The organism is Phenylobacterium sp. (assembly GCF_020402505.1).
Lineage (GTDB): Bacteria > Pseudomonadota > Alphaproteobacteria > Caulobacterales > Caulobacteraceae > Phenylobacterium.
This window is the reverse complement of the sequence record NZ_JADBZL010000015.1, coordinates 1-44,600: the sequence shown is the minus strand read 5'-3', so window position 1 is coordinate 44,600 and position 44,600 is coordinate 1. Positions and strand designations below refer to the sequence as shown.

Here is a 44,600-nt window from a genome sequence, read left to right as displayed (position 1 = left end):
GTCCTGCGGGTTGCGGGTCGTGCCCGACAGCATGCGGATCACACGCTCAGGCGTCGGCGGGACCAGGGGAAGGCCGTCGCTGAAGCCCTGGTCGAACATGAACTCGTCGATATCGTCGGACCCGGCGATCTCGATCCGGCGGGCGCGGATGGGGCTGCCCTCGGCCTCGGCGATGAGGCGGTCGTGGATGTCGGGGTCCAGGTGCTTGGAGCCGCAGCCGGGCCTCCAGTCCGGCAGGCTGGCCCAGTCCACCTGCGGCGCCGGAGTCCCGAGGGCGGCGGACACCCTGGCGGCGAGGACCTCCCACTCGGCCTTCACGAAGCCCTCCATCACCGGCGCGGTCACCCCGCCTGCGTCCGTCCAGAAGACCGCAGGCACGCTCTCGAAGTCCCAGGCGAGGGAGGTGCGCAGGCCGCTGTCGTCCAGGATCGGCAGGGTCAGGCCGTGGCGGTCGCGGAGGATCTCGGCCCCGTCCCGCGCCTGCGCCACCATCCAGACGTCGGCCTGCGCACCCCAGGTGCGGTGGAAGGCCTCCAGGATCGGCGCGACGAGGTTGCAGGTGGCGCAATCTTCCTTGGCGAAGCAGACAAGGCCTGGACGGCCGGTGGGGAAACTTCGCGCCTCGCCCTCGAGGTCTCGAAGGCTGAAGGCCCCCGGGGTCTTGCTCATGTCGTCCTCCTCCAACCTGCCCCCGGTGCGGAGCCCATTCTGGCGGAGGTGGATGGGAATCGAACCCACCACACGCCGGTGAGGCGTGTCACCGGTTTTGAAGACCGGGGAAGCCACCAGACTCCAGTCACCTCCAGTGGTCTCGACACTAGTGCGGGACGGGCTCCGGACCGAAGCGGTTTCTTGGGTGCAGGACCTGCCGTAGGTCGCCCCGGCGGACCGTGTCACCCCGGGCGTCGAGGAACTCCAGGACCGGGACGATGAACTTGCGCGAGGTGGAAAGGGCCGCCCGGGCCTCGCCGGTGGTAAACTCCGCAGGCGGCGGGAAGGCCGCCTCCAGGTCCCGGAGGGCCGCGTCCAGGGCGTCACGGTGGAAGACCAGGGTCTGGCGCAGGGCGTGGTTGCGCAGGGAGACCAGTCGCCCGGACTCCAACAGGAGGCCCAGGAGGGCGGCGGAGTCTGCTTCGCCGGCGAGGACCGAGGCGTCCGGCGGGGTCATGCCGCCCTCCCGGCAGGTCGACTCGATCTCTTCCAGGCGGGCGCGCTGATCCGGCGACAGGGTGGCGAAAGGGTCGTGGCCCTTCAGGGCCGCCTGGCCCCGTTCGATCCGGATCTCGCCAGAGTCAGCGAGCCTGCCCTCCACGTGCACGATCAGCTCCGGGGACAGGGTCCGGGAGAGGCCGCCCCGGAGGGCGCCAAGAGCGACAAAGGCGCGCATGGGGTGAGCGTGGTGCGCCTCGCCAAGCCGGTCCAGATAGGCCTGCATCGCCGACTGCACGGCGGACTCCGGCGCGAAGAGATCCTCGTCGAGGCGCACGAAGGTCCGGGCGAGGCGCGAGCGGACCTCTTCCGTAAGCCGGCGCGACAGCCGGGCCGCCTCTGTTGCGGACACAGCGCCGCCATCCCGCCGGGCAAGGGCCTCTGCAATGGGCACCGGCCGTCCCTTCGCGGCGGCGGCCAGCAGCTCGCGCCGCGCCTCGACGGTCCGGGACCGGAGCACGGGCGCGACGGGATCCAGCACCCGGCCGCCGCCGAGGGTGGCGGCGGGCGAAGGACGGCGGAGGAGAAGGCGCTGGCCGGCGTGGACCGGAACCGGGCTGGCGAAGCGGAACTGGGCGAGGCCCGAGCCGCCGGGCTCGAGCGCCGAGGCGCCGATCAGCCGCACCCGGGCGAGATCCTGCCGGGCGCCCCAGAGCACCCGCACCTCGTCCCCGGACCGGAGGGGCCGGGCGGCGTCGGGCGTCAGTTCGACCTCGGCGTCGATCCTTTGGGAGGAAGGAAAGATTCCCGGTGCGCAGAGGACGTCGCCCACCCGCACCTCCTCCGGGGAGACTCCGCGCAGGGCCGCCGCCACCCGGCCGCCGGCCCGGGCCGCGGCGACCGCCTGGCCGTGGACCTGTAGCTGGCGCAGGTGAACCCTTCGGCCAGAGGGCTCCAGCACGGCCTCGGTCCCCGCCTGAAGGTCCGCGCCCTGCAGGGAGCCGGTGACCACCGTGCCCGTCCCCGCCAGGCTGAAGACCCGGTCCAGGGGCAGGAAGACGCCCGGCAGGGGGTCCGGCGGCGGTGTCCGCAGGGCCAGGGCGGCGATCTCGCGCCCCAGGGCCTGAAGTCCCTCGCCGGTGACGGCCGAGCAGAAGACGATGGGCGCCGGGGCGAGGAAGCTTCCAGACAGTTCCGCCGCCAGCTGCGCCCTGAGGTCGTCGCGCGCCTCCGGCGAAACGAGGTCGGCCTTGGTCACCGCCACCAGGCCGTCCCGCAGGCCGAAGAGGCCGGCGATCCGAAGGTGCTCGCGGGTCTGCCGGCCAAAACCCTCGACGCCTGAGACCACCAGGAGAACCGCCCGGGCCCCGGCGGCGCCCATGACCATCGCACGGATGAAGTCCTCGTGCCCCGGGGCATCAAGGAAGTCGATGTCGCCGGCCGGATCCTCGCGGAAGGCGAAGCCGAGGGCGATGGAAAGCCCCCTGGTCTTCTCCTCCGGCAGCCGGTCCGTCTCCATACCGGTCAGCGCGCGGACAAGCGCCGTCTTGCCGTGGTTGACGTGGCCGATCACCGCCAGGCCGAGGGGCGGAGGCGCAGCGGCGGTCACTGAACAGGTCCCGTGCGGGTTTGGCGCATAGTGATTCCCTACGTCGAACCTGCGCCGAGGTCATCCGCCTCGCTTGCCCGCCGTCGGGCCGGCTCCCTATAGTCGGTCAGAGAGAGAGGCGCGCCTTGACGGTAAAGACCCCCAACGCCGCGAAGCCGGACCCCAGACGCCGCCTGCCGGCCGTGGGCGCGCTTTGTGAGGACCCGATCGCCCGCCCCCTGAAGGCCCGCTACGGCGCCGCCGCCCTGACGCGCGCTGTGCGCGCCGTCCTGTCCGAGGCCCGGACCCGCGTCGCAGCAGACCCTTGGGTCCTCCCCACGCCCGGGGTCCTTCTTGAGGCGGCGGAGACCCGCCTGGCAGCAGGGGTCCGCGAGACTCTCTACCCTGTGGTCAACGCGACGGGCGTCGTGATCCACACCAACCTGGGGCGGGCGCCCCTGGCGCCGGAGGCCGTCGCGGCGGTAGCGGCGGCGGCGGGCTACGCCAACCTCGAGCTCGACCTGGTCACCGGCCGCAGGTCCTCCCGGCAGGAGCACCTTGATCCCCTGATCGCCGAGATGACCGGCGCCGAGGGGGGGCTGGCCGTGAACAACTGCGCCGGCGCGGTGCTGCTCGCCCTTGCGGCGGTGGCGGAGGGCGCGCCGGTCATCGTCTCCCGGGGCGAGCTGGTGGAGATCGGCGGCGGCTTCCGGATCCCCGACGTCGTGGCCCAGAGCGGCTCGCGCCTGATCGAGGTGGGGACCACCAACCGCACCCACCTGCGCGACTACGAAAAGGCCCTGGCCGATCATCCGGACGCCCGGGTCATCCTGCGGACCCACCCCAGCAATTTCCGGATTTCCGGCTTCACCAGCGCCCCATCCCTCGAGAGCCTCGCCCACTTCGCTCATGCCCACGGCCTTCTCCTGGTGGAGGATCTGGGCGGCGGGGCCCTCGTTGACCTCGCGCCCTTCGGCATGGCCGAGGAACCCACCGTGCAGGCCAGCCTGAGGGCCGGCGTGGACCTCGTCCTCTTCAGCGGGGACAAGCTGCTGGGTGGACCCCAGGCGGGGCTCGCGGCCGGACGCAGGGCTCTGGTCGAACGGCTGGAGGCCCATCCGCTGGCCCGGGCCCTTCGCCTCGACAAGCTTTCCACGGCCGCCCTCGCCGCCACCCTTCGGCTCTATCGCCCGCCCTGCGACCCCTTCGAGCGGATTCCGATCCTGCGGTTGCTGGCGCAGGACACGACGACCCTGGACGCCAGGGCCATCGCCCTGAAGTCGCAGGTCGGGGGCGTCGAAAATCTTGAGATCGAGATCAGGGAGACAGAGGGCTATGCGGGCGGGGGCGCCCTGCCCATGCGGCCCCTTCCCGGTCGGGCCCTGGCCCTCCGCAGCCTGCGGCTCAGCGCTGAGGCCCTCGCTCATCAGCTGAGGACCAGCCCCACACCGATCCTCGGCCGCATTGAACAGGATCGGGTGCTGCTGGAGATGCGCACCCTCGCGGATGAGGACATACCTGTCCTTGTCTCGGCGATCGCGGCGATATCGCAGATCCCCCTCGGGCCTGAGGCCTGATCTCAGGCGAAGCCAGCGGCCTATCCCCGCTCAAGCGATGCAGGGGCCTGGCAAGTGCAGGAACACCCGAGAGGCGAGCGCCAACCTGCGCCCCCCAGATAGACAAAGCCGACTGCCGCGACGATGGTTCGACAGGTGTTCCGTTCCGATTCGCGGGGGCAGTCGCCATTGGACGCGCCATCCGAGGCTCTCGCCTTCGGGATGTCGTGAGTTAAGCCTGATCGAGCTAATCAAATGGAAAAACCGCCGATAGCCATCATCACAACCGTTTGGGGTCGCGATTATGTTGATTTCTACAAGAATCATGTTTTGCCCTACACACGGCGCGTTTTGCCTGAAGGATTCCTGATTGTCTGCCCAACGACGACTGAATACGTTGAAGAGCTAAATGGCCTAGTCGATATTGTATTCGATTGTGGATATTATGGCGGCCAAAATAAATACGATTTCGTATGGTCATTAGATAAAGCGGCGATGCGCACTCTTCATGAAAAAGGTGTTCGTCGATTCGTCTACCAGAATCCTGATGTTATTATATCGAAAGAAGCTTTTGTTCGAATCAAAGAAAGCTCTGCCAGGGTCATGACATTGCCTGGGATTCGAGCTTGGAAAGAGTTATTTCTTTTGATTTATAAGGAACTTGATGACGAATTGCTTGAGAATGCGCTGACTGTCCTTCATCCGATGACTCTGTCATTGGCCCGGAGGGGAGGGTTCCGCCGGTTCAGCCGTGGATGGCCGCAGATCGTTTATGACATCACTCCCGAGAGAATCCGGTGCCAGGCGCTTCATCGACATCCGCTCATGTTCGATATCCCGGACGATTACGACTGGGATTCCTGCCCGGGAGGAACAGTCGATTTTATCTTTCTCGAAACTCTGGGTCATCCGAGGTCCGCTTTCGACAACTTGACGTCGAGTGATCAGGGCTATGCACTGGAGTTTTCCGGAACAGAACCAACAATCGTCTACTCTCACCCTCCTGAGAAAGACGTTGATATCGACGCCGCCATCGCCGAGTTTGCGGCATCCGCCAGCTGCAGCGACTTACACCGCTGGTTTCTCGAGACGGAGTACGAGTGGCGACCAAAGGTGAGGACTAATTAGGCGCTTGACCTTGCATGGCTTCATTCGGAAGCGAATGTTCTACTGCGGAGGCTTCGCAATCGTGCGCGTCTTGAATTCGAGCGCAACTGAAAGCGCATATGAGAGTGGGATCTGAAATTGATTTTACATATTCGAGAATTCTGCTTGAATCATCTTTTAACTCCACCATTTTCCCAATTTCCGGATGTTATTTGAATTTTAGGGTGTGGGCATTGGTTCGACTCGATAAGGCGATATCACAATGAGCAAACTCGGATAAAACTTATGCGTCAAATAGCTATCATCACGACTGTTTGGGGGCGAGATTATGTTGATTTCTATAAGAATTACGTTTTGCCATACACGAGAAGGATCTTGCCCGAAGGATTTTTCATCGCCTGCGCGACGACCACAGAATACATCGAGGAAATAAAAAGTGTGGTCGATATCGCTTTTGATTGCGGATATTACAATGGAGAGAGCAAGTATGCGTTTGCATCAACTCTCGACTATTATGTCCTAAAGGTATTACATAGTTATGGAGTTACAAGATTCGTATACCAGAACCCCGATGCAGTTATATCGAGGGAGGCTTTCCTTCGAATCAAGGACTCCGCAGCACGCGTCATGACGTTACCTGGCATTCGGATATGGAAAGATTTGTTTCTCCTGATTTACAAGGATTTTGACGATGAATTACTTGAAAATGCTTTGACGGTTTTGCATCCGATTACTCTTAACTTGGCCCGAAAAGGAGGCTATCGGAGATTCAGTCGTGGATGGCCGAGCGCCGTTTATGACATCAGTCAAACAAGAGTTCGTTGCCAAGCCTTGCACAGACACCCACTCATGTTTGATATCCCAGATGATTACAACTGGGATTCCTGGGCGTCAGGCACGATCGATTTTCACTTCCTAGCGAGTCTTGGTCACGCAAGATCTCAATATGATAACCTGATTTCGAGCGAACAGGGATATGCTCTGGAGTTCTCTGGTACGTTCCCACTCATTATGGAGTCCTTCCCACCGGAACGCGTCGGCGATGTGGACGCCGCCTTTGCCGAGTTTGCGGCATCCGACAACTGCAGTGACTTACACCGCTGGTTTCTCGAAACGGAGTACGAGTGGCGACCTCGGTTGAAGACCGGCAAGGCGCGCGGAGAGAGTCCTTAAGGCGGCGACCATTCCGCCGCCTTGGCGTAACATCACCCTGAGCCCAGCCCTTCCCCTGGCGGATCCGGTGGAACATATGAGCAGCGATGCGGGCGCGCAGGCGGTTCTGCGTTTCCGGAAGCCTGGAGCAGGGTCGTGCCAGATCCCGGGAAGTTTGCGCCGACGCGGGAGGCCGCTCTGGAGAGTCTCGCCCGCTTTGTTCCAGTGGCTGGACGCGCCTATGCCGAGGGCCGGAACTTCGATCCCGGGCCCGAAGCGGGAAGCGCGGTATCGCGGCTTTCGCCCTACCTGCGGCACAGGGTGATCACCGAGGCTGAGGTGATCGACAGAGTTCTTGCGCGCCACGACCCCGCCGCCTCCGAAAAATTCGTCCAGGAGGTGCTCTGGCGCACCTACTGGAAGGGCTGGCTGGAAATGCGGCCTTGGGTCTGGCTGCGTTTCCTTGAGACAAGGGACCGCCAGCGGGACGGTCTGGCCGACCCGCGCGCCCTGGCGGACGCTGAGGCGGGCCGGACGGGGGTGGAGGGCTTCGACGACTGGGCCCGCGAACTCACCCAGAAAGGCTACCTGCACAACCACGCACGCATGTGGTTCGCTTCGATCTGGATCTTCACCCTCCGCCTGCCCTGGGCCCTCGGCGCAGATTTCTTCCTGCGCCGCCTGGTCGACGCGGACCCCGCCAGCAACACCCTGTCCTGGCGCTGGGTGGCGGGCCTCCAGACCCCGGGCAAGACCTACCTGGCGACCCGGGAGAATATCGCCCGCTTCACGGCCGGGCGCTTCGCCCCCTCCGGCCTCGCGACGGAGGCGCACGCCCTCACGGAGCCTCCCTCTGGACCTGCGGCGGACCTGCCAGAGGCGGCGGGATCGCCGCCCACCGGGCCGTTCCTGCTTCTGGCGACGCCCGAGGACCTGAGCCCGGACCAGGGATGGATCGACCCAGCGGCGATGGCTGCGGCGGCCGTCACGGCGGACCCGCGCCTGTCCTTCGGTGAGGCCGCTCGGCGGTTCACGGCCGGCGCCGCCACCGACGCTGCTGACCGGCTCGCCGGGCGGGTGGAAGGCCCCGTGACCAATCTGCCGGCTCTGGACGCCGGCCACCTGACCTCGGCGGCCCGGGCGGCGGGAGTCCGGACGATCGTCACCCCCTACGCGCCTGTAGGACCGACCGCGGAGGCGCTGGCCCAGCTGGTCCCGGGCCTTGAGGCCGAAGGCCTGCGCCTCGTTCAGATTCGCCGGGACTGGGACTCCCGCTTCTGGCCGCATGCCAAGGCCGGCTTCTTCGCCTTTCGCAAGCACATCCCCGGGCTGCTGGGCGTGGAGGCGCGCCGGTGACCCCGCCCCTGCAGGTGGTCTGGTTCAAGCGCGACCTGCGCGTCGAGGACCACCGCCCTCTGGCCCTTGCGGCCCGGGCCGGGCCGGTGCTGCCCCTTTACATCATCGAGCCTGGGCTCTGGGCGCAGCCGGACGCTTCCGGCAGGCAGTGGGCGTTTGCGTCGGAGTGTCTGGGCGAATTGGCCGGCTCCCTTGCCCGGCTGGGCCAGCCCCTCTGCGTCGAGGTCGGCGAGGCGGTGGAGGTGCTGGGCCGGATCCACCAGCGTTTCGGCATCGGCGCCCTTTGGAGTCACGAGGAGACTGGCAACGGCTGGACCTACGCACGGGACCTCGCCGTGGGCGCCTGGGCAAAGGCGGCGGAGATCCCCTGGCGTGAGGAACGCCAGTTCGGCGTGATCCGCCGCCTGAAGTCCCGGAATGGCTGGGCGCAGGCCTGGGACCGCGACATGTCCCAGCCGCTGACGCCGCCGCCCAGGGAACTTGTGCCCCTCGGCGGGGACTGGCCCTATCGGCTGCCGTCCGGACAGGACCTCGGGCTCGACCCGGACCCCTGCCCGCATCGCCAGCCAGGAGGGCGGACAGAGGGCCTGCGGGTCCTGGAGAGCTTTCTTTCCCGCAGGGGCGGCGACTACCGCAAGGAGATGTCCAGCCCCCTCACGGCCTTCGCGTCCAGCTCCCGACTCTCCCCGCACCTGGCCTGGGGCACGGTCTCCATGCGGGAGGTCGCCCAGGCCACCTGGGCGCGCCAGCGCGAGCTGAGGACCTCTTCGGCGCCCGACGCGGGCCGCTGGCGAGGGTCCCTGTCATCCTTCTCGGGCCGTCAGCACTGGCACTGCCACTTCATGCAGAAGCTGGAGGACGAACCCCGGATCGAGTTCGAGAACCTGCACCGGGCCTACGACGGCGTCCGCCCGGACGTCTCCGACCCGGACCGGCTCGAGGCCTGGCGACAGGGCCGCACGGGCTATCCCTTCCTCGACGCCTGCATGCGCGCGCTGGATGCCCATGGCTGGATCAACTTCCGCATGCGCGCCATGCTGATGTCCTTCGCCAGCTACCACCTCTGGCTTCCCTGGCGGGACAGCGGCCTTCACCTGGCGCGGAAGTTCGTGGACTACGAGCCGGGGATCCACTGGCCGCAGGTGCAGATGCAATCGGGCACGACGGGCATCAACACGCTCAGGATCTACAACCCCGTGAAGCAGGGCCACGACCAGGATCCGGAAGGGGCGTTTGTGCGGGCCTGGATCCCGGAGCTGGCGACCGTCCCCGACGCGTTCATCCACGAGCCCTGGCGCTGGGAAGGTGCGGCGGGCCTCGCCTATCCTCCGCCGATTGTCGACAACGCCGGAGCGATGCGGGCGGCCCGGGAAACCCTTCACGCCCTTCGCCGGGATCGCAGCCACAAGGGCGCAGCCAGGGCCATCGTCAACAAGCATGGCAGCCGCAAGACCGGCATGCCCAGGGCAGAAGGTGGCCGGCGGACCCGAGTCAGGTCCGCCGACAACGTCCAGCTGTCGCTGGATTTCGGGTAGGCGGAGTCTGCGGCTTGTCGAAGCGAGGACCTCCACCCCTTGGACCCCGCCCCGCACTTGACGCCCTCGGTTCCATCGTGCTTCTGAACTGCGAATGCTTCTCAGTATAGCCTGCCTGCTGCGGGCCGCTGTCAGCCGAGAGTCCCGATCCATGAAAATCACCCTGCCGCTTCTGACCGTCGCCTTCCTGGGCCTTGCGGCCTGCTCCGCCCCTTCCCCCGCGGAGAAGGTGGTGAACGTCTACACGGCCCGGCATTACGACAGCGACCTGGCGCTCTATGAACAGTTCACCCGGGAAACCGGCGTCAAGGTCAACAGGATCGAGGGAAAGGCCGATGAGCTTATCGCGCGCATGAGGGCGGAGGGCGCCAACAGCCCCGCTGATGTCCTCATCGCCGCCGATGCCGGCGCGCTCTGGCGCGCACAGCAGGCGGGCCTCTTCCAGCCGGTGAAGTCGGCCGCGCTGGAGTCCCGGGTTCCGGCCAGTTTCCGGGATCCGGATGGCGCCTGGTATGGTTTCTCGCGGCGAGCCCGGGTGGTCGCCTATGACGCCGCAAAGGTGAAGCCCGAAGACGTCGACGACTACGCAGAGCTGGCCAGCCCGAGATTCCGGGGCAAGCTCTGCGTCCGCTCGTCCGACAGCATCTACAATCTCTCGCTGGTCGGCGCCCTGATTGAGGCCTGGGGCCCGCAGAGGGCCGAGGCCTGGGCTCGCGGCGTGGTCGCCAACATGGCCCGCCCACCCGAGGGCGGAGACCGAGACCAGATCCGCGCCGTCGCCGCAGGGGTCTGCGAGGTCGCGATCACCAACAGCTATTACTACCTTCGCATGGCGACCGGAGAGGACGCAGCGGACCGGCCCGTCACCGAGAAGGTCAAGCTGGCCTTCCCCAGCCTGGACGGCAAGGGAACCCATATGAACATCGCCGGGCTGGGGATGGCGCAGCACGCGCCGAACCGCGAAAACGCCCTTCGCCTCATGGAGTTTCTGACCTCGGCGGCGGCCCAGACCCACATCGCCGCCAACAACTCGGAGTTCCCGGTCTCGCCGGACCTTGAGGCGCCTGAGTCCGTCAAGGCCTATGCGGGTTTTGCAGCCCACCCCATGGGCGCCGCCGCCTTTGCCCGCCGCCAGCCCGAGGCCCAGGCGGTGATGAGTGCGGCGGGCTGGCGCTGACGCCCCTCCCACCTATCCGGGGCCCGGGGCCTCCCGTCCTAGGCATACTGGCCGCCGGCGCTGCGGCGGTGGTGTTCGCGCCGCTCCTGGGGGTGGTGTCGGCGGCCATGGGGGACGGAGCGGCCAGCTTTCCTCTGCGCGATGTCCTGCGCTATGCGACAACATCGGCCTTCCTCGCCCTGTCTGTCGGCGTGATCACGGGTATCACCGGGACACTCGCCGCCTGGCTGGTGGTGATGCACCGGTTTCCGGGGCGGGCCTTGTTCACCTGGGCCCTGGCGCTTCCTCTGGCCATGCCCGCCTTCGCCGTCGCCTATGGATACGCCGACCTCCTGGACGTCGCCGGCCCGCTCCGCGGCGCCCTGCGGGACATGACCGGACACGACCTTCCGTTCGAGATCCGCAGCCTGGGCGGCGCCATCTTCGTGCTGTCAGCAGCCTTCTACCCGTACGTCTTCCTCGCCATGCGCGCCGCCTTTCTGAACCTTCCTGGAGCAACCCTGGACGCAGCGAGGATGCTCGGATCCCGGGGAGCCGCGGCCTTTTTCAGGGTCGCCCTGCCCCTGACGCGTCCAGCCCTGGGCGCAGGCATGGCTCTGGCCGTCATGGAGACCCTCGCGGACTATGGCGCCGTGCATTTCCTCAGCGTCCAGACCCTCACCACCGGCGTCGTCCGCGCCTGGTCCGTCTTTGGGTCGACGGCCAGCGCCGCGCGCTTCGCCCTGCCGCTTCTGGCGGCGGCGGCCGTGCTGCTCTGGATTGAGCGGGCGGGACGCCGGGGACGGACCCACGAGACCGGCAAGACCCGCTGGCGTGGCCCGGAGGCGACGCCCCTCGGTCGGACGGCGGGCGTGGCTGCGGCCGCCTTTTGTCTTCTCCTGCTGTGCTCCGGTCTTCTGGTCCCGGCGGGTTGGCTCCTCGCCAACCTCCCGGGCCAGATCCCGGACTGGGGTCGGCTTGCGACCGCCGCTCGAAACAGCTTCGGCCTGGCCGCAGCCGGTGCGCTGTTCACGGTGATGCTGGCCACCCTGCTGGCGCTGGGCGCCGAGCGCCGTCCCCTCGCAGTCCGGCTGGCCAGCCTCGGCTACGCCACCCCAGGCGCGGTAATGGCGATCGGCCTCCTGGCGCCAGCGGGTGTGATCTGGAGTCTGTTCCCCGGTTCAGGCGCAGCGCTAGCCCTGACCCTGCTGATCCTGGCCTATGCGGCGCGCCTCATGGCGGCGGCCCTGGAGCCCATCGACGCCGGGCTCGCCCGGGTCAGCCCGTCATTGAGCCAGGCGGCGCGGACTCTGGGACGGAGTGAAATCGCCAGCGCGCTTGCGGTCCGGCTTCCCCTCGCCGCCGGTTCACTGCTGACGGCGGGGCTGATCGTGATGGTGGACATCCTCAAGGAACTCCCGGCGACCCTGATCCTGCGTCCCTTCAACTTCGACACCCTGGCCGTGATCGCCAGTAACTACGCCCTGGACGAAAGGCTCGGCCAGGCTGGCCTTCCGTCCCTGATGATCCTTGTCCTGTCCCTTCCCGCAGTGATCTGGCTGACCGGCAGGATCTCGTCGCCAGTCGGTCGGGAGACAGGTCCATGACTCCGCTGCTCGAGCTGCGCCAGGTCTCCCGGCGGTTCGGCGCCCGTACGGTGGTCGACGCCGCCAGCCTGAAGCTGTTTCCAGGCCGGATCGCCTGCCTGCTGGGCCCCTCCGGCTGCGGCAAGAGCACGCTCCTGCGCATGATCGCCGGGCTGGAGTCCCCGGACCTCGGGGAAATCCACATCGGGGACCGGGTCGTCGCCTCGCCGGCCGGCGCCCTGCCGCCCGAGGACCGGGGGATCGGCCTGGTCTTTCAGGACAATGCTCTCTTTCCGCACCTCGACGTCCAGGCGAACGTCGGCTTCGGCCTGACCGGCCTGTCGCGCGCCGAACGGACACAGAAAGTACTCCGCCTACTGGACCAGTTCCAGATCCGGCGGCTGGCGTCGGAGTGGCCGCACAGTCTCTCCGGCGGCGAACAGCAGAGGGTGGCCATCGCCAGGGCCCTGGCGCGAACGCCGTCCCTGCTCCTGCTGGACGAGCCCTTCTCGGGCCTGGATGGCGTTCTCAGGGAGTCCGTTCGGGGTGCGCTCCTGGAGGACCTCAGGCGCCTGGGGACAACCGTTCTGGTGGTCACCCACGATCCGGAGGAAGCCATGGCCATCGCCGATGACCTGATCCTCATGTCGGAGGGACGAATCCTGCAGGCTGGCCCTCCTGAAGATGTCTACCGGCGGCCAGTCAGCCTCATCGCCGCCCGGCTCCTGGGAGAATTGGTCGTAGTCCCGGGGGAGGTGGCGTCAGGGCGGATCGAGACCCCGCTGGGAAACCTAAGCGCCCCAGGTTTGGCGGACGGACCCGCCCAGCTCGGCCTGCGCCCAGAGGCCCTGGTCCCCGCAGAAGGCGGCGTCCCCGCCACGGTCCTGGGCCGGCGATTCCAGGGGGATGGCCACCGGCTGACCTTGGACCTGGGCGGAGTCCGGGTCCCATTGACATGGCGAATGGACCCGCCTGAGCCGGGTGCGACCGTTTGCGTAGGCTTCCGGCCCGGCGACGCCGTCCTGTTCAATCAGGACGGCGAGCGCACCGTCAGCGGGCGTCTTCCCTCAGGTTGATGAAGGGCGCTCCGGCCGCTCCGGTCACCTGAGGCAGCTTGCCGTCCCACTTCTCGACCGCCTTGAGGTCGACATAGCGCGGGTTCGCGGCCAGGGCCTGGTTGATGATCCGGATGGACTCCGCCTCACCGCGCGCAGCGGCGATCCGCGCCTCAGCCTGGGCCTGGGCCTTGGCGACCTGGGAACGGGCCGTCAGGGTTTCCTGGTCGGTCCGGGTCTTCGCCTGGATGGCCTGCAGGATGACGTCGGGATACCGGATCGTGCCGATCCAGTCGAGCTGGCTGACCACCACGCCGAACCGGGACCACTTGTTGGAGACCCGGGCGAGGGCGCGCTGGATAACCACCTGCCGTCCGCCGGAGTAGAGAGCCTCGACATTGACCTTTTCCGCCTCGGCGGCGATGGCCGAACGCACGTCATTGCGGATCGGCCCATCAAGCAGCTGGTCGAAGGTCAGGCGATAGGTCTCATAAAGCTTCGGCGCCGAGCTGCGGGTGACCTGCAGGGTGATGGCCACGTCAGCGGTCATGGGCAGGCCGGTGTTGTCGGCGAAGGCGATCTCCTCATTCTGGGGACCGCGCTCGTCGGGCTCACGGGTATAGCTGTACGTCCGCTGGATCACCGGAAACTCGACGATCCGTTCGCCAAGGCCACGGAAATGCCACCCGGATGGCAGGGGTTGGGGATCGACGCCCGCACTCGGCCCAAGGGTCCGGATTTTCACCCCGACATTCCCGGGCTCCACGGTCTTGCCCGCGGCGATGACGACGACCAGCACAAGGGCCAGGGCTGCAAGGACGCCGGAGAGCCGGCGGATCAAAAGAACGTTAGGAATTTTCGTACCCCATCAGCTTCCCCCGGGGACGTACATGTGGGTCGCAGGCGGCCACGTCAAGTTACGCCGCCCCGAGGATCGCCATCGAAGCGGCCATTAGGTAGGTTCAGGGGCCGCTGGCCGTGCTTTTCGGCAGGCGCCGGCCCTGCTACCAAGACCTTGACCCCACACTCTTGGGGTCCGTCACCTGAACCCTCCGCCATGAGCCGACTTCGCCTGATCGCCGTCGCCGGGGGGCTCGTCATCGCCTGCGAGGAGCCGGCGCTGGCCCAGTCGCCGACGCGCGGTGGGGACCCCAAGGACTCTTTCAGGGTCAACGGCTCGATCCGGGTCCGTTACGAAGCCCTCGACGGCCAGTTTCGACCGGGACTGGCGCCGCGGGACGATCTGTGGAGCCTGAGGTCCACCCTCTTCGCCGAGTGGAACCCGGGCCCCTTCAGGATCGCCGGGGAAGTCTACGACAGCCGCGTCTACGGCGCCGGTCCGGGCGGCGTGCTCACGACAGGCGAGGTCAACACCCTGGAGCCGGTGCAACTCTACCTGGCCGCCGACATCGAAAAGCCCTTTGGCGATCGCAGCAAGCTGACGCTCCAGGCCGGCCGGTTCACCCTCAACCTCGGATCCCGCCGGCTGGTCGCCGCAGACGACTACCGGAACACGACAAATGGCTATTCCGGCGTGCGCGTGGATCTGCGCCTCGCTGACCGCACCGCCGCCACCGTCTTCTACACCCTGCCCCAGCAGCGGCGGCCCGAGGCCCGGGGCGACCTGGAGGACAACCGGTTCCAGCTGGATCGGCAGGACGGGTCTCAGCAGCTCTTCGGCGGGTATCTGAGCCGCCCCCTTCCCGGCGGCGGGGGCTTGGCGGAGGTGGGCTATGTCGCGTTCCGTGAAAGCGACCGCAGCGACCGCCCCACCCGCGACCGGGACCTTCAATCACTGTCGGCCCGCCTGATGACAGATCCCAGACCCGGTCGCCTCGACTACGAGGCTGAGCTGATCCGCCAGACGGGCGCCGTCAGTGCGGGACTGCAGGCCAACGCGCCGAGGCTGGACGTAGAGGCCTGGTTCCTGCACGCCGACGCCGGCTACACGTTCTCCCACCCCTGGCGGCCCAGACTGTCCGCGGAGTACGACCGGGCGACCGGCGACAGCCCCGGCGGCCGGTATTCCCGTTTCGACACCCTCTACGGGATGCGGCGCGCGGACCTCGCGCCCGCCGGCATTTACGCCGCCCTGGGCAGGACCAACCTGGAGACCCTGGGCCTCCGGCTTGAGGCGACCCCCTCGAGGCGGCTCGACGTCTTTGCGAGCGCCCGGGCGCTCTGGGCCGCCAGCGCCACCGACAGCTTCTCGACGACGGGAGTCCGTGACCCTTCCGGCGCCTCGGGACGGTTCGCGGGTTACCAGGTGGAGGGTCGGATCCGTTACTGGATCGCGCCCGACTCCCTCCGGGCGGAGCTGAACGCAGCCGTCCTGCACAAGGGTGGCCTTCTGGATGGAGCGCCGAACGCCAATCCTTCGGGCGACACCCACTATGTCTCCCTGGCCCTCACGGCCAGTTTCTGACGCAGGGGATCAGGCGCCGGTCTCCATCGGCAGGTCCGGGTCGCGGGTCCATTCCGACATGGAGCCGTCGTAGACTGCGACGGAGGGGCGCCCGAGCCTGACCAGCGCCAGGGCATCCATGGTCGCCGAGATGCCGCCGCCGCAATAGACGATGACGCGGGGGCTCTCCAGCGCCCCGACGGCGCCAAAAAGGACGCGCAGGTCCTCATCGCTGCGATACAGGCCGTCCGCATCCAGCAGGGCGGCGTAGGGCACGTTCCGGCTGCCCTTGATGTGTCCCTTGCGGCCATAGCTGACATCCGCCTCGCCGGTATGGACCCCGGCGGGCAGGGCGTTGAGAGTGCAGATTCCGCCGTCGCCGATGGCGGCCAGGACGTCGTCGCGGTCGGCCCACGCATCCGGCCTTTCCGTGACCCGGACGCGAGCGGGAGGATAGGTCCTCCACCCGGACTCGACCGGGCGGCCCTCCGCCGACCAGCGGGCGAACCCGCCGTCAAGGACCGCGACGTCGGGAAAGCAGGCAGCCCGCAGGATCCACCAGAGCCGGGTAGCCCACATCGGGGTCGAGGTGCTGTAGCAGACGATCCTCAGGGCCGGGTCCAGCCCGGCTGCGCCGAGGGCCGCCGCCAGGGCCCCGCCCTTCAGCCGCGTGAAGCCGAGGGCGGCGGAGGCGTCGGACAGGTCCCGCGCCAGGTCGACGAAGGCTGCGCCCGGGATGTGTCCCGCCTCGTAGTCCGCCCGCCCGCTCTCCACCCGGTAGGGGCCCGGCTGGGCGGGCCGCAGGTGCACCGTGGCGTCGAAGATCCGTACTCCGGGATCGTCCAGGTGGTCAGCCAGCCACGCCGTCGATACCAGACCCCGTCCGTCCCAATCCGCCATGGTCATCCTCCCTGTCCATTCGCATCGAACCCTCCCGCCCCAGTGCGGGAAGATCAAGCCCGCCGAGGATTCCGGTTCCCGAAGGGCGCAGGTCGGGCGTATGCAGTCAGGACGGGGCGCGGGAGGGTCGGCATGTCGGTGGTCACGGAAGTCCTCCAGCAGCTGCAGGGCCTTATCGGCCTCGTCCTCATCACCCTGGGAGCCTGGGCCCTGTCGGAGAACCGCGGAGCCCGCCCCCGCACGCGGTGGATTCTCGGCGCCCTGGTGCTTCAGGTCCTGATCGCCGCGGTGGTGGTCAGGGTGCCTGTGGTCTGGTCGGTGATCGGTCTGGCGAACCACGCCGTGGCCGCCATCGAGAAGGCCACCCTGGTCGGCTCCAGCTACATGTTCGGATACACGGGCGGGGCCCCGGCCCCCTTCCAGCTTCAGGAAGGCGCCTCCACGCCCGTCATCATCGCGTTCCAGATCCTGCCGCTCATCATCGTCTACTCGGCGCTGGCCGCCCTTCTCTGGCACTGGGGCGTCCTCTCCTGGATCGTTCGCGGCCTGTCGTGGGCGCTGCGAAGGACGCTGGGCGTCAGCGGGGTGGTGGGCCTGAGCGGAGGGGCCAACCTGTTCCTCGGGGTCGTGGAGTCGCCGCTGGTGGTTCGCGCCTACTTCGAGAGGATGAGCCGTTCCGAACTCTTCGCCGTCATGACCCTGGCGATGTCGACCATCTCCGGCGCCATCCTGATCCTGTACGCCCAGACCCTGTCTCGGACCGTTCCGGACGCAGTCGGCCACATGATCTCGGCCTCCCTGATCTCCCTGCCCGCCGCCGTGCTGGTCGCCCGCCTCATGGTTCCGGGAGAGGGGCGGACCGAGACTTCGGAGGAAGAGCCGGGGCTGCGCTATGAAGGCGGAATCGACGCCATCGTGCGGGGCACCCTGGACGGGATACAGCTGTTCCTGGCGGTGATCGGCATGATCATCGTGATCTTCGCGCTGGTTTCGCTGGTGGACCAGGCCCTGGCCCTGGCGCCCGCCGTCCAGGGTGAGGCCCTGACCCTGCGCCGGATCTTCGGCTGGCTGTTCGCACCCCTGATGTGGACGCTCGGCGTACCCTGGGACCAGGCGCCCCAGGCTGGCGCCCTGATGGGGACAAAGACCATCCTGAACGAATATGTCGCCTATCTGGACCTCGCGGCCCTGCCGGCCGGAACCCTCGACCCGCGAAGCCAGCTGATCGTCACCTACGCCCTGTGCGGAGTTGCGAACCTCGCCAGCGTCGGCCTGCTGGTGTCCACGATCGGCGCCCTGGCGCCTTCCCGGCGCGCGGAGGCGGCGGCCCTCGGGATCAAGTCCTGGATCGCCGGCAACATGGCCTCGGCGATGACGGGAGCGGTGATCGGTCTCGTCTCCGGGGTTTTCTGAGCCGCATGTTCGACGCCCGCCTCCGCCCGCTCATCGATCCCGCGCTGAACCGGATGGGCGCGGCCCTTGCGCGCCGCGGGGTCAGCGCCAACCAGGTCTCGGCGGCCGGCGCCGCCTGCGGGGCGCTGGCGGGCCTTGCGATCGGGCTCGGACATCCGCTTGCGGGGCTCGCCCTGATCCTCGCCAGCCGCCTCCTTGACGGGCTTGACGGCGCCGTCGCACGCCATCGCGGGACGACGGACCTCGGAGGTTACCTCGACATCGTCTGCGACTACGTCTTCTATCTCGCCATTCCTCTGGGCTTCGGCTTCGCCGCGCCGGCCAACCTGCCTTTCGCCCTCTTGCTGACGGCCTCCTTCACCCTGACGGCGGTGAGCTTCCTGGCCTATGCGACGCTGGCGGCCAAGCGGGGCCTGGAAACACAGGCCCACGGGCTGAAGAGCTTCTTCTACAGCACCGGTCTGGCCGAAGGTGCTGAGACCCTCCTCGCCTTCGTCCTGATGTGTCTGTGGCCCGCAGGATTCCCGATCATCGCCTCGGTGTTCGCCGCCCTGTGTATTCTCACCGTGATCCAGCGTAGCGTGATCGCCGCGCGTGTGTTTCGATAAGCGGGCGAGACCCAGCCGGCGGCCCTGGCCGGTGCGAGAAGGAGGCTCCGATGAGACTTAAGCTGGCCCAGGCGTCGATGGCCCTGTCGCTGTTGCTGCCCTTCTACTTCATGGTCGCCGCCCTCGGGGTGAAGTTCGACCTCTGGTCCTGGCGCGTCGGCCTTCTGACCCTGATCCTGCAGGTCGGACTGCCCCTGTTCGGCCTGAGCCTTATCCTCGGCCTGGTCGCCCTGGTGGCCAGCCTCGTCCGCACGCCGCGCACCGGCTGGAAGATGGCCCTGGTGGGCCTTCTCATCCCTCTGCTCGGACTGGGTTATGCGGGAGCCCTGCGGCAAGGCTCGGGGGATGTGCCCCCGATCCATGACGTGACCACCGATATCGCTGACCCTCCGGCCTTTTCAGCAGCCGTGATGGCGGCCCGCGCGGCGGTGGACGCCAACCCGGTCAACTCGATGAGCGCGCCGATGGGAAGCCTGGAGGCCTACAAAGGGCCCCAGTTCTCGTCGATCTCCGCCAAGACGCTGGGCGAGGTGGGGCGCGGGGCCTATCCGGACCTTCGTCCGCTGAGCCTTCCGGCGGAGCCCTCCAAAGTCGCCGCCGCGGCTGTCGAGGAGGCGAAGGCTCAGGGCTGGACCCTTGTCACCACCGATCCGGCCGCCGGCGTGATTGAAGCGACGGCCGAGACCTTCTGGTTCGGCTTCGAGGATGACGTGGCGATCCGGGTGCGTCCCTCGCCGACGGGCGGATCCATCGTGGACGTCCGCTCCACCTCCCGAGTGGGACTGAGCGATCTTGGCGCCAACGCCAAGCGCATCGAGGCCTTCCTCGCGGGTCTCAAGGCGCGGATGGCCGCCGACTGAAGCGCTCCAGGCGTGCGCCGAAGGCCCGTGCGTCTGGTCCTGGCGGGAGCGGGCCACGCCCATCTGTCTGTCCTGCAGAAGGCCAGCCTCCTGCGGGCGGCCGGGGTGGAGCCGGTGCTCGCGGCGCCCGGCCTGTTTTCGTATTCCGGGATGGCGACAGGCGTTCTCTCCGGCGCCCTGGAGCCGCAGAGAATGAGGGTCGATGTCGCCGCCCTGGCCGCCCGGGCCGGGGTGACCCATTTCGCTGCCGAGGTGACCGGCGCAGACCGATCGAACCGGCGGCTGCATCTCTCCGACGGCCGCATGCTGGCCTACGACGCCCTGTCCCTCAATATCGGAAGCCGGACCCTCGACCCCCACGGTCTCGCGGATCTCGACGCGGTCTGGCCGGTCAAGCCTCTGGCGCGCCTGCTTGACCTTCGCGACAGGGTACAGGCGCATCTTCGGATGCAGGGTCAGAGTCCAGGAGTGGTCGTGGCGGGCGGCGGACCTACCGGTTTCGAGGTCGCCGCCGCCCTTGCCGGGCTGATTGAACGGAGCGGTGCGCGCCCGTTCGTTCATCTGATCTGCCGGTCGACCCCGACCTGGGCGCCCCCGCGCGCGCTCGAGAGGACCCTCGAAAAGCTGCGCCGGCGCGGCGCGGAGATCCTCATGGGCGAAGTCGTCGCCCGGGGGCCCGGGCATTGCCGCCTGGCGGACGGCCGGACCCTGTCCTGCGACGCCCTTGTCCTCGCCACAGGGCTGGAGGGGCCCCAGGAGATCCGCGACCTCGGCCTTCCGGTGTCGCAAGAGGGTCGGCTTGAGATCGCGCCGACCCTTCAGTCGATCGCGGATCCGACCATCTTCGGGGCTGGCGACTGCGCCGTGATCCGCGAGGCGCCAAGGCCGCCGGCCGGGGTGTTCGGGGTCCGCGCCGCACCGGTGCTGTTAGACAACCTGCTATCCCTGGGCGATGGCCGCGCCCCACGGCGCTATGCGCCTCAGAAGACCTGGCTCTCCATCCTGGACCTCGGAGACGGGACGGGTCTGGCCTTCCGCGGCGGGGCCTGGAGCCTGGGTCGAGGCGCCCTGGCTCTCAAGCGCAGGATAGACCACGGCTTTGTCGACCGCCTGAGGCGGGCCTCAGGCGAAGTGCTTCAGGATTGAGACCAGCCGCCGGGTGCGGTCGGAGAACAGGGCGGGCGTGTAGAACTGGCCCGCCAGGCGCTTGTTGATTTCGCCGCGGGTCGGATAGGGGGCGATCATTCCCGTGAGCTGGCTCAGCTTGAGACCCGTCGTGAGGGCCAGGGACCAGAGGTGGATGTGATCGCCTGCGTGGCGGCCCACAAGGGTCACCCCAAGGACCTTGCCGCGGCTCGTGGTGACCAGCTTGCCGAAGCCGCGGACATCGCCTTCCGCCTGGGCCCGATCGTTCTCAGCGAACTCGAAGACCTGGATACGGACGTCGGCCCCGTGGCGCCGGCGCGCATCTTCCTCGCCAAGGCCGATCGCCGCGACCTCGGGGTCGCAATAGGTCACGCGCGGCACCTGCAGGGCGTCGGCGTTGACCGGCAGGGCGAAGAGGGCCCGCCGGACGACGAGCGAAGCATGGGCGCCGGCGAGGTGGGTGAACTGGCCCCGACCAGCAGCGTCGCCGATAGCGAAGACCCGGCGGTTGGTGGTGAGGAGGGAGCGGTCGGTGCGCACACCCTGCCGGTCATGGGCGATCCCGGCCACGTCGAGGTTCAGCCCCTCCAGGGAGGGGGTCCGGCCCACGGCGACGAGGAGGTGCGAACCGGAGACCCGGACCTCTTGGTCCCCTGACCTTGTGACCAGGACGGGGCCCGGCTCGACCCGGAGCACGGTGTGCCCCTCTAGGAGCTCGACCCCGTCGGCGAGCAGCTGGCGACGCACGACCGCCGCAGCTTCGGGGTCCTCGCGGCCAAGGATGTCCCCGGCCTCGACCACCACGACCTCCGAGCCCAGCCGGCGGAAGGCCTGGCCCAGCTCAACGCCGATGGGACCGCCGCCCAGGACGATCAGGCGCTCCGGCAGGGCCTTGAGCTCGAAGACGGTCTCGTTGGTCAGGTAGGGCGTGGCGTCCAGGCCCGGGATGGGGGGAACGGAGGCGCGGGAGCCGGTGGCGATGACGAACTTCCGGGCGGCGACCCGGATACTGTCGCTGGCGACGGTCCGGCGGTCCACGAAGCGCGCGGCCTCGCGCACCACCTGCACGCCCAGGCCCTCGAACCGCTCCTGGCTGTCCACCGGGGCGATGGTGCGGATGGTCTCGTGGACGTGGGCTATGACCCGGGCGAAGTCGACCTCGACCGGACCGGCGGTGACGCCGAGGGCGGCGCCGGTGCGCGCTGCGTGGGCGGCGGAGGCGGCGGCGATCAGGGCCTTGGACGGGACGCAGCCATAGTTGAGGCAGTCGCCCCCCATCTCGCCCTTCTCGAAGAGGACGACCTTCAGGCCCAGCTGGGCGGCGCCTGCGGCCACGGAGAGCCCGCCGGAACCGGCGCCGATGATGGCGATGTCCGCCTGGATCGTCTGGGTCACAGGGGCTTTCCCGAGCGGGCCCGGAGGCGCTGGAAGACGGTGGCGCCGAGGGTCAGGAGACCGAGGGCCAGGAGGGGCAGGAAGACCTTGGGCGAGAAGATCACCCCAAGGTCAGGGGTCCCGCCACGCGAGAGGATCTCGCCGATCCCGGCGCCGATCCCGCTGTAGATGAAGGTCGCCGGCATGATGCCCAGGAAGGTCGCCAGGGCGTAGGCGCGCAGGGGAGCGTGGGCCAGGGCGGCGGCCACGTTGACCAGCCAGAAGGGCGCGAGGGGGATGAGGCGCAGAGTCAGGATGTAGCCGAAGGCGCCCTCCTGGACGCCGTCGATCACCGCCTTCAGCCGCCCGCCCGAGGCCTCGGCGCGCTCCCTGAGGGCCGCCCCGAAGGAGGTCTTCACCGCATAGAAGACGAGGATGGAGCCGAGGGTGGCGCCCACCACGGTGGCCGCGCCGCCCATCCAGGTCCCGAACAGGAATCCGCCGGCCAGGGTCAGGATCGTCCCGCCGGGCAGGCTGACGGCGGTGGCCAGGGCGTAGACCGCGATGAAGGCGAGGAGCGCCAGCGGCAACTGCCGGGCGACGAAGGCCCGAAGTCCGGCCTCATGCGCCTGGAGGGCGTCCAGGTTGAGGTACTGGCCGGCGCCACTGGCGAAGATGGCGACCGCTCCCGCCAGCAGCAGGAGCAGGGGCAGGAAGCGTTTGGGGCGAGCCATCCGGTCTCCGATGCGGCTTGGACGCTCCGTCTTACCGGCGACGACGGAAACGATCCATGGCCTTGTGCCGCCGGGGGGTATGCGGCGCCCCGGGGACGTCAATTCTGCTGGGTCTGGGCCGGCCTCTGGTCCATCATGCCGGTCGGGGGAATGCTTCGGAGAGTCCTGTCCATGCCGTCTGAGACCGCTACCCTTTCCGGCCGCACGGGGGCCGCCGTCGAACGCCTGACCCTGCGCCGGCCGGACGACTGGCATGTGCACCTGCGCGACCACGCCATGCTGGCCTCGGTGGTCAATTATACGGCCCGACAGTTCGCCCGGGCGATCGTGATGCCGAACCTCAAGCCGCCCGTGACCACGGTCGCAGCCGGTCGAGCCTACCGAGAGCGCATACTGGCGGCGGTGGAGCCCGGCCTCGACTTCACCCCCCTGATGACCTGCTACCTGACCGACGGGATGGACCCGGGCGAGGTGGAGCGGGGCTTCGCCGAGGGCGTCTTCACAGCCTGCAAGCTCTATCCGGCGCACGCCACCACCAACTCCGCAGCGGGCGTCACAGACGTGCGCCACATCCATCGGGTGCTGGAAGCGATGCAGAGGATCGGCATGCCGCTGCTGATCCATGGCGAGGTCACCGACCACGAGGTCGATATCTTCGACCGGGAAGCGGTGTTCATAGAACGGGTCCTCAAGGGCCTGATCGCCGACTTCCCGGCCCTGAAGGTGGTGTTCGAGCACATCACGACGGCGGACGCCGTCGCCTTCGTCGAGGCCTCGGGACCGAACATCGCGGCGACCATCACCCCGCACCACCTGGCCATCAATCGCAACGCCATGTTCGAGGGTGGCATCCGGCCCCACTTCTACTGCCTGCCCATCGCCAAGCGCGAGCCGCACCGGCTCGCCCTGCGCAGGGCGGCGACGTCCGGGTCGACCAAGTTCTTCCTGGGCACCGACTCCGCCCCGCACCCGGTCGGCGACAAGGAATCCTCCTGCGGCTGCGCGGGCATCTTCAACGCGCCCTTCGCGTTGGAGAGCTATGCGACCGTGTTCGAGGACGAAGGCGCCCTGGATCGCCTGGAGGCCTTCGCTTCCGAGAACGGTCCACGGTTCTATGGCCTGCCCCTGAACACGGGTTCGGTGATCCTGGAGCGGCGGCCCGCGCCCGTTCCGGAGATGCTGCACCTGGCGTCGGCGGAAGTGGTGCCCTTCCATGCCGGGGAGGATCTGCGCTGGAGCCTCGTCGGCGGGGCCTGAGCGGCCCCGTTCCGGGCGCCCTCCCGTCACGAAACCGCCGCAGCCGGGCTTCCCCAGGTCCCACAGGGGCGCTCCACCCGGACGCGAGGCCCTAGGCCGCCAGGCGGGCCGCCCAAAGGGGCTTGAGTCGCTCCAGCCCCAGCAGTACGGCGAGCGCCAGGACGAGGACCGCGGCCGCCTCACCGCCGTCAAGGCGGGCGAAGCCGAACAGTCCCGCGACCGGGGGCAGGAACTGCGTCGCCGCCAGGATAGGCGCCACCACCGCCAGGACGACGCCGAGAGCCAGGTTAGGCCCCCGCATGGCCGCTGCTACCGAGGCGCTGAACCGGCGATTGACCAGGATGAGCGCCAGGATGCCGAGAACCAGGGACAGGAAGGCGGCGGCGCGCAGTTGCCCCTCACCGGCGCCCTGGCTCCAGAGCCAGAGGGTCAGCCCCCCCGTCACCCCCAGGACAACACCGCCCTGGACCACCGACCACACCACCAGGGCCGGCGAGAACAGAGTTGCCTTGGGCGGGCGCGGTTTGCGCTTCATGGCGTCGCCCTCCTCGGACTCGGCCTCGAAGGCCAGGGCGCAAACCGGGTCGATGATCATCTCAAGAAAAGCGATGTGAAACGGACCCAGCAGGATGGGCATGCCCGTCAGCAGGGGCAGGAGGGCGAGACCGGCGATCGGGATATGGGCGGCGACGATGAAGCCCATGGCCTTGCGCAGGTTGTCGTAGATCCGCCGTCCCATCCGGATCGCTCGGACCATGGAGCCGAAGTCGTCGTCGAGCAGAACGAGGGATGAGGCCTCCCGGGCCACGTCCGCGCCGCGGCCACCCATGGCGACGCCGATATGTGCGGCCTTCAGGGAGGGGGCGTCGTTCACCCCGTCACCGGTCATGGCCACGACCTCGCCGGCGGTTTTGAGGGCCTCCACAAGCCGCAGTTTCTGCTCGGGCATGATACGGGCGCACACGCCGACGGTGCGAATCCGCTGTTTCAGCCCGGCGTCGTCCAGAGCCGCCATGTCCTCGCCGGTGAGCAGGTCCTCTGAATCGATGCCCGCCTGGCGGGCGATGGCCATTGCGGTCTGGGGATAGTCGCCGGTGATCATGATGACCCGGATGCCGGCCTCCCGGCACTGGCGGACGGCCTCCGGAACCGACGCCCGGAGGGGATCGGCCAGGCCCACCAGGCCGCGGAAGACGAAGGGAAAGTCCCTCTGGGAGTCTGGTAGCGCCCCTGCGGGCCACCGAGCCTCTGCCACGCCGAGCACCCTAAGACCCTCTCCGGCCAGAGCGTCCACAGCGGCCTTGAGTCCGGCCCTCTCCGCCGACGACAGGCCGCACAGCCCGGCGATGGCCTCCGGTGCGCCCTTGGCGGCGACAAGGCGGTCGCCCGCCGCCGGATCATTGTCCCAGACCTGGGTCATGGCCAGGAGGAGGGGGTCGAGTAGATAGTGCCGGACCAGCGAGCGACCGCCGTTGTGGCGCGCCTGCGGGCCGGCCAACTGATGGAAGGCGACCTCCATCGGATCCACCGGCTCGGGCGCGCTGGCCAGGACGCCCAGTTCAGCAAGTTCCCGGAAGCCGGCCGCCAGGGGGAAGTCCCCGCCCTCCCCGCGCCGCGCCAGGCGTCCGTCGGCGAGGCGCAGGGCCTCGATCCGCATGCGGTTCTCGGTCAGGGTACCCGTCTTGTCGGTGCACAGGGTGGTCGCCGCCCCCAGGGTCTCGATGGCCGCCGCCCGGCGGGTCAGCACCCTCGCCCGGGACATGCGCATGGCGCCCATGGCCAGGAAGATCGTCAGAACGAGGGGAAACTCCTCGGGCAGCATGGACATGCCCAGGGCGATCCCGGCCAGGGCCGCCTCGAGCCAGCCGCCCCGCAGGAGACCGTAGAGCAGGGTCGCCAGAAGGCTGGCGGCGAGGCCTGCGGCGGCGAAACCAAGGACTAGGCGCCGCGTCTGGAGCTGGAGCCGGGGCGCCTCGGTCTCGAGGGTGGAGAGCACCCGCCCGATCCGGCCAATCTCGCTGGACGGACCCGTGGCGGTGACGACGCAGAGGCCAGTGCCGCGCACCACCAGGGCGCCGGCATAGACGAAGGGCAGGCCGTCGCCCCCGGGCCGGGCCTGCGCTCCGGGGCCGGAGGGACCACAGGCAACCTTACCCACAGGGACGGATTCGCCGGTCAGGAGGGACTCGTCCAGCTGAAGCCCCTGGCCCTCCGCCACCCAGCCGTCGGCGGGCACCCGGTCGCCCTCGTTCAGGACCACTAGGTCGCCCCGGACCACCTCTCGCCCGGCGATGCGCCGGCGCACCCCGCCCCGGATGACCAGGGCCCGGGGGCTGGTGAGGTCGCGCAGGGCCTCCAGAGCCCGCTCGGTGCGCGTCTCCTGGACGACGGTGATGACGACCGAGAGTCCGGCGAAGGCGACCAGGACAAGGGCTTCCTTGAGGTCCCCCAGCGCCATGTAGACCCCGCCGGCCCCGAGCAGGAGGGCCAACATGGGCTCGCGCAGGACGTCGGCCAGGATGCGGGGAAGGGTCCGCCGGCCGTCCCTCGGAAGCGCGTTAAAGCCCTCCTTGCGAAGGCGCTCGGTCGCTTCGGAGTCCGTGAGGCCGGCGGGGGTTAGCGGGGCGTCCTGGCCTGGTGGGGCGATACTCACGGGGATGGGCGGGCTCTGGCGGAGGGAGGGTGGAGATTGACCCTGATGGAGGCTGTGGTCCTTGATCTATGTCGCGCGGGGGCGTGTGGTCGGGCTTGTACCCGCTCTACTCCGCGCCGGTCAGGAAGCGGCGGGGATTGTCCACGAACAGCATGCGGATGTCGGCCTCGGTGGCGCCCATGGCCCTGAGGTCGGGGATCACGTGGCGGTGCATGTAGAGGTACTGGTCAGGGTTGGACTTGGTGAAGGCGTGGGCGTCGGGCATGGAGCCGTCGGGCAGCTCGTTGTGGACATGCAGGCAGATGCAGTCGTGGGAGGGGCAGAGCCGGTGTCCCCAGCCGGCGTCCATCAGCCGCTTCAGGGTCACCGTGCGCATGTGCGGGCTGACATGCCGGCCCGGATAACGGTCGAGGCCCAGATAGCAGCCCTGGTCGAGGATCCAGGTCAGGTATTCGGTGTCGGTGGTGTCGTTGGAGTGGTCGATCTTCACCCGGGTGAGGTCGACGCCCTCCTCCCTGAAGATGGCGATCTGGCGCCGGGCGACCTGGCCGGTCGGGAAGGAGTGCACCATGATCGGCGCCCCGGTCTCCCGGTGGGCGCGGGCCACGGCCCGGGCCATGGTCTCCAGGGGCGGGGTGACCCCCTCGAAGTCCGCCGCGCACTTCAGCATGCCGGCCTTGACCCCCGTGCCGCGGAAGCCCTCCTCGATGTCGCGGACGAACTCCCGGGCCATCTGGTTGGGCCCGACGCCGGTGAGGAAGCGGGGCACGTCCAGCCACCAGCCGGTGACGTTGATGATGTTGACCCCCGAACCCTTCGAGGCCGCAACCAGCAGCTCGGCGTTACGTCCGAGGTCGAAGGTGGTGGCGTCCAGGATGGTGTCGATCCCCGCGGCCTTGGCCTCCGACAGGGCGGCGATGGCGCGGGCCTCCCGCTCCTGGCCGAGGAGGTCGGGATAGGCGTCGTAGAGGCCGCTGGCGGCGACCATGACGTGCTCGTGCATGAGGGTGAAGCCGAGCTGGTCGCCGGAGATCGGCCCGAGCACAGAGTTCACAAGGCCTGATGTCCCCATTTCCGTTCCTCCCCCGGCCGCCAGCGTGTCGGCCGGGCAGTCGTTTCCCCGGGAGGAGGTTAGCCTCCGCACGCAGAGGCGGACACCCTACAACCGCCCCCGATGCTGGGACAGTCGGGAACCGACCCCGGTGGCTGCGACTTGGCGGGTGGACGCCCCGGAACCGAGCGGAACCTGGAGGTTCTTGGAGGCTAACGACCCGACGGCGGCCGGGCCGCTCAGGCGGCTTCGGCGGCCCTGAAGGCCGGTCGCGCCTCCAGCCGGTCGGCGTAGGCGCCGAGGTTCGAAAGATTGCCGAAGTCCGCGCCGAGACGCCTGGACATGATGACGGCGTGCCCGGTGATGGTGTCAGCCACGGTGAAGTCGCCAGCAATGTACTCGCGACCATCCATATGGGCCTCGGCGGCCTCAAGGGTGCGATTCAGCACTTTCAGGGCCCGCGCCGCCATTTCCGGGTTGCGGCGCTCAGGGGGGAGCAGGATCGTCTCGACCACGTAGTTGTTGATCGGCGGCATGATCATGCCCTCGGCGTAGTGCAGCCACTGGAGGTAGAGGGCGAAGTCCGGACGGTCGGGCCCGCGGATCAGGTGCGGGGCGTACTTGGCGCCGAGGTATTGGGCGATGGCGGTGCTCTCCGAGATCGTCGTGTCGCCATCCACCAGGGTCGGAACCCGGCCGTTCGGATTGATGCGGGTGTATTCCGGGCTCCGCATCTCCCTCTGCCCGAGGGTAAAGCGCTCCAGCTCATAGGGCAGGCCGATCTCCTCGAGGAGCCAGACCGTGCGCACGGCGCGGGAGCTCGGAGCGAAATAGACCTTCATTGAATCCCCCCTTGTCTGCAGGACGCAACCTCACTTTGGAGAAGGTATCGTACAATGTAAAGCCTTCGCAGCCTCCAAGCTCGCCTGGCGCGCCAGGGCATGCAGGGTCAAGGCGTTGGCATGGGTCGTGATCGCTTTCCGGCGCGGTCTGATGGCGGCGGCCCTGCAGGTCCATGTCGGACGCTGATCGATCCTGCGGCGGATCAGCCGTCACCCGCACGCTTGGCTGTGACATCGCTAAGGCCCTTGAGCACGGTTCTGCGCTGCGCAGCGGTCAGACTCTGGCCCTGAGCGCGCAACACCTTCAGGGTGGCGATATGCACATCGATCGCGTCCCAGTCGCATGTATTGTGAGCCCGGCTTCGGGAGACCAGGTCGCACACCGCACGGGCACACTCCTCCAGCCCGGAGCCCGGGAGCCCCCCGCCCGCGTCTATGATCTTTGACGCTTGATCGTAAAGAACTTCCAGGCTGAGCCCGGCGCGATCCGGATTGCCGGGCCCGAACAGGCGATCGATCTCGGCAAGCTGCTCGTCAATGATAGAGACACTGGCGTCCTTCAGGCCCTCAAGTGCTGCGTTCGCCCGCTTGACCGCCTCACCGACGGCGATTCCGCCCTTGCCGCGCGTAAGCTGAGCCAGCTTGTTAGGCACTCGAATGAAAGTGACACCGCTCACAGGACCACCTTTGCTGGCTTCATCAGCGCATCGATCTCCGCCTGGCTGAGATTTGGCTGACTGGCTTCCCCTACCTCACCCTTGAGGTCTCCGCTACGACGACCTTCGGTGCCGACAGGGGGTCCGAGCCTCCTGAATCGGCGATCTGGACCCATGTAAGCGTCTGACTGAACAAACTGTCGATCCTCATGGCTGAGCCAGAAGAGGCGCTGAAGCAGCACCCGGGGCACCAGGGGCTTTGCGATCGTGAAGTTGGCCCCGAGGTCGCGGCCCAGGGTCACATCGGATTGCGGCGTATGCCCTGTGATGATCACGATCGGCACGTAGCGGGCTGACTCTGGCGCCTCCCGACGTATCCACTCCGTCAACTGATAGCCGTTCTCTCCCGGCATCTGGCCATCCGTCAGAACGATATCAATCCCGCCTCGCAGGATCGCATGACGGGCGGCGGCGGCGCCGTCCACCTTGGTCATGTTGCGGACGCCGAAACCCAGGACAACCTGAGCCATGATATCGAGCGCATGGGGATTGTCGTCGACCAGCAGGAAATGGATGCCCTCAAGCTTGAGCTTGTCCCCATCCAGCATACGCCTCAAGCTGGCCATCTCTTCACCTCACCAGAGTTCGGGGTCGGCCCCGCCGGAGACATCCGGGGCTTTACCCTGGAGGCGATCTCGAAGAGCCGCCAGCTTGATGTTGTTCAGAAGATTCTCGGAGACGAAAATATCCGATGGGCACACTGTACTCAACCGATCCAGGAATAGTCCAATTTCGACCAATGTCTGGGAAATGAGATCAAGAGACTGAAGCCGCTCTATGACATCAGAAGACATGTTCTTCGCTGCGAGATCGGAAATCACGTCATGAAAGTCGCTCGCAAGTATGGAATTCAATTCCACTTCTTGAGCCACTCTTACAATAAGGGTCCTTAGCGAAATTTCGTTGGAAGCGTCGCCGGAACCTAATCCGTCGGTTTGAGTTTGAGCAAACATCAGAAGAGCTCGATCTCGTCCACTGCGAACTTGTTTATCGCAGGACGTGTAGCCGCCGTTTCCATGAACTGATCGACCTCGCGTTGTCTGGCTCGACCGCCCACGGGCCAGAATTCGACGCGCCGGGCGCGACGCCCACCCAAACTCTCGCCGACAACCGGTATGCCTTCCGTCGTCAGAAAACGCCGGGCAAAGAGCACATTCTCGGCGCCGATATCATTCAGCCGCTCCATGATCTTGGCGCCTCCGAAGAGCTTAGCCTGGAGCCGCTCCCGCGAAGCCCCCAACTTCAGAAGGTCATTGATCAGGACTTCCATAGCATAAGCCCCATACCTCATGGCTTCCTCGCCGTCGCCATCCGCCAGAAGGAAGTGATTCATTCCGCCCACGCCGCGAAGCGGATCATAAAGGCAGGCCGCGACGCAGGATCCAAGGATTGTCAGAAGCGATACATCAGGGTCAGAAGACACCCGGTGCTCCCCTTGGACAACATGAAATTTGATTATGCCTGAAGATCTTATCTTGGGAGCCTCAGAAATCATGTAAGCGCTCCAAATACTTCTTCGATTTTCTCACGGAGGGTGGCTACCGTAAAAGGTTTGACAAGGTAATTGTTGACTCCGTATTGGGCGGCGCGCTGTACCAGTTCGGGGTCGGCCCGACCTGTCAGCATGATAACAGCTGTATTTCGGATGGGCTCATAGGATCGGATCGCGCGCAGAAGACCGAGACCATCCAGTTTAGGCATGTTGAAGTCGGTGATGACCAGGTGTGCAGGTCGGGCTACGAGGGCGGCCACAGCCTCCTCACCGTCGCCGGCCTCGCGGGTGTTTGTCACACCAATCTGCTGGAGGCCGTTGCGGACCAGGGAACGGATCGTGAGTTGATCGTCGACGATCAGCACTGACAATGCGGATGCAGCGGGCATTTACGATTTCTTCTCGGCAAGAGTCAGGATCATCGGACCGATCTTCTCGAGAGAGACCTGATGCTCGACGCCACCCATTTCGTAGGCCACGCGCGGCATGCCATAGACGACGCAGCTGTCCTCATTCTGCCCCAGGGTGCGGGCGCCGGCATCGCGCATCAGTTTCAGCGAAGCGGCGCCGTCGCGGCCCATGCCGGTCAGAATCGCACCCACCGCAGCGGAGCCACAGGTCGAAGCGACGGATGCAAAAAGGGCGTCAACCGAGGGGCGATGCCCGCTGACCGGTTCGCCGGAGCGCAGGCGGCACTGCAGTCCAGGCCCCGCCTTCGAGACTTCCAGATGCATCTCGCCGCCCGGCGCGAGATAGACTCGCCCAGACTGCAATGGGGCCCCGTCATAAGCCTCCGAGACGCTGGCCGCCGTTGCGCGGTCAAGCCTTGCGGCGAAGCTTGTGGTGAAGACGGCCGGCATGTGTTGCGTGATCACGGTCGGCGGACAGTTGGCGGGAAAGTGGGAAATCACCTTCAGGAGCGCTTCCACACCACCGGTAGAGGCGCCTATGGCGATGACGTCGTTGGAGCCGCTAAACTCCGCCGACGGCGTCGGCGGAGCGGAAGTCGAGGAGGGGCGAACACGGGCGCCTGCGGCCGCCTTCACCTTCTCGGCCAACTCGCCGAGGCCGATCCGGGCGTCGATAGTGTTCGACGGTTTTCCGATGCAGTCCACAGCGCCAAGTTCGAGCGCGCGGAGGGTGGCGTCGGCCCCGGCCTGGGTGAGGGTCGAGACCATCACCACGGGCATCGGTCGCAACCTCATGATGCGCTCGAGGAACTCCAGGCCGTTCATGTTCGGCATCTCGATGTCGAGCGTGATGACGTCTGGATTGAGATCCTTAATCGTCTGGCGCGCTTCATGAGGATCCCCCGCGAACCCGACGACATCGATTTCGGGATCCCGACGAAGCAAGGCGCCGATCAGCCCCCGCATCGTAGGTGAATCATCGACAACCACCACCCTGACCGGACTCATGACCTGGAGGCCTCCGCGCGGCGATAGACCGTCAGACCGTCTGAAACCAGGCTCGAGACCTTTGCGCTGACACGCTCGGAATGACCTATGTAGAGACGCCCATCCGGGGCCAGAAGCGGCGCGAACCGCGCACAGATCCGCTCCTGGGTCTGGTCATCGAAGTAGATCATGACATTCCGGCAGAAGATGGCGTCGAAGGGGCCTCGTACCGGCCAGTCACCAATCAGGTTGAGTTCCTTGAAGGTGACCAGGGATCTTACCTCCTCCCCCATCATCCAGGCGTAGCGATCGCTCGGATCCCGGCGCATCCAGCGATCCCGCTGCGCCGCCGGAATGGGCGAGACCAGATCATCCGGATAGACGCCGTCGCGAGCCTGATCCAGAATCCGAGAGTCAATGTCGGTCGCCAGTATCTTTATGTCGAACCGCTGGGCGTCCGGCAGCACGGACAGCAGGGTCAGCGCCATCGAGTAGGGCTCCTGTCCGCTCGAACAGGCCGCCGACCAAAGGCGCATCCGACCGCCGGACTTCAGGAACGGGATCGCCGGGCGCAGCACCTCGTCGCGCAGGTGAACAAAGTGATGAGGCTCCCGGTAGAACCGGGTCACATTTGTGGTCAGGGAATTGAGCATGGCGCTGCGCTCGGCTGCGCCCTCGGGGGAAGCGACCAACGCGCAGTAGTCCGCAAACGCCGGCAATCCGAGCTTCCGAAGCCTTTTGGCAAGGCGGGAGTACACCAGACTGGCCTTGGTATCCGCCAGCGCGATCCCGGACTGCTCGTAAATGAGCGCCGCAATGGTCCGGAAATCGTCGCTGGTGAAACTGTACTCGCCCTCGACGAGGGAGTCGGAATCGACCCTACGCCCAAGGACAGTCATGTTCATGCCGCGAGGCCTTCGAGATCCGGCAACAGACGCTCGACGGCGATCTCACTGACCATCCTGTCATCGATCGTGATCAGGCCGCGGATGAAGGCCTTCGATTGATCGCATCCGACGTCGGGCGTAGGCTGAATCTGATCGGGGGTGATCGACAGAATATCGGAGACGGCGTCCACAAGAAGGCCGACAAGACGCTCTCCCACCTGCACGACGATGATGACCGAGCGTTCAGAAGGCTGGGTGGGCGGCATATCCAGCCGCTCTGCCAGGTCCATGATCGGCAGCACGGCTCCACGCAGGTTGATCACACCGCGCATGTAATTCGGGCTCTGTGGCAGTGGCGTCGCCGCGCTCCAGCCCCGAATCTCCCGTACAGACATGATATCGACGCAGTATTCCTGCTCTCCGGTCCAAAACGACGTCAGCTCGCGGCGTTCGCTGGCCCCGATGTTTGCTGGCTGGTTCATATTCACTCCGCAGCTTGGATTGAAGGTTCAGGCATCCGCAGGGGTTCACGCTTGCGCATCGCGACCAGGGCGTCGACGTCGAGGATCAAGGCCACGCGACCGTCACCCAGGATGGTCGCTGCAGCGATCCCCGGAACCTGCTGGTAGTTGGACTCTAACGACTTGATCACGACCTGCCGCTGGCCGTGAATACTGTCGGCGACCAGCGCAGCGCGGCCGCCGACCTCGCTATCCACGAGCAAGACAACACCCTCGGCGGGATTGATCTCGGCGGCCTGGAATCCGAGCACGCGGCCAATGTCGACCAGAGGCACATAGGCGTCACGCACCGCAAGCACGCCGCCCTGGGCCCCGAGTTTCTTCACCTCGGCCGCAACCGGACGAAGGCTCTCGACGATTGCGGTCAGCGGCACCACAAGGGTCTGACCGGCTACGTCGATGACCATGCCGTCCAGGACGGCCAGGGTCAGCGGAAGGCTGAGAGTGAAGGTGGATCCGACGCCGGGCCTGGAGTTGATCGAAATCCGGCCTCCGAGGCCTTGCACCGACTTGCGCACAACGTCCATGCCCACGCCGCGACCGGAGATATCGGACACCGTGCTCGCCGTTGAGAACCCGGGAAGGAAGATCAGATTGTCGACCTCCTCGTCCGTGAGCTGCGCATCGGCGGCGATGAGACCGCGATCAATGGCGATCTGACGGACTCTGGGCCGATTAATGCCTTTGCCGTCATCACCCACCTCGATGACGATCCTTCCGCCGCGATGCAGGGCCGCCAGACGGACGGTCCCCTCTGCGGGCTTACCGGCTGCGACGCGTTCTTCCGGCGTCTCGAGTCCATGGTCGATCGCATTGCGGAGCATGTGCGTGATCGGCTCCGAGATCCGCTCGATCACGGTCTTGTCGACCTCGGTGTTCTCTCCGTCCGTAACCAGCCGGACCTGTTTTCCGGTCTGACCCGCGATCTCTCGCACCAGGCGCGGCATCCTCTGGAACACCGACTTTACGGGCTGGGCCCGGATGGCCATGACGCTGTCCTGGATGTCGCGCGTCAACTGTTCCAGCTCGTCCAGGCCCCGGCCAACATCAGAAGACGCTGCGAAACCGTGGCCAGCCACACGCTGGGCCAGCATCGCCTGGTTGATCACCAGCTCGCCGACAAGGTCGATCAGCTTGTCGATACGCTCCGGATCCACACGAATGGTCGCCTGGTTAACCTTTTCCCCCTGAGGAGGCTGGGGTGAACGCGGCGAGACCGGTTTCGCGACCTGGGCCACGGGAGCGGCTGGGGACAGCGCTACGGGCGGCTGGGGTTCAACGGCGGCCACATCGACCTTCAATGGCGTGAAGGTGGGCTCGGCTTCCGTGTTCGCAGCCTGGGCGGCGGCGATGATCGCAGCAATGTCGGGACCCGCGCCGGCTTCGACCAATACCGGTGGGGACGCCTCTCGCACGATCGTGGTCGAGCAATGGCCCTCGACGAACTCGAAGACCTCGCGGATTTTTTCTTCGGGAACATCAGTCCTGAGGCGGACCTTCCAGGCGAAGTGCGCCGTTTCCGGGTCGAGGTTATCGAAGATCGGCAGAGCATCGTCCAACAGCTCGACATCGATCTTGCCCAGTCGCTCGATCTCGCGGATCAGCAGGCCGGCCTCGTTCGCCTTGGCGTAGAGTTCATCCATCGGCTGGAAGGTGATCGTCCAGATCTCTTCCCTCGGGCCTTCATCGACTTCCGGCAGGGTCAGTGCGACCGGCTTGAAGACAATGCCGTCTTCATTGGGCTGGACATCCGCGGGCAGGGCCGGCGGGGCGGGCGCCGGACCGCCGGAGATCCAGGTCTCAAGCTCTTCAACCATAGAGGTCGTCGAGGCGGCATCGCCTTCGCCCCCGAGCTTGGCGGCGGCCACATGATCCGCAAGCACATCGGCGGCTCGAAGCAGCAGCTTGACCAGATCGGGCCGAAGCGCGGTCTTTCCGCCGCGGATATTGTCCAGGAGAGTTTCAAAGACATGGGCGAAACGTACGAGGGCCTCAAGTCCGAAGGCGCCGGCGCCACCCTTCACAGAGTGAACCGCGCGAAACACCGCGTTGACCAGCTCGGGTTCGGTGTCGCCGGCATCGATGCTCAGGAGCCCTGACTCCAGATCTCCCAGCAGTTCGTCACATTCCTGGAAGAATGTGATCTTGATTTCCTCGAGCTCGTCCATGGGCTCAGGCCGCCACCTTCCGGATTACATCCAGGAGCTTCTCGGGATGGAAGGGCTTGACGATCCATCCGGTCGCACCCGCCTCGCGGGCCCGGACCTTCTTTGCGGGGTCACTTTCCGTAGTGAGCACCAGGATCGGCGTCGCCCGGTAGGCGGCGTCTTCCCGCACCCGCTCGATGAAGCCGAAGCCGTCCAACTTGGGCATGTTGATGTCGGTGATAATGACGTCCGCACCGCTCTCGTTAAGCACCTCGAGGCCGTGTTCACCGTCAACCGCCTGGATGACGGTGAACCCTCCCCCGGCCAGGGCCAGGCGCAGCATGTCCCGCATGGTGCGGGAGTCATCCACTGTAAGAACCTTGATCAAGGGACGGCTCCGTCTTTTTCGACCTGCAGGCCGAGATGGGCTTCAGCAGCGAAGAGGGCCGCTGCAGCGGAGAAGGCTGCGGAGCGGGGCTCAATCGTCAGGTCATGGCCCTCCTCGGACCAGGCGCGCCGGGCGGCGACCAGAACCTGCAGACAGAGCCCCCCGAGGCGCTCCACATTGGACGCGTCCAGCCGGACGGAAGCGCCTCGGTGCTCGTTCAGCGCGGCCTTCAAGGGCTGGGCGGCCTTGAGGTCGAGCACGGGGTCAAGACAAAGCGTGTTAGTCATGGCCTAGAACTCCTCCCAGCCGTCTTCCGCAGGCTTGAGGGCGTTGGCCCCGAAGGTTTCGGCGATGCGGCGAGTGGCGGCGCGCGCGGGGGAAGGACGCGGGGTCGCGTCTGGCGTCGCCGGCTGCGGGGCAGAACGTCCTGAGCCCTGGACGGCGCCGGTCCGGAACCGCGAAATCAGACGGTTCAGCTCGGCCGTCTCTGACTTCAGAGCGTGAGTGGCGGCCGTGGATTGCTCGACCATGGCGGCGTTCTGCTGGACCACCTGATCCATCTGGTTGACGGCCGTATTGACCTCGGCGAGCCCCGTGGCCTGTTCCTGAGCAGAGGCGGCGATCTCGGAGATCAGCGCATCGATATCAGCCACCTGCGCCACGATCTTGTCGAGCGCCCGGCCGGTCTCACCCACCAACTCGACCCCCTGACCCACTTGCTGGCTGGACGCCGAGATCAAGGACTTGATCTCCTTGGCGGCCTGGGCGGAGCGTTGAGCGAGGGCGCGCACCTCCTGCGCCACCACGGCGAAGCCGCGGCCGGCGTCCCCGGCGCGAGCGGCCTCCACCCCGGCGTTGAGCGCCAGGAGGTTGGTCTGGAAGGCGATCTCGTCAATCACGCCGATGATCTGGCTGATTTCCTGCGACGAGGTCTTGATGTCGCCCATAGCCTGAACAGCCTGGGCCACCACCTCGCCGGACCGGACGGCCTCGGACTTGGCAAGCGCCACCGTCTCGCTGGCCCGCCGTGCGCCAGCCGCCGTGGTCTTCACCGTGGCGGTGATCTCGTCCAGCGCCGCTGCGGTTTCCTCGAGGCTCGCAGCCTGTTGCTCGGTGCGACGCGACAGGTCGTCCGATGCGTGGGCGATCTCGTCAGCTCCCGTGCGCATGGCGTCTGAACCCGTCCGGACCTGGCCGAGGGTTTCAGAGAGGGAAGCAACCGCAGCGTTGAAATCCTTGCGAAGCTGCTCGTAGTCGGCCGGGAAGGTTTCGGAGATCTGCGACTGCAGGTTGCCTTCCGAAAGACTGCTCAGGGCGCTCGCAAGCGATGTGACGACCGCGGCCTGTTCCTGAGCGCGCTGGGCGCGTTCAGCCTCGGACTCCTCCCGAGCAATTTCTGCGGCGGTGATGTCGCTTGCATACTTCACCACCCGGTAGGGCTTACCGTCTTCTCCCATGAGCGGCGTGTAGCGGGCCTGGATGATGACCTTGCGACCGCCCTTGGCGAATCGGGTGAAGACATCGGAGATGGCCTCCCCGGCTCTCAGGCGCTGCCAGAAACCCGCATACTCGGGACTGCGCGCATAGGCGGGGTCCACAAAGATCACATGTTTCCTGCCGACGACCTCGCCGGCCGAGTAGCCCATGGTGTTGAGGAAGTTCTCGTTGGCTTCCAGGATGGCGCCGTCGAGATCAAACTCGATCCTGGCCTGGGACTGGTCCATCGCCGACGCCATGGCCTTCAGGTTGAAGATCGATTTTGCGTCCGCCTCTTCGCGTTTGCGCAGACCGCGCGCCACGTAGACCGCAAACCAGGTCGCGAGCGCCAGGATTGCGAAGACAATACCCAGGTTCACGGCCAGTTCGCGGTAGAAACCCTGAATCCGGTTGTCCAGAAGGCGGCCGAGCTCGGCGGAGGTCGCAGACCAGATGGTCTGCATCTCCGTTGCAAAAGCGGCATGGGCGGGGGTGATGTCGACAGGCGCGCCCGTCATGGCCAGTTCGCCTTGCCGGATCAACGCCTGGGTCACCGGATCAAGACGGGCAAGCTGGCTCTGAAGGCTCGCCTGGCCTTCACCAGGTTTACTGGCCCCAATCGCAGCGTTCAGCGATCCCTTGGCGGCATCATTGGTCGCCTTGACCCGGTCCAACGCCACCGCGATCTCTGAAGCCCCAGCGCCCGTGCTGATCGCCTTGTGGAGGCCCGCCGCCGACTCCAGGAGGGCGGGAAGCCGGACCGTAATGGCGTCCATGGCGTAGAAGCTGTCCAGATCAGGATCGAGCGTCAGGTTCGACCCATCGGCGACGGCGGTGATGAGCGCCCTTCCGGTGGAGAGTCGGGCGGAGTCTCCGGAAGCCGACTGGAAGGCCGCCAGGGCCTGCTCGGCGTTGAAGGCCTTCGCCCCGTTCATCAGGGCGCCGTCGGTCTGGGCAGGCGAGGCGGTCTGTTGCTCGCGAACTTGCGCGCTTCCCAGGACAGCCGGCCAGACTTGCTCGATGTAGAGGCGTCCGCTTTGCTCCTTGGCGGCGAAGTTGATCCGCTCGAAGCGCTCCAGGACGATCAGCGTCATGGCGATCACAACAGGGACAACGAATATCCCACCTACAAGACCAATCCGCGCCATGATGGACAGGCGATTATTCAATACGTTTAGCATTGATGGTTCCCCAAGAATGTCGATCTCTTGTCGAATCTGTACAGCCCCAGACGAGGCTGAACAGACCGGCCCTCTCTTCGTGCACATGGCGCCGAAAGAATATTGGTTCCTTTCTCGCTAGGTTCGCTTAATGTCAGGTTTACGGGCGAATAAAAAAAATTGTCTGGCTATCGGCTTGATCCGCAGGCCGAAGGCGGGGTCGGGGTCTCAGGGGGCGTCGGGCCCTGAGTAGCCGATAGGGAGGGACCAGAGATGTTGAAGACGGCGATCCAGGCCGGAGTGCTGAGCCTCTGTCTTGCGGGCGCCGTGGTCGCCCCCGCCGCCGCGCAGGCGCCCGCCGAGGGGCCCCCGGCCAACCCGCTGTGGCGCGAGGCCAAAATCAGGAACTACCTGCCGCACATGACCTGGCCGGAAGTCGCCGACCTCCTGATGCGGACCGACTTGGTCATCATCCCGGTCGCGGCGATCGAGGAGCACGGCCCGCAGGGCCCGGTCGGCACCGACTTTCTCAACGGCCTGGAGGCCGCCAAGCTGGTCGCCCAAAAGACCGACGCCCTGGTGGCGCCCATACTCCTGCCGGGGAACTCGCCCTACCACATGGCCTTCCCAGGCACGATTTCCCTGAAGGCCGAGACCATTCAGGCGGTCTATCTCGAGGCGGCGCAGAGCCTGATCCACCACGGCTTCCGGCGCTTCATCTTCCTGAACGCCCACGGCGGGAACGCGGCGACCACCCGCTTCATCGTCGACCGGATCAACCAGGAAACCCCGGCCATCGCCGTGGAAATGACCGAGGCCGCCGCCCCGTACATGAGGCGCCAGCCGACGCCAGGACTGCCGCCGGGCCAGTTTGACCGTCATGCCGGTTTCGGCGAGACCAGCAGCTCGCTCTACCTTACCCCCGGCCTTGTCGACATGAAGGCCGTGAGGGTCGCGCCCATCACCCTGCCACCGCATCTGAAGGCCATGCTGCCCAGGGTGGCGGCGGGCGACCGGACGGCGTCTCTTGTATTCCTAGCCGAGGCGCTGAAGGCCGAGGATACGGGCAAGCGCACTTCGACCCGCGAGATGACCGAGACCGGCATCTGGTCCGAGGCGGATGTCTCGAAGGCGAACGCCGCAGCCGGCAAGCTGTCGAGCGACGCCCTCATCGACGCCACGGTCCAGTTCATCGACGACTGGAAACGCTTGAGGCCCCTGCAGCCCCTGGCTGAGCGTTCCCCGGGCGCGGCGGCGGCGGCGAAGGTGAAGTAGCGGCCGGCGCGAACCCCCCGTCCGGCTTGTCCACGTCATTTGTTCCTGCTGCGTTCTTTTCATTTCCATCCAGCCATCCTCTTCTTCCCCGGGGGGCGTTGACGAAGGGCGAGATGAAACAGGGCGCGAATGCCGCAGGGACATGCCAGACCCGTTCCGGATCCGGAGGGCGACCTCTATGACGAGATGCTCAGGCGGGAGTGGCTGAAGCGCGAACGCGCCGAGACGGCGGAGGTCTCGCGGCCTCCAGGCTCCGTGGGCCACCCAGAGCTGCTGGAGTCTCTGATCCCGGTCTGGGGTTTGGCACGGTCAGACTCCACCGACACTTTGGCTGACCAAGTGAGGGGCAGAGCAGTCGGGGGGGCTGAGCCCCCCAACTTCAAAGTGATTGTCTGATCCGTTTGCGGCGTTCAGGGCAACCGGCTCCCGTGGACTCGCTGAATTTGGACGGAGTCTCACTCTACGCCCTCATGGCGGCGCACGTTGATAGCCCAGAGATGTGGCGCCGTTCGGGCGCCTCGGCGGCGCCAGATCGAACAACCATACGCTCGTACCTCGTCAAACTCAGCTTCGACCCCGAAGCGGATTCGCCTGCAGTAGTAGCGTCAATTGGAGAGCGTCAGGCCTACCTCGCGTCACTTGTGTTACAAGTTGAACGAACCCTCTACGCTTCCGCAACCAGGTCGGACGCCGTCTTTGGTGACTCGCCGCAAAATTCGCACTTTGCGCTAGGCGTTTTCCGGAGCCCGGCGACGAGGTGGACCTGCGGCCCGATCGACCAACATGTGGCGATCGACGGCGATCATCGCAGTTGAGTTATGCCCGGGCGCGATCCGCCCGGCTTGTCGCAGGCTCTGCGCGCCTGCGCAGAGTCCGCTTCAGGCCATCGCACTCTTGAGATCGAGTTGAAGCGGGGTGCGGTCGACGGCGAGGAAGGCGGGATCGACGTCAGTGTCAAAGCCATCGCGCACCCCCGTGATCGCTCTCGCAATCATTCCGCCCAGGGCTGGAGCGAGCTTGAACCCGTGTCCGCTGCAGCCATTGACAAGGTAAAACCCATCGACGTGTGTTTGTCCGACGACGGGATGGACGTCCTTCCGATTGACCATGTAAAGCCCGCTATAACCCCTCACCGACGAGATCCTCAGACCCGGCAGCCTGTGCTGTAGGGCGTGCAGCTTCAGGCGGGCGAATTCGTTGTCGTGGTGCCGTGCAAAGTCATCAGCGTCGGCGACCGCCTCGCGCTCATCGGACTCGAGTAGCGAGCCGACGATAATCTGACCACTCCCCAGCTGCTCCCGAAAGTAAATGCCCGAGGTAAGGTCCGCACAGATGGGGAGTCGGCCGCGCATTCGAGGCGGGCAGTCCACATGGACGATTTGAATGCGGGTCGGAGTGAACTCCCAGGCGCCAGCGGCCCGGAGCGGCGCCGAGAGTCCGTTGCACCAGGGCCCGGCAGCGTTGATGACCACCGGAGAGTCGACGATTTCGCCCGTCGCGAGCTCGACCCCCGAAGCTTTGCCGGACCGTGCACGAACCCGAGCAACCTTTGTGTTGAACCGAACCGACGCGCCTTTCGCCTTCACTGCGCGCAAGAGGTCATTGGCGGCGTCCATAGGATTCACGTAACCCGCATCGGGCTCAAACAGGTGACGCCCACCGCCGGGTCCGCAGGAGTGCTCGGCGCCGCTCTCCAGGTCTGGCGCCTGAAGGCAGGTGTTCAGCGCCGGATAGCGCTCCGACAACTCCACATCGTCGAGCACTTCAGCCGCGACCCCCAGCCGCCGGAGTCGGACGGCCTCCCCCCGGGCCCAGTCACCCCCCAGGGGTGTGAACCACAGTGAGCCAAGCCGCTGATATCCGGCGGTGGTCTCCGCCTCGCCGAGAAACTCGCTCCAGTTCCGGTAGGCCGCCACCCCGTCACGGGCAAGACAGACCATCTCGTCATAGGTGTAGCGAAAACGGCAGACTGCCGACGAAGCGCCGGTCGACCCCTCGCCGAGCGCCGCACCCTTTTCGAGGACCAGGATCCTGAGTTTCGCGCGCCGCAGCAGCTGGTGCGCGATACTCAGGCCGATGATCCCAGCACCCACGATGATGACATCCGCCGTGTCGGCCATACAGTCACTCCTGACACACGCGGCGTCGCCTCAGTTCACCCGGGCTTGCGGCCCTGGCCAGTCGCCGAGCGGTCTGGACTCAGAACCGGGTCCGCACCCCGACGCCGATCGTGCGTGGGCGCGTCCGAATGGGCTCGAAAAACGCGCCGAAGGGCGGGTTAACCACCTTGTTTGCATCAAAGAGATTGTCGGCGAAGGTGTAGAGTTCGAGGTCGCCCAACCCGACCCCGACCCGCAGGTTTGCGATCGTACGCGCCTCGGACTTCTCAACCTGTTTAAACCCGGGCGGCAGGTTGCGCAGGGTGATCTGAGCTTCATCAGTATGGCCGATGTCCCCATGAAGAATGAGGGTCATCTGGTCGTTGAGGGCTGGAGTGTAGTCGCCCGCCAGAGACCACGTCCATTTGGGCACAAGGTCCAGAGGATCCCCCGGTCTGCGGTCCACCGAAACGGTCTTGAACTTCATGTCGTTCCAGCCCAGCGTCGCGCTGAGGCTGAGATCATTCACGGGCCGCCCGATGAAAGTAATGTCAGCCCCAACACCGCGGGCCTTGCCGGCGTTGCGGGTGGCCGCAACCGTGCCTCCGGACTGAACGATCGTCGCCTGAATGTTCGTGTAGTTGTTGTAGTAGAGGGCCGCCTCGACGAGAAGCCGGCCTTCCGCAAAGCTCTGGCGCGCGCCGAGCTCATAGCTCCAGAGTTTTTCCGGAGCGAAGGTCGCCGGGGTTGAGGGGTCGACCACCTGATTGAATCCGCCGCTCCGGAAACCCTTGGCGGCGTTCAGGTAGATGATGCCGTTCGGGGACGTCTTGTAGCTGACATTCACCCTGGGGTTGAAGGTGTCAAAGGTCGTCTTGCCCTTGCTGATGCTCGGCGGGAAAGGAAGCCCGATAAGCGCGAAGGTGCTGTCCGTCGATCGCTTGTCACGGAAGTAGCGTCCGCCAAGGTCAACGGTCAGACTATCGGTGAGGTCGTAAGAGACGCTGCCGAAGACTGCGCTGACCTTGGATTCGGTGCGCCCATCCGATCGGAAAACAACCCCCAGCGCCCCGGGGGGTATGGCTGGCGATGTGGACTCGCCATTGCCGTCAATCTTTCCCGTGGTGTCGGCGTCGGAGTAGCTCGCGCCTACAAGATAGCGCAGCGGCCCCTCGTCGTTCGAGGTGAGCCGGAACTCCTGCGCGAAGCGCTTGAATGTTCCTCTCGAGTCCGTCAGTGCGGTTCGGAGCAAGGGCGCGCCGAAGAGTTGATTGTAGAAGCGCGCAGAGTCATCGACCGTCCGGCCTTGTTGGTCCAGGTACCCCGTCGAGCTGAGCAGGGTCACGGAGCCGAGATCATAGGTCGCCACCATGTTGCCCAGAGAGTACCTCTGGCGCGTCGGAGACGGCGTGACCTGAGCGGTCCTGCGGTCCTGCAGCGCATAGCTTTTCACGTCCTGTTCGGACTCGTGGTAGGCGCCCAGGAGCGAAATTGTGAGCGGACCGCTCGGGCGGACGAGCAGCTTGCCACGGACGGTGGTGGTCACCTGATCGTTGACGTCCTTGCCGAAGGTCGCGTTCGTCCAACCCGGCGCTTCTTCACGTGCGGCGGCGATGCGGACGCCCGCAACATCTGTCGCAAGAGGGATGTTCAATATGCCTTCCGCCCGGAACCCCGCTCCCCCATCGGCGACACTGCTGACCTCGCCAAGCAGGTCGCCGCTGAAGGCGTCGAGGCGAGGCGAAGCGGTGACATAGCGGATGGTCCCGCCCATCGAACCTTCGCCATAGAGCGCGGGCTGCGGCCCCCGCAGGACCTCCACGCGCTCCATGTCGAGCAGCCGCACCTCTGCGCTGCCCGAGGCGCTCTCGTTATTGACCGAGAACTCATCCACATAATTACCCACAGTCGGCAGGCCGAGGTACTGGGAGATGCCTCGAAGCTGGATTCGCTGCGAGCCGGGGCCGATATCGACGATCCGCAAGCCGGGCACAGAGGTCTGCAGCTGATTGAGGGTCGTCACGCCACGGTTCTGAATATCCTCAGCGCCGAACGTGCTGATCGAGACGGGAACATCAATCAGACGCTCCGCACGACGTTGCGCAGTGACGATCACATCCGCCAGCGTCGTCGCCTCCACCTCGGCGACACCAGGAGCGTTGATCGCGGGCGCAGGCGGCGGGGCCGATGCCGGCTGGGCGTTGGCGATCGCCGGAAATGACAACATCGTCCCCGCGAGCAGCGCTGAGACAAGTGCGTACCTGTGATGGTCGGACGCCATGGCGATCCCCTCTTCGTTACGAAGCCCCGAATAGACGTCTATTCGTGCCACGCCGAAGCCAACGATGCAATACAGGCATGTATCGGGAAGGAAGGACTGATCCTCTCCTGCTTCAGTGGAAAACCATGCCGGATCTGGCTGATCCTCCCTCGTTTTGGTGGACACCCATGCTAGGCTTTTGAGCCTGGAGAGGAGTGTCTGATGAGCGTTACCCGTCGGGTGTTTCCGGAGGCCTTCAAGCGCGAGGCGGTTGATCGTGTCGCCACGAGCGGCCTGTCG

37 protein-coding genes, 1 tRNA gene and 1 pseudogene are annotated in these 44,600 nt (G+C 66.5%); 15 read left to right on the top strand and 24 right to left on the bottom strand.

Annotation, left to right across the window (positions count from 1 at the left end; all coding sequences use genetic code 11):
- The 3 genes and pseudogenes from IM632_RS01120 to selB form a co-directional block, all read right to left on the bottom strand.
- Positions 1-669 (bottom strand): annotated as a pseudogene (locus tag IM632_RS01120) (hypothetical protein); the annotation flags it as partial.
- A gap of 40 nt (positions 670-709) precedes the next feature.
- Positions 710-804, bottom strand: a tRNA-Sec gene (locus IM632_RS01115).
- A gap of 13 nt (positions 805-817) precedes the next feature.
- Positions 818-2,758, bottom strand: coding sequence for a selenocysteine-specific translation elongation factor (gene selB, locus IM632_RS01110; protein WP_296498209.1), 1,941 nt, complete (start codon positions 2,756-2,758; stop codon positions 818-820).
- Between the two features lie 125 nt (positions 2,759-2,883).
- On the opposite strand from selB, the gene selA reads away from it, so the two are divergent.
- From selA to IM632_RS01070, 8 genes are all read left to right on the top strand, one after another.
- Positions 2,884-4,314, top strand: a complete 1,431-nt coding sequence (selA, locus tag IM632_RS01105) for an L-seryl-tRNA(Sec) selenium transferase (RefSeq protein WP_296479577.1) — start codon at positions 2,884-2,886, stop codon at positions 4,312-4,314.
- Between the two features lie 234 nt (positions 4,315-4,548).
- Positions 4,549-5,421 carry a hypothetical protein gene (locus IM632_RS01100; RefSeq protein WP_296479576.1) on the top strand — a complete coding sequence of 291 codons (873 nt, stop codon included), beginning with the start codon at positions 4,549-4,551 and terminating at the stop codon, positions 5,419-5,421.
- 354 nt (positions 5,422-5,775) lie between these two features.
- The gene (locus tag IM632_RS01095) at positions 5,776-6,573 is read left to right on the top strand and encodes a hypothetical protein (protein ID WP_296479575.1); all 798 of its coding nucleotides are present in this window, start codon (positions 5,776-5,778) and stop codon (positions 6,571-6,573) included.
- Between the two features lie 135 nt (positions 6,574-6,708).
- Positions 6,709-7,908: an FAD-binding domain-containing protein gene (locus tag IM632_RS01090; RefSeq protein ID WP_296479574.1), complete on the top strand. Its 1,200-nt coding sequence runs from the start codon at positions 6,709-6,711 to the stop codon at positions 7,906-7,908.
- The gene (locus IM632_RS01085) at positions 7,905-9,443 is read left to right on the top strand and encodes an FAD-binding domain-containing protein (protein ID WP_296479573.1); all 1,539 of its coding nucleotides are present in this window, start codon (positions 7,905-7,907) and stop codon (positions 9,441-9,443) included. Before IM632_RS01090 ends, IM632_RS01085 begins: the two co-directional genes overlap by 4 nt.
- Positions 9,444-9,594: 151 nt before the next feature.
- Complete coding sequence (locus IM632_RS01080; protein WP_296479572.1) at positions 9,595-10,620, top strand: extracellular solute-binding protein; 1,026 nt, start codon at positions 9,595-9,597, stop codon at positions 10,618-10,620.
- A 71-nt stretch (positions 10,621-10,691) separates the two neighbouring features.
- The gene (locus tag IM632_RS01075; RefSeq protein ID WP_296479571.1) at positions 10,692-12,206 is read left to right on the top strand and encodes an iron ABC transporter permease; all 1,515 of its coding nucleotides are present in this window, start codon (positions 10,692-10,694) and stop codon (positions 12,204-12,206) included.
- A complete protein-coding gene (locus tag IM632_RS01070) occupies positions 12,203-13,261 on the top strand; it encodes an ABC transporter ATP-binding protein (RefSeq protein ID WP_296479570.1) in 1,059 nt (352 codons plus the stop codon). The genes IM632_RS01075 and IM632_RS01070 overlap by 4 nt, the downstream gene beginning before the upstream one ends.
- On the opposite strand, the gene IM632_RS01065 is transcribed toward IM632_RS01070, so the two are convergent.
- Positions 13,236-14,081, bottom strand: a complete 846-nt coding sequence (locus IM632_RS01065) for an SPFH domain-containing protein (RefSeq protein WP_296479569.1) — start codon at positions 14,079-14,081, stop codon at positions 13,236-13,238. The two genes, IM632_RS01070 and IM632_RS01065, sit on opposite strands and share 26 nt — an antisense overlap.
- Positions 14,082-14,297: 216 nt before the next feature.
- Here IM632_RS01065 and IM632_RS01060 point away from each other — a divergent pair, with 216 nt between their 5' ends.
- Positions 14,298-15,665, top strand: a complete 1,368-nt coding sequence (locus IM632_RS01060) for an alginate export family protein (RefSeq protein ID WP_296479568.1) — start codon at positions 14,298-14,300, stop codon at positions 15,663-15,665.
- A 9-nt stretch (positions 15,666-15,674) separates the two neighbouring features.
- Here IM632_RS01060 and IM632_RS01055 read toward each other — a convergent pair whose 3' ends face one another.
- Positions 15,675-16,550 carry a rhodanese-like domain-containing protein gene (locus IM632_RS01055; RefSeq protein ID WP_296484353.1) on the bottom strand — a complete coding sequence of 292 codons (876 nt, stop codon included), beginning with the start codon at positions 16,548-16,550 and terminating at the stop codon, positions 15,675-15,677.
- 126 nt (positions 16,551-16,676) lie between these two features.
- Between IM632_RS01055 and IM632_RS01050 the strand changes: the two genes are divergently transcribed.
- The 4 genes from IM632_RS01050 to IM632_RS01035 are packed head-to-tail and all read left to right on the top strand — an operon-like array spanning position 16,677 to position 20,571.
- The gene (locus tag IM632_RS01050) at positions 16,677-17,957 is read left to right on the top strand and encodes a nucleoside transporter C-terminal domain-containing protein (protein ID WP_296484356.1); all 1,281 of its coding nucleotides are present in this window, start codon (positions 16,677-16,679) and stop codon (positions 17,955-17,957) included.
- 5 nt (positions 17,958-17,962) lie between these two features.
- Positions 17,963-18,565, top strand: a complete 603-nt coding sequence (locus IM632_RS01045; protein WP_296484358.1) for a CDP-alcohol phosphatidyltransferase family protein — start codon at positions 17,963-17,965, stop codon at positions 18,563-18,565.
- Between the two features lie 50 nt (positions 18,566-18,615).
- On the top strand, positions 18,616-19,425 hold the full coding sequence (locus IM632_RS01040) for a DUF1499 domain-containing protein (protein WP_296484364.1): 810 nt from the start codon (positions 18,616-18,618) through the stop codon (positions 19,423-19,425).
- A 12-nt stretch (positions 19,426-19,437) separates the two neighbouring features.
- A complete protein-coding gene (locus IM632_RS01035) occupies positions 19,438-20,571 on the top strand; it encodes an FAD-dependent oxidoreductase (RefSeq protein WP_296484367.1) in 1,134 nt (377 codons plus the stop codon).
- Here IM632_RS01035 and IM632_RS01030 read toward each other — a convergent pair.
- Both IM632_RS01030 and IM632_RS01025 read right to left on the bottom strand, forming a co-directional pair.
- A complete protein-coding gene (locus IM632_RS01030; RefSeq protein WP_296498204.1) occupies positions 20,548-21,966 on the bottom strand; it encodes an FAD-dependent oxidoreductase in 1,419 nt (472 codons plus the stop codon). The genes IM632_RS01035 and IM632_RS01030 overlap by 24 nt on opposite strands.
- Positions 21,963-22,679 (bottom strand): TVP38/TMEM64 family protein, encoded by a 717-nt coding sequence (locus tag IM632_RS01025; RefSeq protein WP_296484371.1) that lies wholly within the window; start codon positions 22,677-22,679, stop codon positions 21,963-21,965. Before IM632_RS01025 ends, IM632_RS01030 begins: the two co-directional genes overlap by 4 nt.
- A 171-nt stretch (positions 22,680-22,850) precedes the next feature.
- Between IM632_RS01025 and pyrC the strand changes: the two genes are divergently transcribed.
- Positions 22,851-23,936 carry a dihydroorotase gene (gene pyrC / locus IM632_RS01020; RefSeq protein WP_296484372.1) on the top strand — a complete coding sequence of 362 codons (1,086 nt, stop codon included), beginning with the start codon at positions 22,851-22,853 and terminating at the stop codon, positions 23,934-23,936.
- Positions 23,937-24,027: 91 nt separating this feature from the next.
- Here pyrC and IM632_RS01015 read toward each other — a convergent pair whose 3' ends face one another.
- From IM632_RS01015 to IM632_RS00945, 15 genes are all read right to left on the bottom strand, one after another.
- On the bottom strand, positions 24,028-26,589 hold the full coding sequence (locus IM632_RS01015; protein ID WP_296498201.1) for a cation-translocating P-type ATPase: 2,562 nt from the start codon (positions 26,587-26,589) through the stop codon (positions 24,028-24,030).
- 106 nt (positions 26,590-26,695) lie between these two features.
- Entirely contained in the window at positions 26,696-27,661 is a 966-nt protein-coding gene (locus IM632_RS01010; RefSeq protein ID WP_296479439.1) for a hypothetical protein, read from the bottom strand.
- Between the two features lie 218 nt (positions 27,662-27,879).
- Positions 27,880-28,482 (bottom strand): glutathione S-transferase family protein, encoded by a 603-nt coding sequence (locus IM632_RS01005; protein ID WP_296479437.1) that lies wholly within the window; start codon positions 28,480-28,482, stop codon positions 27,880-27,882.
- A gap of 203 nt (positions 28,483-28,685) precedes the next feature.
- Entirely contained in the window at positions 28,686-29,159 is a 474-nt protein-coding gene (locus IM632_RS01000) for a chemotaxis protein CheE (protein WP_296498199.1), read from the bottom strand.
- The gene (locus IM632_RS00995) at positions 29,156-29,764 is read right to left on the bottom strand and encodes a response regulator (protein WP_296498198.1); all 609 of its coding nucleotides are present in this window, start codon (positions 29,762-29,764) and stop codon (positions 29,156-29,158) included. The genes IM632_RS01000 and IM632_RS00995 overlap by 4 nt, the downstream gene beginning before the upstream one ends.
- A 9-nt stretch (positions 29,765-29,773) precedes the next feature.
- The gene (locus tag IM632_RS00990; protein WP_296498196.1) at positions 29,774-30,151 is read right to left on the bottom strand and encodes a hypothetical protein; all 378 of its coding nucleotides are present in this window, start codon (positions 30,149-30,151) and stop codon (positions 29,774-29,776) included.
- Positions 30,151-30,693: a chemotaxis protein CheD gene (locus IM632_RS00985; RefSeq protein ID WP_363278724.1), complete on the bottom strand. Its 543-nt coding sequence runs from the start codon at positions 30,691-30,693 to the stop codon at positions 30,151-30,153. Before IM632_RS00985 ends, IM632_RS00990 begins: the two co-directional genes overlap by 1 nt.
- Positions 30,690-31,079: a response regulator gene (locus IM632_RS00980; protein ID WP_293511780.1), complete on the bottom strand. Its 390-nt coding sequence runs from the start codon at positions 31,077-31,079 to the stop codon at positions 30,690-30,692. The genes IM632_RS00985 and IM632_RS00980 overlap by 4 nt, the downstream gene beginning before the upstream one ends.
- Positions 31,080-32,108, bottom strand: coding sequence for a chemotaxis response regulator protein-glutamate methylesterase (locus IM632_RS00975; RefSeq protein ID WP_296504188.1), 1,029 nt, complete (start codon positions 32,106-32,108; stop codon positions 31,080-31,082).
- On the bottom strand, positions 32,105-32,992 hold the full coding sequence (locus IM632_RS00970) for a protein-glutamate O-methyltransferase CheR (RefSeq protein ID WP_296504191.1): 888 nt from the start codon (positions 32,990-32,992) through the stop codon (positions 32,105-32,107). The genes IM632_RS00975 and IM632_RS00970 overlap by 4 nt, the downstream gene beginning before the upstream one ends.
- Positions 32,989-33,456 carry a chemotaxis protein CheW gene (locus IM632_RS00965; protein ID WP_296498189.1) on the bottom strand — a complete coding sequence of 156 codons (468 nt, stop codon included), beginning with the start codon at positions 33,454-33,456 and terminating at the stop codon, positions 32,989-32,991. Before IM632_RS00965 ends, IM632_RS00970 begins: the two co-directional genes overlap by 4 nt.
- A 2-nt stretch (positions 33,457-33,458) precedes the next feature.
- Positions 33,459-35,663: a chemotaxis protein CheA gene (locus IM632_RS00960; protein ID WP_296518290.1), complete on the bottom strand. Its 2,205-nt coding sequence runs from the start codon at positions 35,661-35,663 to the stop codon at positions 33,459-33,461.
- A 4-nt stretch (positions 35,664-35,667) separates the two neighbouring features.
- Positions 35,668-36,030 carry a response regulator gene (locus IM632_RS00955; RefSeq protein ID WP_293516368.1) on the bottom strand — a complete coding sequence of 121 codons (363 nt, stop codon included), beginning with the start codon at positions 36,028-36,030 and terminating at the stop codon, positions 35,668-35,670.
- Positions 36,027-36,317, bottom strand: coding sequence for an STAS domain-containing protein (locus IM632_RS00950; RefSeq protein WP_296498181.1), 291 nt, complete (start codon positions 36,315-36,317; stop codon positions 36,027-36,029). Before IM632_RS00950 ends, IM632_RS00955 begins: the two co-directional genes overlap by 4 nt.
- Before the next feature lie 3 nt (positions 36,318-36,320).
- Complete coding sequence (locus IM632_RS00945; protein WP_296503774.1) at positions 36,321-38,600, bottom strand: methyl-accepting chemotaxis protein; 2,280 nt, start codon at positions 38,598-38,600, stop codon at positions 36,321-36,323.
- A 339-nt stretch (positions 38,601-38,939) separates the two neighbouring features.
- Between IM632_RS00945 and IM632_RS00940 the strand changes: the two genes are divergently transcribed.
- Positions 38,940-39,941: a creatininase family protein gene (locus IM632_RS00940; RefSeq protein WP_296498176.1), complete on the top strand. Its 1,002-nt coding sequence runs from the start codon at positions 38,940-38,942 to the stop codon at positions 39,939-39,941.
- An 878-nt stretch (positions 39,942-40,819) separates the two neighbouring features.
- On the opposite strand, the gene IM632_RS00935 is transcribed toward IM632_RS00940, so the two are convergent.
- Positions 40,820-42,061 carry an FAD-dependent oxidoreductase gene (locus tag IM632_RS00935; RefSeq protein ID WP_296498173.1) on the bottom strand — a complete coding sequence of 414 codons (1,242 nt, stop codon included), beginning with the start codon at positions 42,059-42,061 and terminating at the stop codon, positions 40,820-40,822.
- Between the two features lie 79 nt (positions 42,062-42,140).
- Positions 42,141-44,267, bottom strand: a complete 2,127-nt coding sequence (locus IM632_RS00930) for a TonB-dependent receptor (protein WP_296551927.1) — start codon at positions 44,265-44,267, stop codon at positions 42,141-42,143.
- Between the last annotated feature and the right edge of the window lie 333 nt (positions 44,268-44,600).

Bases quoted from the DNA above. Each gene is read 5' to 3' on its own strand.
- IM632_RS00980 (WP_293511780.1), bottom strand. From the start codon at position 31,079: ATGCCCGCTGCATCCGCATTGTCAGTGCTGATCGTCGACGATCAACTC.
- IM632_RS01010 (WP_296479439.1), bottom strand. From the start codon at position 27,661: ATGGGGACATCAGGCCTTGTGAACTCTGTGCTCGGGCCGATCTCCGGC.
- IM632_RS00990 (WP_296498196.1), bottom strand. From the start codon at position 30,151: ATGTTTGCTCAAACTCAAACCGACGGATTAGGTTCCGGCGACGCTTCC.
- pyrC (WP_296484372.1), top strand. From the start codon at position 22,851: ATGCCGTCTGAGACCGCTACCCTTTCCGGCCGCACGGGGGCCGCCGTC.
- IM632_RS01100 (WP_296479576.1), top strand. From the start codon at position 4,549: ATGGAAAAACCGCCGATAGCCATCATCACAACCGTTTGGGGTCGCGAT.
- IM632_RS00975 (WP_296504188.1), bottom strand. From the start codon at position 32,108: ATGAGTCCGGTCAGGGTGGTGGTTGTCGATGATTCACCTACGATGCGG.
- IM632_RS00960 (WP_296518290.1), bottom strand. From the start codon at position 35,663: ATGGACGAGCTCGAGGAAATCAAGATCACATTCTTCCAGGAATGTGAC.
- IM632_RS00950 (WP_296498181.1), bottom strand. From the start codon at position 36,317: ATGACTAACACGCTTTGTCTTGACCCCGTGCTCGACCTCAAGGCCGCC.
- IM632_RS01070 (WP_296479570.1), top strand. From the start codon at position 12,203: ATGACTCCGCTGCTCGAGCTGCGCCAGGTCTCCCGGCGGTTCGGCGCC.
- IM632_RS01050 (WP_296484356.1), top strand. From the start codon at position 16,677: ATGTCGGTGGTCACGGAAGTCCTCCAGCAGCTGCAGGGCCTTATCGGC.
- IM632_RS00945 (WP_296503774.1), bottom strand. From the start codon at position 38,600: ATGACGCTGATCGTCCTGGAGCGCTTCGAGCGGATCAACTTCGCCGCC.
- IM632_RS01005 (WP_296479437.1), bottom strand. From the start codon at position 28,482: ATGAAGGTCTATTTCGCTCCGAGCTCCCGCGCCGTGCGCACGGTCTGG.
- IM632_RS00940 (WP_296498176.1), top strand. From the start codon at position 38,940: ATGTTGAAGACGGCGATCCAGGCCGGAGTGCTGAGCCTCTGTCTTGCG.
- IM632_RS00985 (WP_363278724.1), bottom strand. From the start codon at position 30,693: ATGATTTCTGAGGCTCCCAAGATAAGATCTTCAGGCATAATCAAATTT.
- IM632_RS01060 (WP_296479568.1), top strand. From the start codon at position 14,298: ATGAGCCGACTTCGCCTGATCGCCGTCGCCGGGGGGCTCGTCATCGCC.
- IM632_RS01055 (WP_296484353.1), bottom strand. From the start codon at position 16,550: ATGACCATGGCGGATTGGGACGGACGGGGTCTGGTATCGACGGCGTGG.
- IM632_RS01045 (WP_296484358.1), top strand. From the start codon at position 17,963: ATGTTCGACGCCCGCCTCCGCCCGCTCATCGATCCCGCGCTGAACCGG.
- IM632_RS00995 (WP_296498198.1), bottom strand. From the start codon at position 29,764: ATGGCCAGCTTGAGGCGTATGCTGGATGGGGACAAGCTCAAGCTTGAG.
- IM632_RS00935 (WP_296498173.1), bottom strand. From the start codon at position 42,061: ATGGCCGACACGGCGGATGTCATCATCGTGGGTGCTGGGATCATCGGC.
- IM632_RS01025 (WP_296484371.1), bottom strand. From the start codon at position 22,679: ATGGCTCGCCCCAAACGCTTCCTGCCCCTGCTCCTGCTGCTGGCGGGA.
- IM632_RS00965 (WP_296498189.1), bottom strand. From the start codon at position 33,456: ATGAACCAGCCAGCAAACATCGGGGCCAGCGAACGCCGCGAGCTGACG.
- IM632_RS01040 (WP_296484364.1), top strand. From the start codon at position 18,616: ATGAGACTTAAGCTGGCCCAGGCGTCGATGGCCCTGTCGCTGTTGCTG.
- IM632_RS00930 (WP_296551927.1), bottom strand. From the start codon at position 44,267: ATGTTGTCATTTCCGGCGATCGCCAACGCCCAGCCGGCATCGGCCCCG.
- IM632_RS01080 (WP_296479572.1), top strand. From the start codon at position 9,595: ATGAAAATCACCCTGCCGCTTCTGACCGTCGCCTTCCTGGGCCTTGCG.
- IM632_RS00970 (WP_296504191.1), bottom strand. From the start codon at position 32,992: ATGAACATGACTGTCCTTGGGCGTAGGGTCGATTCCGACTCCCTCGTC.